At 62.2% G+C, this 57,671-nt stretch carries 46 protein-coding genes, 1 tRNA gene and 10 pseudogenes; 41 read left to right on the top strand and 16 right to left on the bottom strand.

The genetic code is table 11. The annotated features are described in order from the left end of the window. Positions 1–2,559: 2,559 nt before the first annotated feature. The 14 genes and pseudogenes from cobO to QZ648_RS13840 all read left to right on the top strand — a co-directional run bounded on the left by cobO (position 2,560) and on the right by QZ648_RS13840 (position 12,964). A pseudogene (cobO, locus tag QZ648_RS13775) lies at positions 2,560–3,130 on the top strand (cob(I)yrinic acid a,c-diamide adenosyltransferase). 5 nt (positions 3,131–3,135) lie between these two features. After that, positions 3,136–4,455, top strand: coding sequence for a cobyrinate a,c-diamide synthase (locus QZ648_RS13780; RefSeq protein WP_291997433.1), 1,320 nt, complete (start codon positions 3,136–3,138; stop codon positions 4,453–4,455). A gap of 16 nt (positions 4,456–4,471) precedes the next feature. Further along, positions 4,472–5,128: an energy-coupling factor ABC transporter permease gene (locus tag QZ648_RS13785; RefSeq protein WP_291997422.1), complete on the top strand. Its 657-nt coding sequence runs from the start codon at positions 4,472–4,474 to the stop codon at positions 5,126–5,128. Positions 5,129–5,131: 3 nt separating this feature from the next. Beyond that, positions 5,132–5,552 (top strand): annotated as a pseudogene (locus tag QZ648_RS13790) (SAM-dependent methyltransferase). Positions 5,553–6,212: 660 nt separating this feature from the next. Further along, positions 6,213–6,895, top strand: a pseudogene (locus tag QZ648_RS13795) (CbiX/SirB N-terminal domain-containing protein); the annotation flags it as partial. Between the two features lie 6 nt (positions 6,896–6,901). After that, positions 6,902–7,576 carry a precorrin-8X methylmutase gene (locus QZ648_RS13800; RefSeq protein WP_169068603.1) on the top strand — a complete coding sequence of 225 codons (675 nt, stop codon included), beginning with the start codon at positions 6,902–6,904 and terminating at the stop codon, positions 7,574–7,576. Next, a pseudogene (locus QZ648_RS13805) lies at positions 7,573–8,740 on the top strand (cobalt-precorrin-5B (C(1))-methyltransferase). Before QZ648_RS13800 ends, QZ648_RS13805 begins: the two are co-directional and overlap by 4 nt. After that, the gene (gene cbiE, locus QZ648_RS13810) at positions 8,727–9,488 is read left to right on the top strand and encodes a precorrin-6y C5,15-methyltransferase (decarboxylating) subunit CbiE (protein ID WP_291997423.1); all 762 of its coding nucleotides are present in this window, start codon (positions 8,727–8,729) and stop codon (positions 9,486–9,488) included. The pseudogene QZ648_RS13805 and the gene cbiE overlap by 14 nt, the downstream one beginning before the upstream one ends. Positions 9,489–9,771: 283 nt before the next feature. Further along, positions 9,772–10,032: pseudogene (locus QZ648_RS13815) on the top strand (cobalamin biosynthesis bifunctional protein CbiET); the annotation flags it as partial. Then, complete coding sequence (locus tag QZ648_RS13820) at positions 10,011–10,580, top strand: SAM-dependent methyltransferase (RefSeq protein ID WP_291997424.1); 570 nt, start codon at positions 10,011–10,013, stop codon at positions 10,578–10,580. The pseudogene QZ648_RS13815 and the gene QZ648_RS13820, both read left to right, overlap by 22 nt. Beyond that, positions 10,519–10,692 (top strand): hypothetical protein, encoded by a 174-nt coding sequence (locus QZ648_RS13825; protein WP_291997425.1) that lies wholly within the window; start codon positions 10,519–10,521, stop codon positions 10,690–10,692. Before QZ648_RS13820 ends, QZ648_RS13825 begins: the two co-directional genes overlap by 62 nt. Positions 10,693–10,804: 112 nt before the next feature. Continuing rightward, positions 10,805–11,553: pseudogene (locus QZ648_RS13830) on the top strand (cobalamin biosynthesis central domain-containing protein). Next, on the top strand, positions 11,550–11,906 hold the full coding sequence (locus QZ648_RS13835; protein ID WP_366144141.1) for a cobalamin biosynthesis protein: 357 nt from the start codon (positions 11,550–11,552) through the stop codon (positions 11,904–11,906). Before QZ648_RS13830 ends, QZ648_RS13835 begins: the two are co-directional and overlap by 4 nt. A 156-nt stretch (positions 11,907–12,062) precedes the next feature. Next, positions 12,063–12,964: pseudogene (locus tag QZ648_RS13840) on the top strand (precorrin-3B C(17)-methyltransferase). 501 nt (positions 12,965–13,465) lie between these two features. Here the strand turns inward: QZ648_RS13840 and QZ648_RS24995 are convergent. The 6 genes and pseudogenes from QZ648_RS24995 to QZ648_RS13850 form a co-directional block, all read right to left on the bottom strand. Then, on the bottom strand, positions 13,466–13,720 hold the full coding sequence (locus QZ648_RS24995) for a hypothetical protein (RefSeq protein ID WP_366144145.1): 255 nt from the start codon (positions 13,718–13,720) through the stop codon (positions 13,466–13,468). Positions 13,721–13,862: 142 nt separating this feature from the next. Continuing rightward, positions 13,863–14,339: pseudogene (locus tag QZ648_RS25000) on the bottom strand (cbb3-type cytochrome c oxidase subunit I); the annotation flags it as partial. A gap of 153 nt (positions 14,340–14,492) precedes the next feature. Continuing rightward, complete coding sequence (locus QZ648_RS25005; protein ID WP_366144142.1) at positions 14,493–14,648, bottom strand: hypothetical protein; 156 nt, start codon at positions 14,646–14,648, stop codon at positions 14,493–14,495. Further along, a complete protein-coding gene (locus QZ648_RS25010) occupies positions 14,642–15,115 on the bottom strand; it encodes a hypothetical protein (protein WP_366144143.1) in 474 nt (157 codons plus the stop codon). The genes QZ648_RS25005 and QZ648_RS25010 overlap by 7 nt, the downstream gene beginning before the upstream one ends. 133 nt (positions 15,116–15,248) lie before the next feature. Continuing rightward, positions 15,249–15,740 carry a hypothetical protein gene (locus QZ648_RS25015; protein ID WP_366144144.1) on the bottom strand — a complete coding sequence of 164 codons (492 nt, stop codon included), beginning with the start codon at positions 15,738–15,740 and terminating at the stop codon, positions 15,249–15,251. A gap of 189 nt (positions 15,741–15,929) precedes the next feature. Beyond that, positions 15,930–16,379 (bottom strand): Rrf2 family transcriptional regulator, encoded by a 450-nt coding sequence (locus QZ648_RS13850; protein WP_169068610.1) that lies wholly within the window; start codon positions 16,377–16,379, stop codon positions 15,930–15,932. An 839-nt stretch (positions 16,380–17,218) separates the two neighbouring features. Here QZ648_RS13850 and QZ648_RS13855 point away from each other — a divergent pair. Genes QZ648_RS13855 through QZ648_RS13875 form a run of 5 tightly spaced genes read left to right on the top strand, consistent with a single transcriptional unit; the run spans position 17,219 to position 20,907 of the window. Further along, the gene (locus tag QZ648_RS13855) at positions 17,219–17,920 is read left to right on the top strand and encodes a ZIP family metal transporter (protein WP_291997426.1); all 702 of its coding nucleotides are present in this window, start codon (positions 17,219–17,221) and stop codon (positions 17,918–17,920) included. Positions 17,921–17,936: 16 nt separating this feature from the next. Continuing rightward, on the top strand, positions 17,937–18,419 hold the full coding sequence (locus tag QZ648_RS13860; protein WP_169068612.1) for a DUF2796 domain-containing protein: 483 nt from the start codon (positions 17,937–17,939) through the stop codon (positions 18,417–18,419). Between the two features lie 21 nt (positions 18,420–18,440). Next, positions 18,441–19,127, top strand: coding sequence for an ABC transporter ATP-binding protein (locus QZ648_RS13865; protein WP_169068613.1), 687 nt, complete (start codon positions 18,441–18,443; stop codon positions 19,125–19,127). Further along, positions 19,124–20,380 carry an ABC transporter permease gene (locus QZ648_RS13870; RefSeq protein ID WP_169068614.1) on the top strand — a complete coding sequence of 419 codons (1,257 nt, stop codon included), beginning with the start codon at positions 19,124–19,126 and terminating at the stop codon, positions 20,378–20,380. Before QZ648_RS13865 ends, QZ648_RS13870 begins: the two co-directional genes overlap by 4 nt. Before the next feature lie 2 nt (positions 20,381–20,382). Further along, on the top strand, positions 20,383–20,907 hold the full coding sequence (locus QZ648_RS13875; RefSeq protein WP_169068615.1) for a DUF3299 domain-containing protein: 525 nt from the start codon (positions 20,383–20,385) through the stop codon (positions 20,905–20,907). Between the two features lie 103 nt (positions 20,908–21,010). On the opposite strand, the gene QZ648_RS13880 is transcribed toward QZ648_RS13875, so the two are convergent. The 3 genes from QZ648_RS13880 to QZ648_RS13890 all read right to left on the bottom strand — a co-directional run bounded on the left by QZ648_RS13880 (position 21,011) and on the right by QZ648_RS13890 (position 22,404). Next, a complete protein-coding gene (locus QZ648_RS13880) occupies positions 21,011–21,400 on the bottom strand; it encodes a nuclear transport factor 2 family protein (protein ID WP_169068616.1) in 390 nt (129 codons plus the stop codon). 472 nt (positions 21,401–21,872) lie between these two features. After that, complete coding sequence (locus QZ648_RS13885) at positions 21,873–22,154, bottom strand: type II toxin-antitoxin system YafQ family toxin (protein WP_169068617.1); 282 nt, start codon at positions 22,152–22,154, stop codon at positions 21,873–21,875. Further along, positions 22,141–22,404: a type II toxin-antitoxin system RelB/DinJ family antitoxin gene (locus QZ648_RS13890; protein ID WP_169068618.1), complete on the bottom strand. Its 264-nt coding sequence runs from the start codon at positions 22,402–22,404 to the stop codon at positions 22,141–22,143. Before QZ648_RS13890 ends, QZ648_RS13885 begins: the two co-directional genes overlap by 14 nt. Positions 22,405–22,626: 222 nt before the next feature. Here QZ648_RS13890 and QZ648_RS13895 point away from each other — a divergent pair, with 222 nt between their 5' ends. The 17 genes and pseudogenes from QZ648_RS13895 (at position 22,627) to QZ648_RS13975 (ending at position 44,811) form a co-directional block, all read left to right on the top strand. Continuing rightward, complete coding sequence (locus QZ648_RS13895; RefSeq protein ID WP_169068619.1) at positions 22,627–22,887, top strand: type II toxin-antitoxin system ParD family antitoxin; 261 nt, start codon at positions 22,627–22,629, stop codon at positions 22,885–22,887. Continuing rightward, complete coding sequence (locus tag QZ648_RS13900) at positions 22,880–23,170, top strand: type II toxin-antitoxin system RelE/ParE family toxin (RefSeq protein WP_169068620.1); 291 nt, start codon at positions 22,880–22,882, stop codon at positions 23,168–23,170. The genes QZ648_RS13895 and QZ648_RS13900 overlap by 8 nt, the downstream gene beginning before the upstream one ends. 38 nt (positions 23,171–23,208) lie before the next feature. Beyond that, positions 23,209–24,180, top strand: a complete 972-nt coding sequence (locus QZ648_RS13905; protein ID WP_169068621.1) for a tyrosine-type recombinase/integrase — start codon at positions 23,209–23,211, stop codon at positions 24,178–24,180. A 137-nt stretch (positions 24,181–24,317) separates the two neighbouring features. Further along, positions 24,318–24,602 (top strand): integration host factor subunit beta, encoded by a 285-nt coding sequence (locus QZ648_RS13910; protein ID WP_169068622.1) that lies wholly within the window; start codon positions 24,318–24,320, stop codon positions 24,600–24,602. Between the two features lie 325 nt (positions 24,603–24,927). Further along, the gene (locus tag QZ648_RS13915) at positions 24,928–26,550 is read left to right on the top strand and encodes a hypothetical protein (RefSeq protein WP_169068623.1); all 1,623 of its coding nucleotides are present in this window, start codon (positions 24,928–24,930) and stop codon (positions 26,548–26,550) included. 229 nt (positions 26,551–26,779) lie between these two features. Continuing rightward, complete coding sequence (locus tag QZ648_RS25020) at positions 26,780–26,995, top strand: hypothetical protein (protein ID WP_336511763.1); 216 nt, start codon at positions 26,780–26,782, stop codon at positions 26,993–26,995. Next, positions 26,940–27,272: pseudogene (locus QZ648_RS13925) on the top strand (Tn3 family transposase); the annotation flags it as partial. The gene QZ648_RS25020 and the pseudogene QZ648_RS13925, both read left to right, overlap by 56 nt. A gap of 328 nt (positions 27,273–27,600) precedes the next feature. Beyond that, positions 27,601–31,182 carry a helicase-related protein gene (locus QZ648_RS13930; protein ID WP_169068626.1) on the top strand — a complete coding sequence of 1,194 codons (3,582 nt, stop codon included), beginning with the start codon at positions 27,601–27,603 and terminating at the stop codon, positions 31,180–31,182. Further along, positions 31,179–35,522 carry an ATPase gene (locus tag QZ648_RS13935; RefSeq protein ID WP_291997427.1) on the top strand — a complete coding sequence of 1,448 codons (4,344 nt, stop codon included), beginning with the start codon at positions 31,179–31,181 and terminating at the stop codon, positions 35,520–35,522. Before QZ648_RS13930 ends, QZ648_RS13935 begins: the two co-directional genes overlap by 4 nt. 72 nt (positions 35,523–35,594) lie before the next feature. Further along, on the top strand, positions 35,595–36,677 hold the full coding sequence (locus QZ648_RS13940; protein WP_169068628.1) for a PDDEXK nuclease domain-containing protein: 1,083 nt from the start codon (positions 35,595–35,597) through the stop codon (positions 36,675–36,677). A gap of 9 nt (positions 36,678–36,686) precedes the next feature. Then, positions 36,687–39,581 (top strand): DUF1156 domain-containing protein, encoded by a 2,895-nt coding sequence (locus QZ648_RS13945; RefSeq protein ID WP_169068629.1) that lies wholly within the window; start codon positions 36,687–36,689, stop codon positions 39,579–39,581. 19 nt (positions 39,582–39,600) lie between these two features. After that, positions 39,601–39,900, top strand: coding sequence for a nucleotidyltransferase domain-containing protein (locus tag QZ648_RS13950; RefSeq protein WP_169068630.1), 300 nt, complete (start codon positions 39,601–39,603; stop codon positions 39,898–39,900). Positions 39,901–39,922: 22 nt separating this feature from the next. Further along, a complete protein-coding gene (locus QZ648_RS13955; RefSeq protein ID WP_248595653.1) occupies positions 39,923–40,231 on the top strand; it encodes a HepT-like ribonuclease domain-containing protein in 309 nt (102 codons plus the stop codon). A gap of 3 nt (positions 40,232–40,234) precedes the next feature. Beyond that, positions 40,235–43,576, top strand: a complete 3,342-nt coding sequence (locus tag QZ648_RS13960) for a Swt1 family HEPN domain-containing protein (protein ID WP_169068632.1) — start codon at positions 40,235–40,237, stop codon at positions 43,574–43,576. Positions 43,577–43,842: 266 nt separating this feature from the next. After that, positions 43,843–44,343: a helix-turn-helix domain-containing protein gene (locus tag QZ648_RS13965; protein WP_169068633.1), complete on the top strand. Its 501-nt coding sequence runs from the start codon at positions 43,843–43,845 to the stop codon at positions 44,341–44,343. 6 nt (positions 44,344–44,349) lie between these two features. After that, positions 44,350–44,459: transfer RNA gene (locus QZ648_RS13970), tRNA-OTHER, on the top strand. A gap of 91 nt (positions 44,460–44,550) precedes the next feature. Beyond that, positions 44,551–44,811: a hypothetical protein gene (locus QZ648_RS13975; protein WP_169068634.1), complete on the top strand. Its 261-nt coding sequence runs from the start codon at positions 44,551–44,553 to the stop codon at positions 44,809–44,811. Positions 44,812–44,927: 116 nt separating this feature from the next. Here the strand turns inward: QZ648_RS13975 and QZ648_RS13980 are convergent, their stop codons facing one another. Beyond that, entirely contained in the window at positions 44,928–45,497 is a 570-nt protein-coding gene (locus QZ648_RS13980; RefSeq protein ID WP_169068635.1) for a recombinase family protein, read from the bottom strand. Positions 45,498–45,720: 223 nt separating this feature from the next. Between QZ648_RS13980 and QZ648_RS13985 the strand changes: the two genes are divergently transcribed. Then, positions 45,721–45,987, top strand: a complete 267-nt coding sequence (locus tag QZ648_RS13985; protein WP_169068636.1) for a type II toxin-antitoxin system ParD family antitoxin — start codon at positions 45,721–45,723, stop codon at positions 45,985–45,987. Continuing rightward, positions 45,987–46,277, top strand: coding sequence for a type II toxin-antitoxin system RelE/ParE family toxin (locus QZ648_RS13990; protein ID WP_211203902.1), 291 nt, complete (start codon positions 45,987–45,989; stop codon positions 46,275–46,277). The genes QZ648_RS13985 and QZ648_RS13990 overlap by 1 nt, the downstream gene beginning before the upstream one ends. Before the next feature lie 434 nt (positions 46,278–46,711). On the opposite strand, the pseudogene QZ648_RS13995 reads toward QZ648_RS13990, so the two are convergent. Further along, positions 46,712–47,874: pseudogene (locus QZ648_RS13995) on the bottom strand (IS3 family transposase); the annotation flags it as partial. A gap of 463 nt (positions 47,875–48,337) precedes the next feature. Here QZ648_RS13995 and QZ648_RS14000 point away from each other — a divergent pair. From QZ648_RS14000 to QZ648_RS14010, 3 genes are all read left to right on the top strand, one after another. Continuing rightward, on the top strand, positions 48,338–49,330 hold the full coding sequence (locus QZ648_RS14000; RefSeq protein WP_169068638.1) for an endonuclease/exonuclease/phosphatase family protein: 993 nt from the start codon (positions 48,338–48,340) through the stop codon (positions 49,328–49,330). A 281-nt stretch (positions 49,331–49,611) separates the two neighbouring features. Next, a complete protein-coding gene (locus QZ648_RS14005; protein WP_169068639.1) occupies positions 49,612–50,706 on the top strand; it encodes a hypothetical protein in 1,095 nt (364 codons plus the stop codon). Next, entirely contained in the window at positions 50,706–51,602 is an 897-nt protein-coding gene (locus QZ648_RS14010; RefSeq protein ID WP_169068640.1) for an antitoxin, read from the top strand. The genes QZ648_RS14005 and QZ648_RS14010 overlap by 1 nt, the downstream gene beginning before the upstream one ends. Before the next feature lie 28 nt (positions 51,603–51,630). On the opposite strand, the gene QZ648_RS14015 is transcribed toward QZ648_RS14010, so the two are convergent. The 5 genes from QZ648_RS14015 to QZ648_RS14035 all read right to left on the bottom strand — a co-directional run bounded on the left by QZ648_RS14015 (position 51,631) and on the right by QZ648_RS14035 (position 57,562). After that, the gene (locus QZ648_RS14015; protein WP_169068641.1) at positions 51,631–52,224 is read right to left on the bottom strand and encodes a hypothetical protein; all 594 of its coding nucleotides are present in this window, start codon (positions 52,222–52,224) and stop codon (positions 51,631–51,633) included. A gap of 71 nt (positions 52,225–52,295) precedes the next feature. Further along, a complete protein-coding gene (locus tag QZ648_RS14020; RefSeq protein WP_169068642.1) occupies positions 52,296–53,420 on the bottom strand; it encodes an AAA domain-containing protein in 1,125 nt (374 codons plus the stop codon). A gap of 1,015 nt (positions 53,421–54,435) precedes the next feature. Then, positions 54,436–55,425: a tyrosine-type recombinase/integrase gene (locus QZ648_RS14025; protein WP_169068653.1), complete on the bottom strand. Its 990-nt coding sequence runs from the start codon at positions 55,423–55,425 to the stop codon at positions 54,436–54,438. After that, positions 55,422–56,333, bottom strand: coding sequence for a tyrosine-type recombinase/integrase (locus QZ648_RS14030; RefSeq protein ID WP_291985968.1), 912 nt, complete (start codon positions 56,331–56,333; stop codon positions 55,422–55,424). The genes QZ648_RS14025 and QZ648_RS14030 overlap by 4 nt, the downstream gene beginning before the upstream one ends. After that, a complete protein-coding gene (locus tag QZ648_RS14035; protein WP_291995983.1) occupies positions 56,327–57,562 on the bottom strand; it encodes a tyrosine-type recombinase/integrase in 1,236 nt (411 codons plus the stop codon). Before QZ648_RS14035 ends, QZ648_RS14030 begins: the two co-directional genes overlap by 7 nt. Between the last annotated feature and the right edge of the window lie 109 nt (positions 57,563–57,671).

Genomic DNA, 57,671 nt, shown 5'->3' on the forward strand with positions numbered 1-57,671 from the left:
CGCAAGTCGGCTGATCTTGGCCGCCCGTGCTCAACGACGCCGAATCGCAGCGGCGCGTTCGCACAGATCGAGGGCGAGAAGCGTCGGTGCCGGCGGTGAAGACGCCGACCAGGGCGAAAAGACCTATCTCATGTGCCGTACCACCAGAAAGACGAGGCGAAGGCGCTGGTGCGCTGTTGGAACGTCACGGAACAACTCCTGTCTTCCGGCAGGCATCAAGGACGCGCTACCTTAGCCCCAGTGGGCCACGCACACTGACAGCAGGCGGCACCGGAAGGGCAGGCCAAGCCCGAGAAACAACGTACCATGGAAACGCCAGTATCTCGCGCTTCCATCGGCGAACGGGCCTGCCGCCAAGGCCGCCGGCGCCTTATGGGACAGGCCGCAAAATCCTGGTTTGCCAGGCGCGAAGGCCGACAAGAGCCGGCTGCACGCTGGTTGCCGGTAAAACGTCCCTGGCCAGCAAGGGCCGGCCGATGTCGCCGCGAGACGTAGTTCGCCCGAGGCGTGCGCTCGATCGGTGTGTCGTGATGCGCGGAGAGCATCGACGATGGACGAGCAGAAAACATAGCATCAGCGGTTCGAAGGCGAGAGAGCTCAGCCGAGGAAAAAAGCCGGGTCCGGCTTCTATGTTGGCCACCCTGGACGGCCACCCGGCCCGCTAGCTGAAGAAAAACAGACGGCAGTCGACATGAAGTAGTGGAAGTCAGAAGGGCTACGCGCCTCGACCCCGAGCAGAAAGCAAGGCTACAGTGAAGCGGCTGAAAAGCTGCAAGCGCGAATGCCGAGCAGGAGCGGGCTGCAAGAGCAGGCGGCCGCAGGGGGGCCAAGCAGATGGCGCCACCTGTGCCGGTAACAACCACCGACCAGCTACATGCAAACCAAGGGAACCGAGACGCAGGCAGGCGTTTTTCACGGAAAGGAGGCCGGGAACCACATCCACGGCAACGATACCGACGCGCAAGCAATGGACGAGCAGACATCCAGGAGGATGGCACCAAGCGCTTCGCCAAGGACAGCCGCAAGGAAGCTGCTTCCATGCAATCGGCGGCCTGGACGCCCTGGCCAAGCCCTGCCCTGGTCATTGGCGAAGGCTACGCGCGGGACGCCACAGCTTGCAGCAGACGCGGGGTAGTGTCGGCGACAGTCGCAGCCTTGACTCGGGCAAACCTGACTACACGCCGCCAGGCCCTTGCCATGCGAAGTTCCCGGACAAGCCATCCTGATCGCCGGGCGACGACGATCGGCCACCTCGAAGCCACGCAGGGAATAAAACCCACGGCCGCAGCAAGGCCAGAAGCGGCCCAAGGCGGTTTGGTGCAAGGCTCTGCTACACGCATGTCAGTCGCGCCTGGGTCGCGTAGCACGTAGTCGCCAGAGCGAGACTGGCTTTACCAGACTTCAACCGACCTGGGACAAGAGAGTGTTGGGGCGGGAAGGCAGAGCTACGACCGGCAAGGGTCGTCCGCTTCGAGTAGGTTGATGAAGTGATCGAGCGTTGCCAAGCGCCAGGTGTTGAGCTACTGCAGGCAAGCGGAACACAGGATGCAGATGGCTAGTAGGCGGTGAAAGTGGGCCGGGCTGACGACCATGGCGTCATCGCGGCCTGTGCGTGCGATGACGGGTTCTTGGCTTGCTCACGTGTGGGGCGTAGTGACTCACGAAGGCATCAAGGTGTGCACGCGTCTGCTCGATCTTTGGGGACTGCCTGCGGCAGGACCCCCTCGCCACTAGGCCCCCCGCCGGCGGAGACGCTTGCGCGAACTCGCTTACCGCATCACTCAAGCTACGGACACCGTTGACCGCCACCAGGAACCTGAGCGCCGCCGCGTGAATGCACGTGAAGGCCGACCGGCTTGCTGACTTACCGCCCGTCTATCGACCGCTTTCCGTCCAACTGAGCGCGGGTAGCTAGCGCGAAATGCTCTGATCAATGTTTCTACCCGGCGGTAGTAGAAGGATACGTGCTTCAGGTTTCCCGAGGGCTATGCCCGAGGGAATGAAATGGGGAAGACACGGTGTTGCTCGCGAGGCACCGCTTCAACCGGACGAGGAGTATTCCCGGCAGCGGCCCCCGCCAACGGAAACGAGACAAGGAGATCAGGCAACACGACCACTGGTGCAACAGCCAGGGAAGGCGCAGATCCAGGGAGTTTCCCGCTCGTGAGCCCGTGAGACCTGACTGAGCCTGCGAAGATCGGCTTGCTGGAGGGCGATGTTCGGTACTCTGGGCGCTTGCGACCCTGTTTCCGGTTGCACTCCGCCTTGTGACGTGTGACGTTTGTCGTTCTTTGGCTTGCTGCGGGGTAGTGTGCGCAGAGGAGCAGAGGAGAACTCAGGTGCGGCATGATTCCCATCGACCCTGGGCGGGTGCGCTGCTTGCGTACTGTCCAGTGCGGCGACCGCCTTCGTCACCCACCGCCAAAACACCCGACAGCGTTTTTGCGGCGGCCGTTGGTTGCAAGCAACGACTTAGCTGGCAGGCGGCAAGCATGAGCACCCCCCCACGCGACCCGATCGGAGGAAGTCCACCGTGCGCGCAGTGCCAGCCAAAAAGCCGTGAGTTGCATACCGAGGAGCCATCGCACCGTGGACGATCGCGACCAGGGCTTGTGCTGGTGCTTCACCAGGGCTAACGGCAAGGGCAAGTGCCGGAGTTAGTTCCCGGCTTCGGCATGGTCGCCCGTGCCCTCGGACACGGCCTGCGGGTCGGTGTCGCCGCAGTTTATCAAGGGGCGCTCGGGACACCGGCGAGGAGGCCTTCTTCCGTGCTCAGCCAGGGGTCACCTGGCATGTGCTTGGCGAAGGCTTCACCTGGGAGACGCAGAACCTGGCCCGCGATCGGGAAACCGCGCGCCGCGCCTGGGCCGTGGTTGCCGAGATGCTCGGCGATCCGTCGCTGGGGCTGATCGTCCTCGATGAACTGACCTATGCGCTGAAGAACGGCTGGCTGGATTTGCCGCTCGTGCTCGCCGATCTGGCCGCCCGCCCGGCGCTGCAGCACGTGGTGATTACCGGCCGCGGCGCGCCGGACGAACTGTGCGCCGCAGCCGACACGGTCAGCGAGCTGCGCGACGTCAAGCACGCCTTTCGCGCTGGCGTACGGGCGCAGAAAGGGGTCGATCTGTGAGCGCTATGCCGGCGTGCCCGGCGCTGTTCATTGCCGCGCCTGCTTCCGGCCAGGGCAAGACGACGGTGACCGCGGCTCTCGCAGCGCACCATCGTGGGCAAGGGCGGCGCGTGCGCGTTTTCAAGACCGGCCCCGATTTTCTCGATCCGATGATCCTCGAGCGCGCCTCTGCTGCGCCGGTCTATCAGCTCGACCTGTGGATGGGCGGTGAGGAGCACTGTCGGCAACTCCTGCACGCGGCGGCGGCCGAAGCCGACCTGATCCTCATAGAAGGCGTCATGGGACTCTTCGACGGCGACCGCTCGAGTGCCGATCTGGCGGCTCTGTTCGGCATTCCGATCGTGGTGGTGATCGACGGCAGCGCCATGGCCCAGACCTTTGGTGCCCTGGCACATGGCCTGGCTACCTACCGACCGGGCCTGCCTTTCGCCGGCGTATTTGCCAACCGCGTCGCCGGCGAGCGCCACTACGAGATGCTCGCCGAGAGTCTGCCGTCGGGGCTGGCCTGCTTTGGCTGGCTGCCGCGCGACGCCGAAATCGCCCTGCCCGAGCGTCACCTCGGTCTGGTACAGGCGGCCGAAGTCGCCGATCTCGACGCGCGCATAGCCCGCGCGGCGGCCGCGTTGCAGGCGCTGCCCAGGCGCCTGCCAGCGGCCGTCAGCTTCGCTGTCTCAGCCGTGTCGCCGACAGCGCTTGGCGCGCAGCCGCGACCGCTGGCCGGCGTGCGCGTCGCGGTGGCACGGGACGGCGCTTTCGCCTTCCTGTACCGCGCCAATCTCAATCTGCTACGCGAACTCGGTGCCGAGCTGAGCTTCTTTTCGCCGCTGCTCGATGGCTCGCTGCCAGAGGCCGAAGTGCTCTACCTGCCGGGTGGTTATCCCGAACTGCACCTCGCAGCGCTCGCCGCCAACGCGCCAATGCACGCCGCGATTCGCGCTCACCATGCCGCTGGCAAACCGCTAGTCGCCGAGTGCGGCGGAATGCTCTATCTGCTCGAGTCACTGGCCGACAAGGACGGCTGCCGGGCCGAGATGGTCGGGCTCTTGCCAGGCAACGCCAAGATGCTCGGCCGCCTCGCCAACCTCGGCCTGCACCGCGTCACACTGCCCGAAGGCGAGCTGCGCGGACACAGCTTCCACTACTCGCAGATGGAGACGCCGCTGTCGCCGATCGCGATCAGCGAAGGCGCGCGGGCGGGACGGCGCGGCGAAGCGGTCTATCGCGTCGGCCGTGTGCATGCCTCGTATATGCACCTCTACTTCCCCTCAAACCCGGAGGCGGTGGCGCAGCTATTTGCGCCAGCAGCTTCTTCATTGTCCACCTGAAAGAAAGGAAATTACCATGCATATCGAACCCGGCATCATCGCCCAGGCCAAAATCGTTCTGGCCAATGCCTCGGCCGTCGGCCTCGTCGCTTACTACGCCAGGGACCTGCTCAGACAGCCGGCGGACATCGTCCGCACGCTGCTCGCGGCACTGTTCTTCTCGCTGTTCATGCAGAGTTTCCACGTCAATGTTGGCCCCTCGGAATTGCACTTCGTCGGCGCCATGGCCATCTATCTGACACTCGGTTTTCTGCCGACGCTGCTCGGTTTCGCTGCCGGGCTGCTGCTCCAGGGCCTGCTCTTCGAACCCATGGATCTGCCGCATCTGGCGGTCAACTCGCTGTCTCTGATCGTGCCGCTGATCGCCGTTCACTACAGTGCGGGTCGCCAGCTGCGTGCCGCGCTGGCCGGCCGTGTCGTCAGCTGGGGGGCGATCGTCAAGCTCGACGCCATGTACTACACCGGCGTCACGGCCATGGTCGGTTTCTGGCTGCTCGCCGCCGAGGTGGCGACGCCGCTGGCCGCCTGGGCGTCGTTTGCCAGCTCCTACCTGCTGATCGTCATCTGCGAGCCCTTGTTCACCGCTGGCTGTCGTTCGCCTTCTCAAGCGCCACGAAACAAGCGCCTGATTGCCACCTGCTTCGACATCCAGTCGCTCAAGCTGGCGAACTGAAACATGGGACAAGGTGTGGTCGTTGGCGCCGGTCCGGGCGATCCCGACCTGATTACCGTCAAGGGCCGGGATCTGATCGCCGGCGCCGGGGCGATTCTCTTCGCCGGGTCGCTGGTTTCGGAGGCAGCCATGCGCTGGGCGCCGGCGGGCTGCCGTGATCGCCGATTCCAAAGACATGGCGCTGGCGGAAATCACCGCCTGGCTGGTCGAGCAGGCGCAGACGAACGCCATCGTCGTTCGTCTGCAGACCGGTGACCCGGCGCTGTTCGGCGCCTTGATCGAGGTGACGCAGCCACTCGATGCTGCCGGCGTCGACGTTGGCGTGGTGCCGGGCGTGTGTCGGCGAGGGGGGGGGGGGGGGGTGGCCGCAGCTGGACGCTGCCGTCGAGACGTGACCCTGCCCGAGTTCACAAAGGACGTGTGATCCTGACCGCGTTGCAGGCCGCACGCCGAAGCCGGCCGGCGAATCGCTGCAGGAAATGGCGCAGCACCAGGCACGTGTGCGGTTTCTAACGATTCCCAGCCTTGAAGCAAGTGGTCGAGGGACTTGCGCGCGGCCGGCTGGCGCGAAGCGCGCGATCCTGGTGGTTTCATAAGGCGAGCTGGCCGGGCGAGGAGGAAAACACCGCGGCACGAACTGACCCGACACCGCGAACGAAGTGCCGTGCCCCCCCCCCCCCCCCCCCCCCCCCCGGAAAAAATCGACCAGCCAGGCGATGATCATCGCCGTCCGGCGCCGGGCGCGCGTCACTGGCCGCAGTTGAAGAAATCGAAACTTACGACGCACTTTCACGCCCACGCTTTCAGCCGGGCATCGGAGCTTAAACGAATGGATGGTCGAAAACAGTGCTGCTTGCCGCGCATGGCTCCCGCCATCCCGACGCTGAACGACGAATCCGCCGCTTTGCCGGCGAGTGGCAGAGCGCAATCCCGCTGGGCATCGACCCCGCCGTCTGCTATCATGGAGCATGCCGACCGTGCTACTTGCCGACGGCCTGCGCGTGGGCACACCCGGCGCCGGCAGGTGTCCTGGTCGTACCGCTGTTCTCATCGCCGACGGCACGTCACGTGGAGTTGCCGGCGCGCAATGGATGCTGCCCGTGCGGCTTACCCGCAGGTCAGCTTCCACTGTGATCGTCACCTCGGCATGGGCCGCGAGATCTTCGCCGTGTTGCCAGGACAGCTCGCGCGCCTGATGAAGTCGCTGGCCATGCCGGACCCGCAAACCACCGGCGTGGTCCTGCTCGGCCGCGGTTCGTCGGACGCCGGTGCCAACGGCGAACTGGCCAAGCTGGCGCGCTGGCTTTTCGAGGACAACGAGCACGAACTGGTCGACCTGGCCTTCACCGGCGTGACCTGGCCGCGCCTGGAACCGTCGTCCAGCGGCAGGTGCGGCTGGGCATGACGCAAATCGCCATCGTCCCGGTGTACCTGTTCAACGGCGTTCTCATCGAGCGCATCAATGCGCAGGCCGAACGGCTGCGCCAAGCAGTACCCACAGATCGCCTTCGCCGCTGGCAGCTACTTTGGCTTGATCCGGGCATTTTCGACCTGCTCGATGCGCGCGTTTCCGGCCGTGAGCTGCCGAGCGGGGCACTGCTCGAGTGCGACGGCTGCAAGTACCGGCAGGCGGCCGAGGCCGAACACCTGCACGATCACAGCCACACGCAAACCCCAACCCTGCTGGTCGGTGCTCGGCACGCACATGCAGGCGAAGGGCACGTCCAGGCGCATGACCACGACGATCATCAACACGCCCACATCTGAGCTGCCATGACTATCCCCGCCGTTACCGAACAACTGACCGCCAGCGGCCGCGCCATCGAGCACGGTTCCTTCGCCATCATCGACGCCGAAGTCGGGCCGCACGACTACAGCGCCGAGCAGTGGCCCCTGGTGCGGCGCATGATTCACGCCAATGCCGACTTCGAGTTCAACGGCCTGACCGTTTTCCATGCGCAGGCGATGGCTGCCGGTCTGGCTGCGCTGCGCAAGGGCGGTACGCCGATCGTCACCGACGTCGAGATGATCTGCACCGGCTTGTCCAGGCCACGCTTGCAGCACTTCAGGCTGCACACCCGGCATTACATTTCTGATCCGGACGTCATCGAGCGGGCGCATGCCGAGGGCACGACGCGCGCCGTGCAGGCGATGCGCAAGGCGCATCGCGAGGGCGAACTCGACGGTGCCATCGTCGGCATCGGCAATGCGCCGACCGCGCTGATCGAAGTGGTGCGCCTGATTCGTGAAGAGGGCGTCCGGCCGGCTCTGGTGATCGGCATGCCGGTCGGCTTTGTCTCGGCGGCCGAGTCGAAGGACCTGCTGATGGGCATTGACGACGTCCCCTGGGTGGCCATCCGCGGCCGCAAGGGCGGCTCGACGCTGGTCGTTGCCGCCATTCACGCGCTGCTTTCCTTCGCCGAGAACGAGCAGCAACGGGTGGCATGAGCGACACCGCTCAAGCGCTTGCCCCGCCCAAGCTGCGCAAGTCTGCCACGCGTCGCCAGCGTGGCAACCGCACCGGCTTCAGCACCGGCGCCTGCTCGGCAGCGGCGGCGCGTGCGGCGACGATCGGCCTGCTGACCGGGCAGGTGCCGGCGCACGTACTGTGCCGACTGCCCAATGGCCAGGAGGTGTGCTTCGCGGTGATCGATGCCGGCATTGTCGGGGAAGGCCTGCTGCGCCGCGCCTGCGCAGCCATTGTCAAGGATGCCGGTGACGATCCCGATGTCACACACGGCGCGCATCTGACCGCCGCTGTGCAGCGGTTGCCGCAGCGTGCCGGAGAGATCGAACTGTGTGCCGGCCCCGGCGTCGGTACGGTAACCCGGGAGGGACTCGGTCTGACGCTGGGCGGGCCGGCGATCAACCCGGTGCCGCAGCGCAATATCCGCGACAACGTGCGTGCGGCCGCTGATGAACTGCTCGAGCACGACGGGCTGCGGGTGACCATCTCAGTTCCCGGCGGTGAGGCGATGGCCAAGAAGACGCTCAATGCTCGTCTTGGAATTCTCGGTGGTATTTCCATTCTCGGCACCACCGGCATTGTCCGTCCGTACTCGACCGCCGCCTTTCGCGCCAGCGTCGTCCAGGGGGTCGAGGTGGCGGCCAGGCAGGGCCAGCGCAGCGTCGTGTTCATCCACCGGTGGGCGCAGCGAGAAGTTCGCCATGCGCCAGCTAGGCGAACTCGAAGAAAGCTGCTTCGTGCAGATGGGCGACTTCGTCAAGGCCGCATTCCTGGCCGCGATCAAGCAGAACATGCAGCACGTCTTTGTCGGTGCGATGGTCGGCAAGCTGACCAAGATGTGCCAGGGCCTGGCAGTGACGCACGCCTGGAAGGCCGAGATCGACCGTGACGTACTCGCCGAATCGGCGCAGGCGGTCGGTGCGCCGCCAGACCTCGTCGAGGCCATCCGCCACGCCGAAACCGGTCGTTTCGCTGCTGAACGCCTGGCCACGCTGGGAGTCGGCGAAGCCTTTCATCGGGCGCTGGCCATTCGCGCCATGCGCAGTCTCAAGGCCTGCTATGCCGGTAGCTATCGCTTGACCGTGCTGGTCTGCGATTTCGAAGGCCATTTCATTGTTCGTGTGGAGGAAAATGAAATCCTGTGAGCCCTGTGCCGTGATCGGCATTCTCGACGACGGCTGGGGCGGCTTGTCCGACCGCGCCCGCCAGCGGCTGCTTGCCGCAGACCTGGTGATCGGTGCCGGGCGCACGCTCGATCTGGTGCGCACCCAGCTGGCGGCCGGCTGCCGACTGCAGGACATGGACGCCGCCATCGCGCAGGTGCCGGAATGGATCAAGGCGGCACACGCCGGCGGCCGAGCGGTCGCAGTGCTGGCCACCGGTGATCCGCTCTGTCATGGCATCGCACCCTTGCTCATCGCCAGCTTGGGCGCGGCGCAAATCGAGGTCCTACCGGCGCCATCGACCATTCAACTGCTCTGTGCGCGCTTTCGAAAACCCTGGCAGACGCTGCGCATCGCTTCGTGCCACGGTGCGGATGCCGGCGAGTGGCTGCCCGGCGCGTCGCCCGCGCACGGCCTCTATCGCGTGCTACGGGCGATTGCCCTGCAGCCGCTGGTGGCCGTGTTTACCGGCGCGCAGAACACGCCAGCGCGCCTGGCGCGGGCGCTGCTCGCCGTCGGCCACGGCGACGATCTCAAGCTGTCGGTGGCCTGCCGCCTGCAGTTGCCCGACGAGCAGCTCTTTCCGTCGCTGACCCTCGCCGAGGTCGCCGGACGGGAGTTCCCCGAGCCGAACGTCCTGCTGGTTGAACGCACGCGGCCCCATCCGGCCCGTTGTGCTCGGCCCGCGAAGATCACGAGTACCGGCAGCGTGCGCCGGAAAAGGGCTTGATCACCAACAGGAAGGCCTGCGACGGTCTGGACATTGGCGCCCGGTTCCGTCTCGCGTGGCCGGTGGACTGCCGCGGCGCTTGCACCGGCTGGGCGACACGTACCCTGGGGCCATCGAAAATAAACGGCCCTGGTGCGGAATCCGCCAATGCGGCGCGCCAATACTCGCTGCTTTGTTTTCCAGGCAGCAATTCCACGACCCTTGCGACGGCCGTCGATCCAGCACTCTCGGCCGACCTGGCCCTACCCCCCCGACGGCGTCCACTTTCATGTCGGTTTTTCCCGGCGGCGAACTCGCCGAGCTGATAGGAGTGGTTCTCGGCCGCCTGAAGCCGGCTGGCCGACTGGTGATGAATTTCGTGACCCTGGAAAATCTGGCCACCGCCACGCGCACGCTGGCTGCCGCCGGCGCAGTCTGGGACCTCATCCAGCTTCAGGCCAGTCGCAGCCAGCCAATTCTCGACATGCACCGGCTGGCCGCCCAGAACCCGGTGTGGATCCTCACTGCAAGAAAGGAAGAAGAATGCCCCGCTACGGAAAACTGATCGGCGCCTCACTCGGCCCCGGCGACCCCGAATTGATCACTCGCCGCGCCTGGGCGGTTTCTGCAGTCCGGTGCACGCTGGCTGTACCCGGTGAAAAAGGCCGAGGACGACTCGTACGCACTGGCCATCGTCGCGCGTGCGGTATCGCCGTGCCGGACGACGCCGAGCAACTGGTCTTTCCGATGACCCGTGACGCCGAGATTCTCGGCAAGGCGTGGGCCCGCGCTGCGCTGCGCACGGTCGAGCTGCTCGCCGAAGGTCGCGACCTGGTGTTCCTGGTCGAAGGCGACGCGTCGACTTTTTCCACCTTTGGTCACCTTGCCCGCGTCGTCCGCGAACTGGCACCCGAGGTGGTCGTCGAGACGATCGCCGGCGTCAGTTCGTTCGCCGCTGCCGCGGCGAGCACCGGCAGCACGCTGGCCGAGGAAGATGAAACGCTGGCGGTGATTCCGGCGGCCTACGGCGTCGGCGTTATCGATCACCTGCTTGACGAGTTCGATACCGTGGTCCCTGCTCAAGGTCAAGCCTCTGCTCGACGAAGTCATTGACCTGCTGGAGCGGCGCGGCCTGCTGGACAGCACCTGTTTTGTCGAGAAGGTCGGCGCGCCGGACGAGCGCGTGGTTCGCGACGTCGCCAGCCTGAAAGGCGAAAAAGCTTAATTATCTGTCCCTGATGCTGGTCCATAACCCGAAGCGCGTGCGCGGCGAATTACCGTCGCGGTTGCCGCACGCGCAAGGAAGCACTGGCAGTGGCGCCGGCAGCCGAGGCCGCATGAAGGTCGCTGTCGTCGCCATCACCCGGCACGGCATTGCCCTGGCCGGCAAGGTGATTGCCGCACTGCCGGATGCCTCGCTGTTCGCCCCGGAAAAGTTTCGCGCCGAAGCTGAAGCCGCAGTCGCCGGCGGTCGTGCAGTGTTACAACGGCAAGGTCCGGTGACCAGGTTGCCGGCGCTGTTCGCCGCGTTCGACGGCATCGTCGCGATCGTCTCGCTGGGCGCTGTCGTCCGCCTGATCGCGCCGCATCTGGCAACAAGGAAAGCGACCCGGCGGTTGTCGTAGTGGATGAGGCCGGTCGCTTTGCCATCCCGGTGCTCTCGGGGCATGTCGGCGGCGCCAACGCACTGGCTGGCCAGTTGGCCACCGCGCTCGGGGCGACGGCAGTGCTGACCACCGCCTCGGACGCCCGCCAGACGCTGTCCGTCGACCTCCTCGGTCGCGAACTCGGCTGCTGGACGATCGAGGCGACACATGCCGACATCGTTCGCGTCAGCGCCGCGGTGGTCAACGACGAGCCGGTGGCGCTGGTCCAGGAAGATGGCAGCAGCGACTGGTGGACGGGGCACGCGAATGGTCGCCGTGGCCCGCTACCCGTCACGCTGCAACGCTTTGCCCGCCTCGAAGATGTCGATCCCGAGCGCTTCTCTGCGGTGCTCTGGATCAGCCAGCGTGCAATACCGGCCGACTATGCGGTGCAGCTGGCTGGCAAGGCGATCGTCTACCGGCCGGGGGACGCGCATTGAAGCACGCCCCTGGCGCGAAAAACCCGCTGCAGTTTGCGCTTGCACTGGGTCTCGGCTGCGATCGTGGCACGCCGGCAGCGACCATCAACCAGGCCATCAGCGAGGCGCTGGCGGCCTGCGGCGGGCAGCCGTCGGACGTCCGCGCGGTGGCCAGCATCGACCTCAAGGCCGACGAGGCGGGCCTGCTGCAGGTGGCCAGGGAACGGGCCTGGTGCATCCACTTCTACCCTGCTGCCGATCTTGCCGCCGTTGAACGTTCCCAATCCCTCGAAACGGTACGCAGGTATACCGGCTCCCCGTCGGTTCCGAAGCGGCCGCGCTGCTTGCCGCCGGTGCCGACAAGGCCGATCTGATCGTCGAAAAAACACAAGCTACGCGGCCGGATGGCCCGTAACGCACCATCTCCATTGCCATAATTCACCCATGAGCACCAATGAACGCCACTCACCCCGATCCAGGAAAGCAGGAAAATCATCCTCGTCGGCTTCGGCACGGGGGCGCCGGAACACATGAGCTTGCGCGCGCGCGCGGCCATCGCCGAGGCCGACGGTGGTCATCGGCTACGCCACCTACATCAGGCTGGGTTGCAAAGACCTGCTCGACGGCAAGCTGGTCATCCGCAAGGGCATGACCGAAGAGCTCGATCGCTGCAACGCGGCCTGGGAACATGCCTGCCAGGGCAAGATCGCGGCGGTCATTTCGTCGGGCGACATCGGTGTCTACGGATGGCCCGGTCCGACCTACGAAGTCCTGCTGCAAGCGGGCTGGCGTCCCCGGATCGGGAATCGAGGTCGAGGTCGTTCCCGGCGCCATCGGCGCTGGTCGGCGTGCGCGGCGTGGTACGGCCGCGCCGCTGACGCACGACTTCTGCTCGATCTCGCTCTCCGACCTGCTGACACCGTGGCCGGTCATCGCCCGCCGGTTGAACGCCGCGGCCCATGCCGATTTCGTTGTCGCCCTGTATAACCCGAAGAGCGGCCGGCGCACCGGCCAGATCGTCGAAGCGCAGCGCATCCTGCTGCGCCATCGCGCCGCCGGAGACGGCGGTGGCGGTGGTCAAGTCCGCGTACCGCAAGAAGCAGGCGATCCAGCTGACCACTTGGCGCAAATGGCCGAAAACGAGACTCGGCATGTTGAACCACCCGTAATGAATCGGTAACAGCAGCACCTTCGTTCAAGACGGCCTGATGATTACCCCGCGTGGCTACGCCAACAAATACGCCGGCTTTGGCGGTAGCGCTGGCCGGCGAGCAGGCCGGTCGCTCGCTTAGCCTGGGCTCGAAGGCTGGCAAGCGGACGGTGGCGTGAGCGTCTGGCACAGGGGCAACACGCGGAGGAGATTGCTTGCTTCTTCGACCTGCCGCCAGAAGAAATTGACGCGGTGATCGGTGACCCGCGCCTGCCTGCCTGAGCGCGCCGCGTATTGGTGCGCTTAACGCGTGGTTACCGACTCATGCTTGTCGAAGCTGGTGGACATCCACTCCGCCGTCCATAGTTACGATGTCGCGGCCGGAGAGCTCTGGTCGCTCCAAGTCCCAACTCGAGGTCGACGCGGGAGCGTGCGTTGTCAATCGGTAGATACTCGGTAAGCCCAGTGGCTTTCACAATGGGCGTCCTCGTTGTTCAGGGGACGTCTTCGATGTACTTGGCGTAATCCGTGTAGCCACGAGCATCGCCGCCGAACAGGATGTCCATGTCGGTGATCTCACTCAGCTTAACCGCCCCGGGGCCATCGAAAATAGGGGTATAGACCCCACACTCGTGTCACCCGCCGCTATTCACCTCTCGTTCCGCTACCGACTCGCAGCCGCTTGGCAGGCTCTCGTCAGATGCGCAAAAAACAGTTATACGGCAGAACGAGGCGCTGCGAAGGTCACAGACCCTCGCAGCGGACCCCTCCTCTGACCTCGAACTACATTGTCTTGCCGGCCAGCGCGTCGGCGCAGCCGATCGCCACCGGATCTGGATCACGCCGAATGATCAACAAACGGACGGCAAAAAGCGCCAGGAACAGCGTGCCGACGGCGAAGACTATGTCTCCGGGGACGCGCAGCCAGACAAAAGTCTCCATCCACGCGGAGTGAACGAATTCCGGCGAGCGAGCAAACCACACCCCCTCGCTGAGGCTCGCCCAAGCCTGGTAGATGCCGGCCGGCACGAGCGACATGAAGACCATCATCGCCAGCCCGACATTCAGCGACCAGAAGGTCAGGCCGACCAATTTGTCCGACCACGCCCGCCCGGTTCGAGAGACCGCGCATGCAGAACAACAACAGGCCGATACCGAGCATGCCATAGACACCGAACAGCGCGGCATGACCGTGCGCCGCGGTCATGTTCATTCCCTGCATATAGTAGAGAGCGATCGGCGTGTTGAGCGTGAAGCCCAGGAGGCCAGCGCCGACGACGTTCCAGAAACCGACGGCGATAAAGCACAGGATCGGCCATTTGTACGCCTGCACCCAGGGGGCAGCCTTGGAACGCTGAAAATTGCGCCAGGCCTCGACACACCGATCATCGCCAGCGGCACTACTTCCAGTGCCGAGAACATCGCCCCTATGGCGATAACAGAAGTCGGCGTGCCGGGTGAAGTAGAGGTGGTGCAGTGTGCCGAGAATGCCACCGAACAGGAAGACAATGGTTTCCAGAATGATCGCGCTGTTGGCGGTCGCCGCGCGGATCAGGCCGAGACGGGTGAACAGCAGGGCGATGACGGCGGTGGCGAAGACCTCGAAGAAACCCTCTACCCACAGGTGCACCAGCCACCAGCGCCAATATTCGACCATCGCATAGTGCGTTTTCTGACCCCAGGCCAGCGAAGTGGCGTAAAAAGCCGCCGATGCACAGCGCAGCAAGGAAGACCATGGCGATCAGCCCGCGGCTTTCGGACGGTTTGCGCAGCGCGGGCATCAGCGCGCGGCCGAGCAGCGTCACCCAGATCAGCAGACCAGCCGAACAACAGGGATCTGCCAGACACGGCCCATGCTGGTGTACTCGAGCCCCTGGTTACCGATCCAGAAACTGTAGTCATTGCCGATATTCTGCAAGGTGCCCAGCCAACCGGTGAGCGTCGAACCGGCGACGATGATCAGCAAGGCATAAAACAGTACATTGACACCCAGGCGTTGGTATTTTGGTTCGCTGCCGAAATCGCCGGAGCGATGTAGAGGCCGGTGGCCAGCCAGGCGGTGGCGATCCACAGCACAGCGAACTGCGTATGGATGGTTCGACTGACGGTAAAGGGCAAGATCTCGCCGAGCGGGATACCGAAGAAGCTCGTTCCCTCGACGGCATAGTGTGCGGTGACAACGCCCATGCCGACTTGCGCCAGAATCAGCGCGATGACCACATAGAAATACTTGCGGGTGGCGAGCATCGATGGCGTTGCCTTGAAGTTGAAGAGCGGGTCAGCCTTTGGCGGGCGTGGGTCACCCGCTTCATGACTGGTCGAGTGGAAGAAGATCATCGCGGCGATCGCGCCGAGCATGAGAATGACGCTGGCGATCGACCAATGCCGGTACCGGTAGTCGGCGTATTGCCGACCAGCGGCTCGTGCGGCCAATTGCTGGTGTAGCTCAAGTTATTTTCGCCCGGGCGGTCGCTCACTGCCGACCAAGCGCTCCAGAAGAAGAAGGCCGTCAGGTCCTGCCGATCGGCCGCGTCGCGCAGAATATTGGCTGGCAATCGCGTACTGCTCACGCAATGCATCGAGCGTAGACTCGCCACCAAAGAGGTCGGCGTAGTGCTTCGCCACCTGCGCGACTGCGGTAGCCCGATCGGCACTCAGGCTGATCGAGCCGCTGGCAGCGTCGTAGGTATTGCGGGCGGAGCTCGGTCTTCAGCTGCGCATCGAGTTGCGCTTTCTGGCCGGGCTGAAGGTGCTCGTAGGCGGCGCCGAAATCACGCTTTGCCCAGATCGCCTGCAGCGCAAGCGCTTCGCGGTGCAGCCAGTCGGCCGCCCAGTCTGGCGCGAGATAGCTGCCGTGCCCCCAGACCGAGCCCAGTTGCTGGCCGCCGGCCGAGAGCCAGGATTGCTGGCCTTGCTGCACTTGCCCTTCGGAGAAGAGAACCTGGCCGTCGCTGCTGACCACCTGCGTCGGAATGGGCGGCGCGTGCACGAAAATCTCGCGGCCAACCCAGCCCAGGCGGCGAAGGAAAGCACGCAGATCAGCGCTAGCCAGATCCACAGCTTGCGTGTGTTATGCCTGATGAAGCTCCTTTACGGTATCGGTAGAACCAATGTAAGAGAACGAAACGGCGACAACTTTCTGTAAGCGGCATTTTAAATACCTCTTACAAAGATGCAAACGCAATGCTTCTTATGTGGCAACAGAACCGAAGGGAATTGGCGACGATCGTCGCCAGGTGCGCAGAAGCTACTTGGGAATGGCTAGCACAGGCCGCAGGACGTGAAGGATCGCACGTTCGCTCTTGCCGAGCAGATCCGCAAGCGTAACGCCATCCAGCACCTTGAGGAAGGCAGCGAGGGCCTCTGAAAGCGCAAGCTTCAGCTGGCAATCGGGATCCAGAATGCAGGTAGAGTTCTTGCCGAAGCACTCGACCAGGTCCATGCCCGACTCCATGTGGCGCATAACATCACCGACAACGATGGTCGTGGCTGGACAGGCAAGCCGCAAGCCACCGCCCTTGCCGCGCAAGCCATCGACATAGCCGCCACGGATCAAACGACTGACGACTTTCATCAAGTGGTTGCGCGACACGGCGAAGCGGTTAGCAATCTCCTGGATAGTCACCAAGCGCTCCTCGTTGGTCCCGAGGTAGACCAGTACGCGCAGTGCATAGTCAGTGTGCTGGGTGATGTGCATGGCAGGTTCTCGGTTCGCCCATTGTCATCGCCATCACTGGCGGCCCTGCCTTCGGTGACAGCAACGGAGAAATTGCGAACTCTACCGGAGGGCGCCTTCTGGGGTAAGCCTATCTTCATCTGCTTGCTGCACTACGGAGTCGGCACGCTGGCTCCGACAATGACCAGCAAGTCGCAGAGAAGCAAGCGATCCCTGTGTCCTGAACTTGCGTGACCACTACACGTGCCTTTCCTGCCTTTCAGGGGGACGAGACATGAGGCGCGCTGTTGCAAGCTAGGCAGGTGCCGCTGATATCCAATTCCCACCGCACCGAGGCGGAAGCCGTGCGGCAGTCTTGGCGGCGGGGGCGGGGCAGCCTTGAGGCAGAACACACCGCCACAGCCGGTACAGCGGAAATGGTTGTGCCCGCCATGCTCCTGCCCAACCTTGCTGGCGGTAAACCGGAACCACGCCGCGCGAATCAATCGCCTTTAGCGCCAGACCGCAATGCACAAGGGAATCGAGCACGCGATAGAGCGTCACCCGGTCCGCATCCGGCAGCAAGGCTTCGATGTCAGCGTGGCTCATCGCCTGGGTCGCTACCAGTAGAGCTTCGAGGACGTGCACACGGCCCGGCGTGACCTTGACGCCTGCAGCGCGCAGAAGATCATTGGTGGTGGACATGGACGAATGAGAACATAGCCGGGCGACATTTGCAACATAGTTGCCGTTGCCACTGCGTTGCATTTGCAACCCGGTTGTGTTTCACCTCCGCCCCCATGAATTCCCTGCCACTGCTCCCGCAAATTGTCGTCGCCTGCCTGATGGGCGGCTTACTCAGCCTGCTTGCTGCCGCGCTGGTGCTGTTCGGCCTGCCGAAGAAGTGGCTCAACTACGCCGTCAGCTTTTCCATCGGCGCGCTGCTGGCCACCTCGATGTTGCACTTGCTACCGGAAGCGCTCGAATCGGGCCTGACACCGCATGAGGCATTCCCCCGTCCTGCTGGCCGGCATCCTCGGCTTCTTCGCGCTGGAAAGTTTGCCATCTGGCGCCACGCCCACGGCAACGATGACCAGGCCGACGGCGAAACCTGCGGCGAACACACGCACGACCACCTGCACGGAGGAGAGGCGGTCGGCATTCTCGTCGGCGACGGTTTCCACAACCTCACCGACGGACTCCTGATCGCCGCCGCCTTCCTTGCCGATCCCGCGCTGGGCTGGGCCGCGACGCTGGCCGTGGTTGCGCACGAGGTGCCGCAGGAGGCGGGCGACTTCGCCATCCTGCTTGCGGCGGGTTGGCACCGCGGCCGCGCACTGTTCTGGAACGGCGTATCGAGCCTCGCTTCGGTGCTGGGCGGCGTCATCGGCTACCTGGCGCTGGAGCGCGCCCAGGACTGGGTGCCGTACATCATCACGCTGGCGGCGGCCAGCTTCATCTACATCGCCATCGCCGACCTGATGCCGCGCTTGAAGCGCGAGCAGCGCGGCATTGGCTGGCACGGACTGCTGCTCGCCGCGGGTATCGCCATCGTGGTGTTCGGCAGCGGACATTCCCACTGAACTTCGGAGAACGTTAATGAAACGATTCGCACTGCTCGTCGCCCTGCTCGGCTCTCTGCCGGCCCTCGCCCAGCACACGCACGGCGAAGGCCGGCTCGACGTCGCCATCGACATGGACGTCGTCACGCTGAACCTTGAACTGCCCCTTGATGCCGCCGTCGGCTTCGAGCGCGCACCCAGGAACGACAAGGAAAAAGCCGCGCTGGCGGCGACAGAAAGAGCATTGAACGACGCTGCCGCGTTGTGGCAACCGACTTCGGCGGCGAATTGCACCCTGCAATCCGTCGAGGTCGACATGCCACAGTTCGAAGGTGGCGAGCACGCCGACGTGGATGCGCGCTATGTTTTCCGTTGCGTCGATCCGGCCGCGCTCAAAGGCATCGGAACGACGATCTTCAAGCAGTTCAAGCGTCTCTACCGCCTGGAAACCCAGCGCGTCGGCCCTACCGGCCAGGGTGCTCAGCGGCTCACGCCGAAGACTCCCGCGCTGACCTGGTGATCGGCTGATAGGCGCGGGCGCATGATCGCTCTTACCGATCTCGTCTTTCGCTGGCCGGGCCAGGCCACGCCCTGTCTCGACATTCCGGACTTCGCGCTCGCCGACGGTGAGCTCGTCTTCCTGCATGGCCCCTCGGGCGGCGGCAAGAGCACGCTGCTGGGCTTGCTCGGCGGCGTCGCCGTGCCCGAGCAGGGCGCCATCGTATTGCTCGGGCAGGACATCACGCGTCTCTCGGCGCGTGCGCGCGATCGTTTCCGCGCCAATCACATCGGCTTTGTCTTCCAGCAGTTCAACCTGCTGCCATGGCTGTCCGCCCTCGACAACGTGCTGCTGCCCTGCACCTTCTCCGCCCGGCGCAAGCAGCGCGCCGGCGATGCGCATGCAGCCGCCGCACGCCTGCTGACCCATCTCGACCTCGCGCCTTCCCTTTGGCAGAAGCCCGCTGCCGAACTTTCGGTCGGCCAGCAGCAGCGCGTCGCCGCTGCACGCGCTCTGATCGGCAAGCCTGAAATCCTCATTGCCGATGAACCCACCTCGGCGCTCGATGCTCCACGCCAGCAAATTTTCGTCGACCTGTTGCTGCGTGAGACCGTCGAAAGCGGTGCCGCGCTGTTGTTCGTTAGCCACGATGCACGGCTCGCCGTACATTTCGACCGCAGTATCGCGCTCACCGACATCAACCGTGCAATGCAGGAAAGCGTCGTATGAAAGCAATTCTGGTGCTCGCGTTACAAAGCGCCTGGGCACGGCGGCTGACGCTCGGCATCGCGCTTGTCTCCATCGCGCTGTCCACCGCGCTGCTGCTTGCCGTCGAGCGCGTACGCAGCGACGCGCGCACAAGCTTCACGCAATCGGTGTCGGGCGTGGACCTCGTCGTCGGCGCGCGCAGCGGGGCCGTACAGCTGATCCTCTATGCCGTCTTCCATTCCGGTAGCGCCACTCAGAATATGCGTTGGGAGAGTTTCGAGGCGCTGGCGACACATCCGGCGGTGGACTGGGCGGTACCGCTCTCGCTCGGCGACGGTCATCACGGCTTCCCGGTGCTCGGCACGACGCCCGCCTACTTCGAGCGTCTGCGCTATGGCGACCGGCAGGCGCTTGCCTTCGCCGCCGGCCATCCGTTCGCCGATGTGTTCGAGGCGGTGCTCGGCAGCGAGGCAGCGGCGCAGCTCGGCTACCGCCCCGGCGATCGCATCACACTCTCACACGGCATAACAGAGTTCGCGCCCGAGCATGCCGACAAACCATTCGCCGTCGTCGGTATCCTCGCGCCCACCGGCACGCCGGTCGACCGCACGGTTCATGTCGGTCTCGAAGCGATCACCGCGATTCATCTCGACTGGGCCGGCGGCGCGCCGCTGCCGGGCCTGGTCATCCCCGCGGAGCAAGTGCGGAAGTTCGATCTGCAACCGAAGGAAGTCACTGCGATGCTGATCGGCCTGAAGCGCCGTGGCGATGTCTTTCGTTTGCAGCGGCAGGTCAACAACCAAAAGGGCGAGCCGCTGATGGCGGTGATGCCGGGGGTCGCGCTCGACGAGCTGTGGCAAACGCTCGGCATGGTGGAGCGCTTGCTACTGGCGCTCTCGGCACTGGTCGTCATGGTCGGCCTCACGGGGCTGATGGCGACCATGCTCGCCAGCCTTAACGAACGCCGACGAGAACTCGCCATCCTGCGCGCGCTCGGCGCCGGCCCCGGCGGAATATTCCTGATGCTGACCTGTGAGGGCCTGCTCGTCACCACCGCCGGTGCTCTGCTCGGCAGTGCGCTGCTTACCATTGCCATCGCCGTGTTGGCACCGCTCGCACAACCCTATGGCGTGCACCTTTCCCTGCGCCCTCCGGCAGCGAACGAATGGCTCTTGCTCGCGTCCATACTCGCGACAGGGCTCATAGCGAGCCTCGTCCCAGGCTGGCGTGCCTGGCGCATGGCGCTGGCCGACGGCCTTACACCAAGGAACTGATGATGCGCATTCTGCTCTTGCTGGCGATCCTGCTCGCAGCCCCCCTCCCATACGCGGCGGAAACCTGGCCCGAGATCGGCTGGGACGCGCTGCTGCCCAAGGACTGGGATCCGGCCGCCGATTTCAAGAATCTGGACCTGTCCAATCTGCAAGACTCTGACCCGAAGGCAATGGAGGCCCTCGACAAACTCAAAGTCGCATGGGATACGGCGCCAGCGGAACCAGCCATGAACGGCAAGAGGGGACGCATCGCCGGATTCGTTCTGCCGCTCGAACGACAGGGTGAGAAGGTGACGGCATTTCTGATCGTGCCCTACTTCGGCGCCTGTCTGCACACCCCGCCGCCGCCCGCCAACCAGATCATCCACGCCAAATCTGCCAGGCCGCTCGCCGGCGTGCGCATGATGCAGCCCTTATGGACCTACGGCACGTTCAGCGTGCAGCGCGGCGAAACGGAGTGGGGCGTCGCCGGCTATCGTCTCGTGGTGGACAAGGTCGTTCCTTATGAGGAGCCCAGGCGGAAGTAGTGCACACGCACGGAAGCCCGTCGCTCGTACCTGCCGTGTGAGGCCGCGAGTTGTCGTCCGGCTTTCTGTGTAGATCAGGACCAGGCCTGAGTTGGTGTTGAAATCAGGGTTCGTACTTGTTCCCGGCCGAGGCCCGGATGGGGTGTGTGTCGTAGATCAGATCAAGGTACGTCACCTTTTCGCTATCGGGATCAAAGGTGAACAGATCCATTACCTTGAAGGTAATAAGTGTTCCGTCCCGGACCGTCCAGTCGTACTGAAAGTATGCGGTTGCGTGGTTCTTCTCGGCCTCGCTGAGGAATATGTCGATTGGCGTGATGACGTTCATCGATGACGCACTAGCAAGGCGATCGAAGAATGGACCTGCAAGCATTTCTCCGAGGAATGGCGACCTCACTTTTCCTTCCGGCGAGAAGAGACTCTTGATCATCGGGTAGTCACTCTTACCCAGAGCGGTCATGTAGGTTTTGAGAACATGGGCATAAGGATGCATCGAACGTGCTCCAACAGTGTTGTGCGCAATGTGCTCTCCAGAAATCGCCCGGCTCAACCGTTGGCGGTTCGCAGCAGATTCATAGGGATCGTCTGTTCACCGCTCCGTATTCGAGCGGCGAAGGTTAATTATCCTGGGTAATATTCTGCACCAATAAGCGTAAAACCGACCCGTCCGAAACCGCTAAAACAGCCACTTCTGCTGGTTGCATTAGGCCGCGATTCGCTGGCCTTGATGTGCCGCAACTCGCGCAGGAAATCGGCAGCCGCTTTGCCACCCGCATCAAAGGCAGCTGTGTGGGGTTGCAAGCCGGACCCGCCGAAAATTCCGTCATCCCCACGCCGGCCCTGCCACGAGCACATCCAGGTCCAGGTCGGTCACCTTGGCGTCGCTTTGGAACGTGTAGCGCCCGTTCCACATCGGTGATTCCGCTCGCCGTATCCTTCATTTCCTTGTCACGGAGCCCAGCTGCTCACAGGCCAAGTTCGCTGTGCGAACCGAGACGGACGAGCTGGAGTACGTCGTCGTCCGGTTTTCTGTAAATCAAGACCAAGTCAGGCTTGACGTGACAATCCCGGTGGTCCTTCCAATCCCCACTGAGCGAATGATCGTGGTGCTTTTCGGCCAGTGGCTGATCATGGGCCAAGGCCGTGACGACGGTGCTGAAATCGTTTTGCAGCGTGTGCCAGTGCGGTCCCTTGGTTTCGCGCTTGTAGTCACGCTTGAACTGGCCCGTGTGTTCAATCGTCCGCATTCAGGTCCGCCATCAGGTCCTCGACGGTAGCGAATGACTTCAGGCCACCCCGGCGCGCTTCCTTCATCGCCTCGATGGTGTCGACGTTCGGAACCAGTGGTTCGAACGGCAGGGCCTTCTCGTGAGCGACGCGGGTCAGTAGGATGCGGAACGCGTCCGACACGGTCAGCCCCATCGCCGCCAGTACAGCGGTTGCCTCTTCCTTAATGTGCTCGTCGATCCGGGCACGAACCACAGCATTCGCGGGCATGGTTTGATCCTCCAAGTATATGAGCCACATTGTAGCCCACGCGACACCAAAACGCATACCTTGCTCTTTGGCCCGGTGTCGGAAGATAGTCGCGTAGCCACCGACTGCTTTACTATTGCTAACATATTTTATCAATAGTAAAATGTCCACAAGCTGTCGCGCACGCTCGATCGCTGCTGTATTAGTATCTAATACACAAGATCCGCCAAGAAAGGACCCGTCATGCCAAGAAACACCAGCGTCACCCTGGGTGAACACTTCGAGGGCTTCATCGCCCAACAGATCGATGCCGGACGCTTCGAGTCCAAGAGCGAAGTGGTGCGCGCCGCGATGCGGCTGCTCGAAGAGCACGAACAGAAAGTGAGCGCCTTGCGTCAGGCCCTGATCGAGGGCGAGACGAGCGGCGAACCGGTGCCCTTCGCGATGGCGTCGATCATTGAGGAGGCACGCCAGGAGGCCAAGAGCGGTTCCGCGGATGCTTGATCTGCTTGTTCGCCCGCGCGCCCGCCGCGACCTCAAGGACATCTGGCGCTACACCGTTCAGCAATGGGGCGCCGCGCAAGCGGATCAATATCTGTACGACCTCGATCGGGAGATTCAGGGGCTTCTGAAGTTTCCGGATCTGGGAACGCCTTTCGATCATGTCCGAGCGGGCTACCGGCGGTTGCAAGTGAAACGTCACCTGGTGTTCTATCGCCGCGATGGTCAGCGCCTTGAGATTGTTCGCGTGCTTCACGACGCCATGGATGTCAAAAGCCATCTATGACCAGCCGTGATCTTGTCGAAAAATTGGACGACCTCCCCGTGAGCGACACAAACCCCCTCCCCGTCCTCCCGGCCGTTGCTTCCCGGCTCCTGACCGCCGAACAGTTCCAGCGCCTGGCCGATGTTCCCCCCGAAATCGAATGGTTCGCCAATCTCGGCAACAAGGCCACCCGCCGCGCCTACGAAAACGCCCTCGGGGATTTCATGAAGTTCACCGGCATCGTGAAGCCCGAGGAATTTCGCACCGTTACCCGCGCCCACGTCATCGCCTGGCGCGACGACCTGGTGCAGCGCGCCTTGAGCGGCATGACGGTACGGCATCGCCTGGCGGCGCTGTCGTCGCTGTTCGAGTCCCTGTGCGAGAAAAACGCCGTGACCCATAACCCGGTCAAGGGCGTCAAGCGTCCGCCGGTGGAAAGCTACGAAGGCAAGACCCCGGCTCTCGGCGACCACCAGGCGCGCAAGCTGCTGGACGCGCCCGACGGCGCGTCGCTCAAGGGCAAGCGCGACCGCGCCATCCTGGCCACCCTGCTCTATCACGCGCTACGCCGCGAGGAGCTGTGTCGGCTGAAGGTCAAGGACTTCAAGCACGAGCGGCGCGGGGTGCCGCACCTCAAGGTGTTCGGCAAGGGCGGCAAGATCCGCTATATCCCACTGCACCCCGCTGCCAGCGGTTTGATTGGTGACTATCTTGAAATTGCAGGGCATGGCGCGGACGATGCCGGCGCCCTGTTCCGGCCGCTGCGCAACAACTGCACTACTGGCGGACTGGAAAGAGCGATCACGCCCGACGCGGTCTACAAACTGGTGCGGCAATACTCAACGGCGCTGGGTTTCGCGATCGGGGCGCACGCGTTGCGGGCGACCGCAGCGACCAACGCGCTTGATCACCAAGCCGACATCGCCAAGGTGCAGGAGTGGCTGGGTCACGCCAACATCGCCACCACGCGTATTTATGACCACCGCAAGACCCGTCCGGAGGATAGTCCGACCTTCAAAGTCGCCTACTAAGAATGCTAGCGTCGTTTATCAGTCTGCCGACATGGCTCATCGCGTCGGCGAGCTGCAAGGCGTCATCGATGATGTTGGGCCTGGCGTTGTGTGGTTTGCCACCGCTCCCGAGCGGAAGTGCCGCGTAAAATTTGCCTATGATCCGCTCCGAACTCATCAACCGACTTGTTGCCCTCTTCCCGCAGTTCACCCCCAAAGATACTGAACTTGCGGTCAAGGCCATTCTTGAAGCGCTGAGCAACACGCTGGCGAAGGGAGAGCGCATTGAAATACGCGGTTTCGGAAGCTTCGGGCTCAACTACCGGCCGCCCCGTAATGGGCGCAACCCAAAAACCGGTGAGGCCGTGCAGGTTCCAGCGAAAGCTGTGCCCCACTTTCAGGCGGGGAAAGAACTGCGTACCAAAGTCGACTCAGGCAGATAAGAGCTTCTTGATTGAGTTCTGCTCGTGCGGCTGTCTGCCGTCAGCATGTTTTGGGGGGCGAAACTGATGGTCTCAGATCGGCCAGGAGCGGTCTGTCGTCGGTATCTGCTTCCGGGTGGAGCTTTAAACTTACGGCTGCATCAAAGCCCCAGTCGTGCGAGACTTTCGGGAGTAACACCGCCCCCAGACGAACCACAATATGGGCTGTGAGGGATGAGTGCATGGCAATGGCATGGCCGTGACGGTGGTGCTGCTCCGTACGTGCTACAACTGCTTCAGCAAAGCCCTTGAACCCCTTCAGCCATTCCCAAAGTTGGATCACCCCATGATCCCTGCAGGCATCGACACTAGCGCACTACTCACCATGCTGGGCTTGATTGCTGCGGTGTGGGCGGTCGTGCCAAGCACTGCCAGACTCAGCTTTCGCTTGAGCCTGAACTGGTTCGACTGGCTAGTCATCTGGGCCGCGTTGCTCATCATCCATGGGTTCTTCTTCGAGCCCGTACTCACCACACTTGGGTTCCCTACCTTTGGACCCTGGTTATGGGGCTTCGACAAGAGCACCACCCAGTACCTGTTGTTCTTACTACTCGCCGCATTCGTCTACTGGCGGTCGCGCAGGACGCGGCTGACGCGGTGGAACCTTGGACTCTTCGACAACCTGACCACGTCGCTCTTGCACGCCGGGAAGCACGAGGAGCTCGCCGACTTGCTTCAGCGTCATCTCGCATCGGCGCTGGACCTGGCAGCGTCCAAGAGCGTGCGCAGCCACTTGGCCAACGCCATCCGCCCGCCGCGTCCCGGCTTCCAAGTCGTATTCCAAGACGACGGGTCCATCACGTTGGGAGCCGGCGCGCCGACGAGCTGGTTATTCCGCAAATGGTTCAGTTTCCGCGAATGGCTTGCCGACTTGGTTGGCCCTTCCCAGCGGGTGCAGCGTCGCGCAGCCAGCGTCGTGAAACGGTTGCTGTCATCCCGCCGCCTAGTCGGACACCTCGCCATCGCTCGACCTTACCTGTGCATGGAGGTCATGGAGCGCGCAACGCGCGTTGAGGAAGGCTTCCAAGACGAGTTCTTCGACGCACTGTTGGCCAATGAGGCCAGTGTCTTCTACAGCGAGCTCAAGAACAACGACAACTTCGGCAAGAGCGGGCACCGCCTAGCGCTGCCTGATGAGAACCGCCTCGTGCGGTTCTACTGTGTCGACGTTGATGTGGCCGCCCGTCTCGGGGTTTTCCGATCTGTTGGCGAGGCCGTACTCGCGCGGATTGATGCGGATGAAGTTCTCGAGAAGAAGCTTAATGGGCCGCTGCTGACCTTCCAGTATGTTGGAAAGTACCACGACCCGGTACATGCCGGTATCTGGTTCTTCAGGATCATGGTGCTGGAGGGATTGCATCAACGTGTGGCCGACCACTTGTGGCTCCACTACATGCCTCATTTCGCCAGGCGCCTAGTTGACCGCGCTCGCGAGGTTCGGCCGGAAGACGAAAACCATGAGTTCCCAACGCCGCTGGCGTACCTACTGTACGAAGTCGTCGATGCTACTGCTGTGTGGGTTAGGGATGCCGAGGTTCTGACGAAGCCTGGTGACGTGCTGCTTCCCGACCAGCGCAAAGGCAATCACATTCACATTTCCTTCGAAGCCGCAGAAGCCATCGGCCGTGTCATCCAGGACATCCTGATGTCGCCGCGCGTGCCCCGCCGACTCAAGGGCGAGTTGCTGGGTGTGGCGCTCACCACCCTGCGAAACTTGGAGCAGCGTGAACACTTGGCGGCGTTGGCCAGGGTGATGCGGGCGCACCTCATCGAACCCTACGGTTTTCAGAAGCAGGACAACTATCTGGATATCTTGAAGCAGTGCTTCGATGAACAGGACCATGTGCGTCGGGCTTGCCTGGAGCGCTTCAGCGAGGAACTCGACGCTGCTCGGGGAGCTGCGCTCTGAGAACTACGTTGCGTTCAGAACGAGAGCAAAATCGACGCATTCCCTACGACTGCTTTGCGGCTCCAGATCCGAGGCTCCGGATGTCAAAAATGGGTCGTCAAGAGACCGTCACGAAAAATGACAGAAGTCTAGCGTACGAATATTTCCGAATTCTGTGGCCGCCCTCCTAAGAACCGCGAAGGATCGGTTGGCCAGTCTCCTGTCGTCTGCTCACTACAAGAAGCGCGCCGTGATCGCCCTCGACGCAGACGCCGAGCAGGTTTCCATCATCGCCATGTTCTACGTCGGCCAGGACTACGAAACAAGCCTGCAGGGCGACTCTGAGGGATGGCCAAGAGCACTGATGAGACTCCTTAGCGTGCTTTATTTTCCGTTTTCTGAGACGACCGCTACGTTCGACCATTGCACAGGTCGGCGGAAAGAAGGAATTGACGGGGCGCACTGACATCGAAATCGAGATCAGCAACCAGTGCGCACGCCTGATCGCCAACGCAATCACCTACTACAACTCGGCCATCCTGTCGCGGCGGCTGACGAAGTTCGAAACAACCGACAACGCCAAGACACTGGCCTTAATGTGCCGCAAATTGACAACTGGCGCTGATCACGCAGATTTCTCCAGCAGCCTGGCGGCACATCCTGCTGAGCGGGCATACACCTTTCTCAGTAACGGCAAGGTGATCGACCTGGACGCGCTTGTCGTCGGGTTGGGGTTGGGATGACGGAATTTTCTGGGGTTCCGGCTTACACCGCCGTCAACATGCTCGGACGCTACTCGTTCTCGGTGCCAGAGGCTATTGCGCGAGGCGCAGCGAGCTACAGCCATTGGGCAGGGCGAATGGTGGTTGATGGCCCTTAAGTCGGTTCGCTGTTCCATTGTGCCCAGAACCCCGAAAATTGCTCTGGCCTTAAAAACCCGCACGGGCTATAAGGAACAAAACAAAGAACGAGGCAGGGAGCAATGTTCGAGAGGACTTTCCATAGCGTTACCGACATCGTGCATGAGTATGCAGGATGCGCAAACTGGGACCACTACGCGCAGCTTCCGTCATGATGAAGCTAGAGCAACTCCAGACCGACGCCGCCATCCGCGGCATCGTTCCAGACGCACTGGTGACCGTGGTCAGCGTTCAGTGGTATGGCGATGCAGCGCTGGAACTGACCTACAAGACCGCCGCCGGCCGGGTCGCCAACGAACTGCTGTACCGCCACGACGAGCCCCGCTTGGAACTGGTCGAGCAGGGCCGACCCTGGAGCTTCGATGGCGACGGCGCTCTTTTCCGTCTGGTCTCCGAGGCACAGCGCATCCGCCTGGCACATCTGTTCGACCCTGTGCTGGCCGTTCATACCTCTGTCGTCGATCCTCTGCCGCACCAGATCACCGCCGTCTACGAAACCATGCTTCCCCGCCAGCCGCTGCGTTTCCTTCTGGCGGACGACCCCGGCGCCGGCAAGACGATCATGGCCGGCTTGCTGATCAAGGAGCTGATCGTCCGTGGCGACCTGCAGCGCTGCCTGATCGTCTGCCCTGGCAGCCTGGCCGAGCAATGGCAGGATGAACTCTACCGCCGCTTCCATTTGCCCTTCGACATCCTTACCAACGACAAGCTTGAAGCGGCGCGTACCGGCAACTGGTTCCTCGAGACCAACCTGGTCATCGCCCGCCTCGACAAGCTCTCGCGCAACGAAGACGTGCAACAGAAGCTGCAGGCCCCCGATTGCCGCTGGGACCTGGTGGTTTGCGACGAAGCGCACAAGATGTCCGCCACGGTGTTCGGCGGCGAGACCAAATACACCAAGCGCTATCGCCTTGGCCAGCTGCTGTCGACACTCACTCGGCACTTCCTGCTGATGTCGGCGACCCCGCACAACGGCAAGGAAGCCGACTTCCAGTTGTTCATGGCGCTGCTCGACGGCGACCGCTTCGAGGGCCGCTATCGCGATGGCGTGCACAGCGCCGACGTTTCCGACCTGATGCGCCGGATGGTCAAGGAAAACCTGCTCAAGTTCGACGGCACGCCGCTGTTCCCCGAACGAATCGCGCACACCGTTCCTTACAAGCTGTCGGATGCCGAAACCCACCTCTACAAGACCGTTACCGACTACGTGCGCGAGGAATTCAATCGCGCCGAGGCCCTGGAAAACGACAAGCGCGCCGGCACCGTCGGCTTTGCGCTGACCATCCTGCAAAGGCGCCTGGCTTCCTCACCCGAAGCCATCTATCAATCTCTTCGCCGCCGACGCGAGAAACTGGAAAGTCGGCTACGAGAGCTGGAACTCCTCCACCGCGGTGGCCAGGCCGCGCCGATCATTGCGACATCGCTGCCGTCTCTCGACAGCGAAGACCTTGACGATCTGGACGAGGCGCCCGACAACGAAGTCGCTGCCGCCGAGGAAGAAATTCTCGACCAGGCCACCGCCGCCCGTTCCATCGCCGAGCTGCGCATCGAGATCGAAACCCTGAAAGGCCTGGAAGGCCAGGCGCTGGCCGTCCGCCGTAGCGGCACCGATACCAAGTGGTGCGAACTGGCCAGCCTGCTTTCCGAAATTTTCACGCCGGCCGCCATCAGCCATCGCGTCGCCGAACCCCCTGCGCCCTATGGCTCAGGAACGATCGCGCCGCCCATCCCTTCACCGCACCAGAAGCTGGTGATCTTCACCGAGCACCGCGACACGCTCAACTATCTCGAAAAGCGCGCCACCACGCTGCTCGGCCGCAAGGAAGCCGTGGTCATCATTCACGGTGGCATCGGCCGCGAAGAGCGCTTGAAGGTGCAGGAGTCGTTCAAGCACGACCCGGAAGTGCAGGTACTGCTGGCCACCGACGCCGCCGGCGAGGGTATCAACCTGCAGCGCGCGCACCTGATGGTCAACTACGACCTGCCGTGGAACCCGAACCGGCTCGAACAACGATTCGGCCGTATCCACCGCATCGGCCAGACCGAGGTCTGTCACCTGTGGAACCTGGTGGCCGAAGAAACCCGCGAAGGTGACGTCTACCGCAAGCTGCTGGAAAAGATCGAACTGGCGCGTCAGGCGCTCGGCGGTCAGGTCTTCGATGTGCTTGGCAAGCTCCAGTTCGAGGGCAAGTCGCTGCGCGAGCTGCTCATCGAAGCCATTCGCCACGGCGAGAGGCCCGAGGTCAAGGCCTACCTGAGCACGGTGCTCGATACTGCGCTCGACCATGGCCACGTGCAGGACTTGCTCGAAGAACGCGCGCTCGCCCAGGACGCCATGGACACCAGCCGCGTGCAGCGCATCCGCGAAGACATGGAGCGTGCCGATGCCAGACGTCTGCAGCCGCACTACATCGAATCCTTCTTTCACGAAGCCTTCAAGCAGCTCGGCGGCACCGCCAAACAACGCGAGCCGCGTCGTTTCGAGATCAGTCACGTTCCCGCCCCGGTGCGCAACCGCGACCGCCTGATCGGTATCGGCGAACCCGTGCTGCCGCGCTATGAGCGCATTGCCTTCGACAAGTCCCTGGTCGCGCCCCAGGGCCAGCCGCTGGCCGCTTTCGTCTGCCCCGGTCATCCGCTGCTCGACGCGGTCATCGACCTTACGCTGGAGCGTAACCGCGACCTCCTGAAGCGCGGCACCGTGCTGGTCGATGAACGCGATTCCGGTCTGGAACCGCGCGTGCTGTTCTACCTGGAACACGCTATCCAGGACGCGGGCCTTACCCGTGCTGGCGAACGCCGGGTCGTCTCGAAGCGCATGCTCTATGTCGAGATGGACGCCAGCGGGACGACTCGCCATGTCCATTACGCCCCCTATCTTGACTACCGGCCACTGAAGACTGGCGAGCCCGGCATCGATGCAATCCTCGATCGGCACGAAGGCCAGTGGATCAACCGCGAACTTGAGCGAAAGGTACAGGGCTATGCCGTCGCCCATGTGGTGCCGGAACACCTGGCTGAAGTGCGCGGACGCAAGCTCAAGCTCATCGCCAAGACCGAGGCCGCGGTGAAGGAACGGCTGACCAAGGAAATCACCTACTGGGACCACCGCGCCGAGGAGCTCAAGCTGCAGGAACAGGCTGGCAGACCCAACGCCAAGCTCAATTCCGGCGAAGCCCGCAAGCGTGCCGACCTCCTGCAGGGTCGGCTGCAAAAGCGGCTTGACGACCTCAAGCTCGAAGCGCAGATTTCACCCTTGCCGCCCGTCGTGCTGGGTGGCCTGCTGATCGTTCCGATTGGCCTGATCAAAGCGATGACCGGTCAGGCAACAGCCTCACCCACCCCTCCAGCCGACACGCAGATCAGCGCCGCTCGCGCTCGCGCCGTCGTCATGGATGTCGAGCGAAGCCTAGACTTCGACCCGACCGACCGCGAATTCGAGAAGCTTGGCTACGACATCGAGAGCCGTATCCCGGGCACCGGCAAGCTGCGCTTCATCGAAGTCAAGGGCCGTGTCTCCGGCGCGCCGACGATCACCGTCACGCGCAACGAAATCCTGTACTCACTGAACAAGCCCGACGACTTCATCCTCGCCATTGTCGAATTCACCGGCGAAGACACGCACCGCTGCCACTATCTGCGTCAGCCTTTTCAGCGCGAGCCGGATTTCGGAGTGACCAGCGTGAACTATGACTTTGCCGAATTGCTCGTGCGTGCCGAGGCGCCTGGATGAACGGCAGGCCTGCGTTTTTCGAGACACTTCGGGACAAGGCGGTCCAGCGCTGGGATCAACTGGAGCGCGACCCCGAACTTGCCGGGCCCTGGCACCAACTTTTCAAGCAGGTGCAAAGCCCGCGACACGTCTTGTCCGAATTGCTCCAAAACGCCGACGATGCGGGCGCTACCGAGGCATCAGTCGATATCACGGACGGCTGCTTCGTCTTTGCGCACAACGGCGAAGACTTTACCGAGGAGCACTTTGCATCGCTATGTCGCTTCGGCTACTCGAACAAGCGGGCTCTGCACACGATCGGCTTTCGCGGCATCGGGTTCAAGAGCACATTCAGCCTTGGTGATACCGTCGAACTCGACACGCCGAGTCTGTCGATTGCCTTTGATCGGAGGCGCTTCACCGAACCCAGGTGGATCGAGCGTAGACAGAACGCGAGTGAACGCACGCTAATCAGGGTGCCGATTCGCGATGAGCTCCGACAGCGAGAGATCGAGAAGAACCTCCAGGAATGGCTGGCGAGCCCCGTCTCGCTTCTGTTCTTCAAACATATCCGCCGGATGCGGATTGGCTCGCAGGATGTGCACTGGAGAAGCCGCGGTTCGGGCCCGGTACCCGCGACCGAATGGATGGCGCTTCATGACAGCCCTGACGCGGCCTTTCTTGTCGCACGTTCCGAAGCCGAGGCTTTCCCTGAGGAAGCACTGGTCGAGATTCGGCAGGAGCGCCTGCTCAGCGACAACCAGGAAGCCGGTTTTCCGCCCTGCAAGGTCGAGATTGTTCTCGGCGCAAAGGGGCGCCTCTACGTCGTTCTGCCAACGGGCGTGGAGACCTCCTTACCCTTTGCCTGCAACGCCCCCTTCATCCAGGACCCCGCCCGACTGAAGATCAAGGATCCAGAAACTTCACCGACCAATCGTTGGCTACTTCAACGTGTGGGCGAGCTTGCTGCGTCGGTCATGCTCCGGTGGCTTGGCGATCCGGGCACAAGCGTGCCGGAGCGCGCCAACGCCTATGGGCTTTTTCCGGATGTCGATCGCAGCGACAACACTCTGGAAGGCGTCTGCGCCGCCACTATCGAGGGATGCTTTGAAGAGGTGTTAGGCGAGGCGCCATTTCTGCTCACGAATTCTGGCGAATTGAAACCGAGCGCCGGCTGCATCATCCTTCCCCCGCCACTGTTGGATATCTGGCCGGCCGATCAAGCCGCGCGGCTGTTTGATGATGCTGGTCGCCCACCGCTATCGAATCACGTTACCGAAGCCCATCAGAAAAAGCTCATCCACTGGGGAGTGGTCGAGAAGATCGACAAGCCCCATGTACTGCAGGTGCTGCAGTCGACGCACCCTCCCAAGCCGGAAACCTGGGGCCATTTGTTGAGGCTCTGGGTCTATGTCGCCCCAGAGCTCACGGGATATCGCGCCGACGCGGATCGCCAGCGGGTTCGCATAGTCCCGGCACAAGGAAAGGATGTGCTTTACGCCGCGCGCGAAGTGATTCGCCTTGGCGAAAAGCGATTGCTCCAGTCCGAGGAAGACTGGGAGTTTCTTGCGGGCCACTTGTTGGTGCTCAACCCGAACTGGCCACGCTTTCTTGCCGAGCAGCGTCGCCATGCCGAAGAGCCTAATGACAGAAGCCTCAAGGACAAGGTGGCAGCAGCACTTGCGGTTCTACGGGCCATCGATCCACGCTTTCTTGCCGAGCAGCGTCGCCATGCCGAAGAGCTTAATGACAGAAGCCTCAAGGGCAAGGTGGCAGCAGCGCTTGCGGTTCTACGGGCCATCGAGATGGAGGGGGCTAGCGATGTAAGTGAGGTGATCGAGCAAGTCGCTGGTGAATTTTTCTCACAGCAAGACATCTCGATAGCGAAGTGTGTGCAGCTGACGCAAATCGCCGCCAAGCTCGGCGCTACCGTTGGCGATTCGTTTCGTTTTGCCACCCGCGACCGCCACCTGCACAAAGTTTCGAGCGTTGTCCTCTTTGACCGAGACGGCACCCTCGAAGCTTTCTTCGAGCAAGCGTGGTGCAACGCGCATTTCCTGTACACCGATTACAAGAAGAACTACGCGTCTTGTACCCACGAAGAATGGCTTGCCTGGGTCACCTCTGGGCGCGCCGGCTTGCTTCTCTTCGCGCCGCTTGTTGGCATAAAGAGTGACATCTACGGTCGCAATGGCGTAGAGGCTGAGCTTCTCCGACGGGGCGTATCCAGAGCACCTTTCTACTCCTACGTCACGAACCATTTCCGGGTTGAGGATTGGGACTTCGAAGAAATCCATTGGCGTCGGTGGTCCGTGCTTGCCAACGACGATCCCGGCATCTGGGGCCGCATTGTCGACCGCCTGCTTGGCCAACCTGGGGCCAGCTGGGCGAAAGCGAAGGATGCTCGCGTGAGCCAGGTAGCCACAACCGGCAACACGCGAGCAATTTCCAACGAACCGCCCTTGGCCACATGGATTCTGAGGTTGCGGGAACTGCCTTGCCTGCGTGATACCCGCGGGTTCTACCGCAAGCCAGCCGAACTCCTGCGGCGGACTCCCGAGACGGAGTCCCTCATGGACGTGGAACCCTTCATTCACGGCCTGCTCGACAACGAGGCCACGCGACCGCTGCTCAAGTTGCTCGGCGTTCGCGAGGTACCGACCGGCCCGGACCGTCTTCTGGACTGCCTTCGGGCGCTGGCCATGTCTGATCATCCGCCGGTGCATGAAGTCGAGAAATGGTACCGGCGACTCGATCAGTTGTCTGAAGCCTGCTCAACGACGGACCTGGCCAACGTCAAGGCGGCTTTCCGGGACGAAAAGATCATATTGAGCGAGGGCGCAGGCTGGACGAAGGCTGCCGGCGTGTTTTTGTCGTCAGACGAGGAAGCCATGCCGGACACGGCCGTCGTGCGCGCGGGCGTCCGCGACCTGATGTTATGGCGGAAAATCGGTATCGCCGACCGCCCGACGGCCGATCTGGCGATTCAATGGCTACTCGGCCAGCCTTCCGGAGAAGTCCTGTCTCAAGACGATGCGCGCCGGGTCCGCGCACTTCTGCCGCGTCATCCGCGGCGGATCTGGAGCGAGTGCCAGCATTGGCTCAACCTATCCGGTGCATGGGTGTCGGTGGATACGCTTTCCTACTCCTTGTCCATGCAGTCGTTGGTGAGCTGGAAGCACCTCCATGAAGGTATCAAGCAAAAGACCGCCGATCTGCAACCCTTGCCGGCAGAGGTTTCGGCTGCCCTCCCCTTCTCCGGGCTTCCCCATCTTGCCGGGCGAATCGAGGAGCGATTGCACAGCACACTGCGTATTCCTGCCGGGGCGGAACGTTGGCCATGGCTGAACCAGTTGGGGGTTGAGCTACGGCGTATAGAACTGGACGACACACCCGAACAGGATCGCGTCCGGAAACTTGCCGCCGACCTTGCAGACACGATTTGGCAGACAGCTCCGGGGCTCGAAATCATTCCGTATATCGACGGAACCCCGGCAGGCACGCCGAGGCGCGCAGAGGCCGTTTGGTTGGGCGGCGTTCTCTATGTTGAGGACCGCCCTCTCTCAAAACTTGCCCGTGCGGTAGCGCAGGAACTCGGACGGGCTTTTCGGCGGCAGGATCTCGCCGACGCCATCAAGCTGTGTTTCGATCGCCCGCCGGCGTTCGTGACGGAGTACCTGGAGGAGAACTTCAAGCTAGGTCCGCAAGAAATAGGCACGGTACCGATCGCCCCAGGCCAGAGCGCAACAGGCGAGCCAGGCACCTCGATCAGCGACAACGGCTCGGAGTTTGCCGCGACGAATCCCCCAGCGGACAATGCGGCAGACCAGGACGATGGCGAAGGCACTACCATCCATCTTGAGGAACCCGATAACGGGGCCGAAAGCGATACCCAGAGTGACGATGCCGATATCCCTCAGGATCCGGAGAGTCATCACGATCCTTTGCCCAGGCCACCGCTGATCCACAAACCGCCGAAGTTGAGCATCATCGAGCGCTTTGCTCGTGCGAAAGGCTATCAGAGGGATGGAGCCGAGCGCTTTTTTCATTCGGACGGCAGCTGGATCGCCAAGGCGCATGATGTGCGCTTCCCGTGGGAACGGCGGACGGCAGAAGGTGATCTGGTCTGTTACTACTGGCCGAAGGAGCATTGCCTCGAACTGCACGCGCTCCAGATCGAAGCGGACATCTGGGGTCTGCTCGACCACTCCCCTGACAGCTATTCGCTCGTGCTTTCGGATGCGCAGGGGGAACCCGTCGAAGTATCAGGAACGCGTCTACGCGCGATGCTCGATGGTCGCGAGATAAAGCTCTATCCGGCAAGCTATCGATTGGTAATTGATCATGACCACAAGCAATAGCCTCAGGCACAACAGCCGCAGGGTAGTCGACCGCAGGCTGCCAAAGACGGTCAAGCACCTGGGCGTACTGCAATGAAACCAGTCAAGCGGAACGCCCAGACATCCCCGCCGACGTCTACCGACGCCACAGGTCAACAAGACGGGTTCGCTGAAGTCGCCGAACTGATTCAGGCGGCCCGGGAGCGCGCCCTGGTTGCCGTCAATACGGCCCTCATCGATCTCTACTGGCAAGTCGGCAAGGCAATCAGCGCACGCATCGCCAGCGATGGCTGGGGCAAGAGTACGGTCACCGCGCTGGCGTCGTACATTCAATCGCGCCAACCCGGACAGCGTGGTTTCTCACCGCAGAACCTGTGGCGAATGCGCCAGTTCTACGAAACCTGGGGTCAGCAGCTGGCAGATCGCCCGGAACTCTCGACGCTGTTGAGAGAACTGCCCTGGTCGGCGCACCTGCACCTCCTCGCCAAGACCAAGCGTCCCGAGGAGCGCGAGTTCTACCTGCGCATGAGCTGCCAGCAACGCTGGCCGGTACGGGAAGTCGCCCGCCAGATCGACAGCGCCCTGTTCGAACGTGCGGTGTTGCACCCGCCAAAACTCTCAACAGCGTTGAGAGAACTTCATCCTGGTGCCGCAACTGTCTTTCGCGATGCCTACGTCGTCGAGTTCCTCGAATTGCCAGACGGCCATCTCGAGGCCGATCTGCACCAGAGCCTGCTGCACAATCTCAGGCGATTTCTCAGCGAAATGGGCCGCGACTTCTGTTTCATCGGCAGCGAAGTGCCGCTGCAGGTAGGGGGTCGCGACTTTGCCCTCGATCTGCTGTTTTTTCATCGCGAACTGAATTGCCTGGTCGCCATCGAGCTGAAGATTGGCGAATTCCAGCCCGAACACCTCGGCAAGCTGGAGTTTTATCTCGAAGCCCTCGACCGTGACTTGCGCAAACCGCATGAAGGCCCGTCTATCGGCGTACTGCTTTGTGCCAGCAAGGACAGCGAAGTCGTCGAGTACGCCCTGAGTCGCTCGCTTTCGCCGGCATTGGTAGCCGAGTACTGGACCCGGCTACCCGACAGAAAACTGCTCCAGGCCAAGCTGCATGAGTTCTACACGCTGACCCGGACAGGCACACCAGATGAACCGAGCAAGCAAGACGACTAGAAGAGCACCATGACCCCAAAGAAAAAACTCATCGAAGTAGCCCTGCCGTTGGAGGCGATCAACGTCGCCAGTGCGCGCGAGAAGTCCATCCGCCACGGTCACCCTTCGACGCTGCATCTATGGTGGGCACGGCGGCCGCTGGCGGCGGCGCGGGCGGTGATCTTTGCCCAGATGGTCGATGACCCGTCGGCGCACCCGGACCTGTTTCCGACCGAGGAAAAACAGGAAGAAGAGCGGGAGCGCTTGTCCAAGATCATCGAGGAACTGGTGAAGTGGGAGAACACCACCAACGAAACGGTGCTGCAGCAGGCGCGCGATGAGATCTGGAAGAGTTGGCGCTATACCTGCGCCGAGAACGCCGACCACCCGCGCGCGAAAGAGCTGTTCGACCGCTACAAGCTGCCCGCTTTCCATGACCCCTTCGCCGGCGGCGGTGCACTGCCGCTGGAAGCACAGCGGCTGGGGCTGGAGAGCTACGCCAGCGATCTGAATCCGGTGGCGGTGCTGATCAACAAGGCGATGATCGAGATTCCGCCGAAGTTCGCCGGCAAGCCGCCGGTGAACCCGGACGGCCAGCGGCAGAAAGCGCAGATGAACAAGAGCTGGCGAGGCGCGCAAGGGCTCGCCGAAGACGTGCGCTATTACGGGCAGTGGATGCGCGACGAGGCCGAGAAGCGGATCGGCCACCTCTACCCCAAGGTCGAGGTTACAGCGGAGATGGCGAAGGAACGGCTAGACCTTAAGAATTACGTTGGCCGGAAGCTTACCGTCGTCGCATGGTTGTGGGCGCGCACGGTGAAAAGCCCAAACCCGGCTTTTGCCGGCGTCGACGTGCCTCTCGCCTCGACTTTCATGCTTTCCACCAAAGCGGGCAAGGAGGTCTATGTCGAGCCGGTGATCGAAGGGAGCGGCTATCGCTTCACGGTGAAGGTGGGCAAGCCGATGGACGCGAAAGGGGCAAAAACCGGCACTAAGCTGTCGCGCGGGGCGAACTTCAAGTGCCTGATGTCGGGCACGCCCATGACAGGCGACCATGTCAAGGGTGAGGGAAAGGCAGGTCGCATGGGTGCGCGGTTGATGGCCCTCGTCGCAGAAGGTGATCGCGGACGAATATACCTGCCACCGACTGAGGACATGGAGTCCGCTGCGCTACATGCAAAGCCTGAGTGGAAGCCTGATATTCTGATTTCTGGTAGCACTCAGTATCTTGGTGTAAAGCCCTATGGGTTGGAGAAGTTCTCCCAGCTATTCACAGACCGACAGCTCGAGGCATTGGGAACTTTCTCTGACCTTGTACAGGAAGTACGGGAACGAGCTGGTCGCGACGCCGCCATTGCGGACCAGAGTGGTAACGACAAACCTTTGGCTATTGGAGGCGACGGAGCCATTGCCTATGGAGATGCGGTTGGGGTCTATCTAGCGTTCGCCATATCAAAACTCGCAGATCGGGGCTCGACGATCTGTACATGGTTCACAGAACGAGACTCGACGCGGAATACCTTTGCTCGACAAGTCATCCCAATGACTTGGGACTACGCAGAATTGAATACTTTGCTGAACGGGACGGGCAGTTTTCTTGGAGCAGTTGGGTGGACAGCCGAAAGCATTGAAGGTGTCGCATCTTGTTATGGATCGACCTTTGGTGAGAGTAATCAAGTTGATGCGATGAGCCAGCGCGTATCAGAAGGCAAGGTCATTTCAACTGATCCTCCCTATTACGACAATGTTCCCTATGCCGACCTTTCAGACTTCTTCTACGTTTGGTTGCGCCGGTCTTTGAAACCTGTTTTTACCGATCTCTTCGCCACGCTCGCTGTGCCAAAAGCCGGAGAACTGGTTGCCTTCGCGTATCGCCACCGCGACAAAGAAACGGCTAGGGCGTTCTTTCTCGACGGTATGACGCAAGCCATGCACCGGCTAGCCGAGCAGGCGCATCCGGCCTTTCCGGTTACCATTTACTACGCTTTCAAGCAGGCGGAGAGCGACGGTGCAGACGGCACGACAAATACCGGCTGGGACACATTCCTTGCCGCCGTCATCGAGTCCGGCTTCGCCATTAGCGGTACCTGGCCGATGCGCACCGAACTGAGCAATCGCATGCTCGGCTCCGGAAACAACGCCCTCGCTTCCAGCATCGTCCTCGTCTGCCGCCAACGGTCCGGCAATGCACACACAGCCACCCGCCGGGATTTTGTTACTGCGCTCAAGGCCGAACTGCCCGCTGCGCTTGCTCACCTTCAGCGTGGCAACATCGCTCCTGTGGACTTGGCGCAGGCAGCGATCGGTCCCGGCATGGCTGTCTATACCCGTTACGACAAGGTGCTCGACGCTGACGGCAAGCCGCTCCCGGTACGCGCCGCGTTGACTCTCATCAACCAGGTACTCGACGAAGCTCTGGCCGAACAGGAAGGCGACTTCGATGCCGATACCCGCTGGGCGCTCACTTGGTTTGATCAGACCGGCTTCGCCGAGGGCGATTATGGCGTTGCCGAGCAGCTCTCCAAGTCCAAGAACACCGCCGTCGCCGGTCTGGTCGAGGCCGGCATTCTGGTTTCCAAGGCCGGCAAGGTGCGCCTGCTGAAACCCGTCGAACTGCCTGCCGACTGGGATCCCAGGACCGACAGCCGTCTCACCGTCTGGGAAATGGTGCACCAACTGATCCGCGTCCTCGAAGCCGGTGGCGAAGGTGCTGCCGCAGCACTGGTCGCCAGGCTCGGCAGCCAGGCGGAAACGGCCCGCGAACTCTGCTACCGCCTCTACACCCTGTGCGAACGCAAGAAGCGCGCCACCGAGGCCATGGCCTACAACGGCCTGGTGCAGAGCTGGCCGGAAATCACCCGCCTCGCCGCGGACAAGCCCCGCGCCGTAACGCCTGATACGCTTGACATGTTTGGGCACGAATGAAGCCGCGAAGGAGCATTTCATGAACCGATTGTTGAACCTCGACGAAGACATGCTGGCGCGCTTCTGCGAAGCCCATCACATTCGCCGGCTATCGTTGTTTGGCTCGCAACTGAAGGGAACGGCACGCCCGGACAGCGACGTCGACCTGCTGGTGGAATTCGATCCCGAGCACATTCCGACGCTGTTCGGGATCGCCGGGATGGAAATCGAGCTGTCCGCGATGTTGGGCAAGAAAGTCGATCTGCGTACCGCGGGTGACTTGTCGCGCTATTTTCGGGACGAGGTGGTGCGTACGGCCGAGGTGCAATATGCAGCCTGAGGATCGGGTGCGAATCCAGCACATGATAGGAGCCGCCGAATCGACGGCTCGCTTTCTCGCGGGACGGCAAAGGCAGGATCTCGATCAGGACGAAATGCTCTGTTTTGCACTGACGCGCGCCATCGAAATCATCGGCGAGGCGGCCAGTCGTGTGTCGCACGAGGCCCAGGACGCCCTGCCGAACGTGCCCTGGAAGGAAGTCACGGGGATGCGCAATCGTCTGGCGCATGCCTATTTTGATATCGACCTGGACATTCTTTGGCGGACGGCACGAGAAGCGGTGCCGGACTTGCTGGAAAAACTGGCAATGTTCCAGCAAACCGGGAACTGACGAATGGCTACCACCAATTTCGAACGCGTCGGCAAGGCGCTGGAGCTTCTCAAGACCGGCGTGGTGCCGTTCATCGAGCGCGAATTCAAGGCGAAATACGGTACTGGCTGGGCTTTCGAGGTGAAGGACATCCTGTCCGATACCCGCCTCGGCGCCGGCAAAACCGAATCGCTCAACGACATCGCCGCCTCACTGGTGGTCATGGATCGCAAATGGAGCGAGGTGTTTCGCCAGGTCCTCGGCAAGACGGAGCGCAGCCTCGTGAACGAGCTGCTGGCCGTCCGCAATAGCTGGGCGCATCAGGAAACCTTCTCCAGCGACGACGCCTACCGCGCACTCGATTCTGCCGCACGCCTGCTGACGGCCATTTCCGCACCGCAGGCCGGCGAAGTCGAGAAGATGAAGACCGAGCTGCTGCGCGTGCGCTTCGACGAGCAGGCGCGCGGCGAGAAGCGCAAGTCGGCCGGTACCGCCATCGAGAGCGGCGTGACGGGCAGCCTCAAGCCATGGCGGGAAGTGGTGATGCCGCACGAAGACGTGGCCAGCGGGCGCTATCAGCAGGCCGAGTTTGCTGCCGACCTGTGGCAGGTGCATCTGGGCGAAGGCACGCCGGAATACAGGGATCCGGTCGAGTTCTTCCGGCGCACCTATCTCACCGCGAGCCTGACCGAGATGCTGGTCGGCGCGGTGCGCCGTCTGACCGTCGGTGGTGGTGACCCGGTGGTGCAATTGCAGACCAACTTCGGCGGCGGCAAGACACACTCGATGCTGGCCTTGTATCACCTCTTCTCGGGCATTGCGCCGACCGAGCTGCCGGGCATCGACGCGATCATGCAGGCGGCCGGCGCCAAGGGCGCGCTCAAGGCGCAGCGAGTGGTGCTGGTCGGCAACAAGATTTCTCCGGGCAACCCGTCGACCAAACCCGATGGCACGGTGGTGCGCACACTGTGGGGAGAACTCGCCTGGCAACTGGGCGGCAAGAAAGCCTTCGCCCGAGTGCAGGCCGACGACGAGAATGCGACCAGCCCCGGCGACGTGCTGCGCGAACTGTTCAACGACTACGGCCCCTGCCTGATCCTGGTCGACGAATGGGTGGCCTATGCACGCCAGCTCCACGACCAGAGCGACCTGCCTGCCGGCGGCTTCGAGACGCAATTCACCTTCGCGCAGCTGCTCACCGAATCGGCCAAGCTGGCGAAGAACTGCCTGCTGGTGATCAGCCTGCCGGCTTCGGATACTTCCGGCGCGTCGCCACACACTCAGGCCGACGACGTGGAAGTCGGTGGCACGCGCGGCCGCGAGGCGCTGGATCGCTTGCGCAACGTCGTCGGGCGTGTCGAATCGTCGTGGCGGCCAGCGAGTGCCGAAGAGGGTTTCGAGATCGTGCGTCGGCGCCTGTTCCAGCCGCTGGCCGACCAGGCATTCAAGGACCGCGACGTGGTGGCGCGCGCTTTCGCCGACTTCTACCGTACGCAGCAGGCGGAGTTTCCGCCGGAGTGCCGGGAATCCGAGTACGAGCAGCGCATCAAGGCGGCGTACCCGATTCACCCGGAAATCTTCGACCGGCTGTACACCGATTGGTCGACGCTGGTGAAGTTTCAACGTACGCGCGGCGTGCTGCGGCTGATGGCGGCGGTGATTCACAGCCTCTGGGAAAAGGGCGACCGCAACCCGCTGATCCTGCCGGCCAACGTGTCGATCGACGACGCGCGCGTACAGTCCGAACTGACGCGCTACCTATCGGACAACTGGGTGCCGGTGATCGAGAAGGACGTCGACGGGCCGAACTCGCTGCCGCTGAAACTGGACAGCGAGCTGCCCAACCTGGGCAAATTCTCGGCCTGCCGGCGGGTGGCGCGCGCGATCTACCTGGGCTCGGCGCCGACCACGGCCGCCGCGCACCAGGGTATCGAGGACCGCCGTGTGAAACTCGGTTGCGTGATGCCCGGCGAATCGCCAGCGGTCTTTGGCGATGCCCTGCGACGGATGGCCGGCGCGGCCACCTACCTCTATCAGGATGGCCCGCATTACTGGTATTCGACCCAGCCGACGGTAACCAAGCTGGCTGAAGACCGCGCCGAACAGATGAAACGCGAGCCGGACAAGGTCGCGCATGAGCTGGAGCAGCGCCTGCGCAAGGACCTCGCCCGTACCGGCGACTTCCCGCGCATCCACCCGATGCCGGCGAGCGGCGCGGACGTGCCCGACGATCTCGACGCGCGTCTGGTGGTGCTCGGCGTCAATCATCCGTACAGCCGGGAAGGCGGCAGCGCCGCCGAGCTGGTTGCCAAGGCGATCCTGGAAAACCGCGGCAACACGCCACGCCTGTACCGCAATACGCTTGTTTTCCTGGCCGCCGACAAGACGCGCCTGCAGGACCTCGACGAAGCGGCGCGCAAGTTCCTGGCGTGGAAATCGATTCTCGATGAGCAGAAGAACCTCAACCTGACGCCCTACCAGGTCACCCAGGCCGAGACGCAGAAGACTTCTGCCGACGGCGCCGTGACGGCACGACTACCCGAGACCTATCAATGGCTGCTGGTACCGGTGCAAGGGACACCGCAGGCGGCAACCACCTGGGAGGCACTGCGCCTGCAGGGGCAGGACGCGCTGGCCGTGCGCGCGAGCAAGAAACTGCGTACCGACGAGCACTACCTGACCAGCTTCGCCCCGACACGCCTGCGCATGGAACTCGACCGCGTGCCGCTCTGGCGCGGCAACCACGTGGCCGTGAAACAACTGGTCGACGATTTCGCGCGCTATCTCTACCTGCCCCGGCTCAGAAACTCCAGTGTGCTGCTCGACGCGATCCGCGATGGCGTGAACCTGCTCACCTGGATGCAGGACAGCTTTGCGCTTGCCGACAGTTTCGACGAGGGTGAAGGCCGCTACAAGGGGCTGCGCGGCGGCACGATGGTAACGATGGTCGACGCGCATGCGCCGGATCTGGTGGTGAAGCCCGATGTGGCCAGCAAGCAGCTGGAGTCCGAGCGTAGTGCGCGCCCGGCAGATGGGGTGACAGGGCAGTCGCCTGCGGGAGGCAACGCCGGGACAGCGTCTCCCCTGCCGGGCACGACGCAGACCAGTTCAGTCCCGCCAGGGGCGGTGAAGCCAAAGCGCTTCCACGGCACGGCGATCCTCGAGACCGCACGTGTTGGTCGGGACGCCAGCCGGATCGCCGATGAAGTCATTGCGCACCTCGCTGGACTCGTCGGCGCGTCGGTGACGGTCACCATCGAGGTGGAAGCCGAGATCCCGGATGGGGCGCCGGATCATGTCGTGCGGACGGTGACCGAGAACAGCCGGACGCTGAAGTTTACGAGTCAGGGGTTCGAGAAGGAGTAGGTGCGAGCGGTCGCGCGACACTTTTGGGACCTGGAGGCTAAACCCCTCTAGTCATCGGTGACCCGTCGCTGGGGTTCCTTACCTTGGTATCGCTGTTAGCAGTTATGCTAGTTGAGCAGAGTCCTTCTTTGTAGGTCATCTGCGACCATAGCTCATGTGACGGGGCTGTCTGCTACCCCTGGTCTGGGGTGACCGCAGGGAGGTTCTTCATTTCCGTGACCACATGCCGTACAGTCATGCCATCGAAACGCCACAGGAGAAAAAGGATGGTTGACAGTGTAGCGGGAGGAAAGGCCGCAAAAGTGGTGCCGTTGCGCGCCTCTAATCCGGTGCAATCGTCCGACAAAAAATGGGGAAGAGTGGTGATGAAGCAAGGCTTCTGCATCATTCCATCTATCCTTCTACGTGCGCAGCGGAGGCTTGGCTTGAACCCGACGCAGTTGGCGGTACTGATGCAGCTTTGCGACTACTGGTGGGATCATATGCGCAAGCCATATCCGAGCAAGGAAACGATCGGCGAGCGGCTAGGACTGGGCCCGAGGCAGGTGCAACGCTACATGGCAGACTTGGAAGCAGCTGGACTGCTGACACGCAATGAACGCTACGCCAAAAACGGCGGCAGGCTGAGCAACGAATACGATTTGTCTGGCCTGGTGGAAAGGCTCAAGAAGATCGCGCCGGACTTCGAGGAAGCGAAAGAGGTCAAACGCCAAGCGAGCCGACGCGGTGGGCTGCAAGCAGCCCCCGCACAACAAAACAAGATGTGAAAGTTTAGCGACGTAGCTCAGCCGGATAGAGCATCCTGCTTGCGACGGAACTCAAGGCCGACACCTTGATAATACGGGCAGGAAGGGCGCGGGTTCAAGTCCCGCCGCCGCTCCCATTTGCAGAACCCCTGATCGCCTCGTAACCGAAGCGATCAGGGTTGGTTGTTGTGGTGTACGTGGTGCGCGGCTCCTCGCTAGAATGGCGAGATGTCGAAACAGATTTCTCCCGCAACCCCGGAACTCAATCGTCTCCGCGCGGCGGCGGGTCTTATCCCGATCATCGAAGCCGGCTTGACCGACTCAAAACTCACCGCCGAAAGAGCAGCACTGATGGCCTCCTTCTGCGAATGGGCAACGGAGAAACGCTTCACAGATCCCGAAGCGATCAAGCTGGCGGAAAGCGTTGATGCAGGCCTGAAACGCATCAAGATGTGCTTGCTTTTGCCGTGTGAAACGCCACGGGTGTAGGTGATCGGGGAGCCGTCTTGTTCGACCTTGAGTGTTTTCAGGCGGTCGATACTGGCGACTGAGCTATTCGCCCGCGCGTCGATGTGAAATACACAACCGCGCAGAACTCAACGACCTTATTTCGCGCTGACTTGCCTGTCCTTGGCCAGCAAACGGACCACGGTGGAAGGATGTACCCGAAACAACCTGGCGGCGTCGGCGCCAGTCTTCCGTCCTGATGTGACCAGGTCGATCACTTCCTTCTGTTGCTGGGGGGTGAGCTTGGCGCGGCGCCCCCCAATTCGGCCTTGCTGCCGGGCGGCGTCGAGGCCCGTGCGGGTGCGTTCGCGCAACATGGCGCGCTCGAACTCGGCGAATGAACCGACGATCTGCATCATCATTCGGCCAGCGGGTGTAGAGGTATCAATCGCCTCGGTCAGGCTCTGGAAATCGGCCCCTGCCCCGTCAATTTTTTCGAGGGTCAGGAGCAGATCTTTGAGGGAACGGGAAAGCCGGTCGAGCTTCCACACGACGACGACGTCACCCTTGCGTAAATGCCCGAGCAGATGATGCAGCTCCGGGCGGTCCCAGCGGCCCCCAGACGCCTTCTCCTGAAAGACTCTTTCGCAGCCGGCGGCCTCAAGTGCGCCGATCTGAAGTGCGGTGTCTTGATCCTGGGTAGAAACGCGGGCGTAGCCGATGCGCATGATTGCAAATTCCTGTTGCCATTTGTTTCTATTTTGCAATACGTTTTTGCAACCTGCAAGGCCTGGCGCTGGGGTCGTTGGCTTCGCGTTGCGCAAAGGAACGTTTGTGCAACGCCCCCTGCCCTGCCTGACCCCTTCGTGACGGCGGACGCGGATGGCGATTGACACTCGTTCGGCGAACGTATAGAAATAGTAGTTACTAACTATTAGTTGGAGGTCTGCTATGCCAACCAGTGTCGCGCTCGGTTCCCACTTTGAGGAGTTCGTGAAGTCGCAACTCTCGTCGGGACGGTACAACAACGCCAGCGAGGTTGTCCGCGAAGGGCTGCGGATGCTCGAAGACCAAGAAAAGCTGCGAGCCCTCAAGTTTGAGGCGCTACGAGCAGAAGTGCAGAGAGGCATGGAAGGCGGGCCGGGAATTCCTGCCGGGCAGGTCTTCGAGAACTTGCGGCGGCGGATCGACGAGATTGCCGCCGGCGAGGCGGAGTGATGCGTCTGGAGTTCTCGCCAGAAAGCCAGCTCGACCTGATCGAAATCGCCGCCTTCATTGCGCATGACAATCCGGCTCGTGCGAAATCGTTCGTGGATGAGCTTGAAGCGGACTGCGGCAGGCTCACCATTCAGCCGGGTATCGGTGCGCCGCGTCCTGAGCTAGGCGACGGTGTGCGAGTGCTGCCGCACGGGCGTTACCTCATTTTCTACCGGCCAAATGAGGACGTAGTTTGGATTGCGCGTGTCCTGCACAGTGCTCGTGACGTGGGGACAGCGTTTCACCATTGACGTTGCGGTGCCGGACGGCGGTAGTCGTTCGATGGAGGGCCGTTTCACCGTCTTCTGCTTTTCAATGATGGCCTGCAATGCAGCGTGGAGGAGAGGCAACGATGCGCGTTCGCTGGGAGACAAGTACCAGGTACTACGAGGTCCGTCTGATGCGTGACCTGCTTCAGCATTGGGTGCTCGTCGTTTCCAGGGGCGGAAAGACCAATCGTCTTGGTGCGCTCCGGACTCTTTTCGTATCAAGCGAAGAGGAATAAAGTGGTCCCCTGAGTCAAGACAAATATCAACCGAGTTTAAGGTGTGCACTTAACTTCACTAGCAGCTGAACGGCGCTGCCCCGGTGTTGCCTTTGACTCTGCTTTTGATGCTGTCGTTGACTTTGCCTTTGCGGGTGGGGCATCGCCTGTTCCGCTACGCTCCACAGGCGATGCCCCACCCGCGCCGCCAAACTTGTCGAGGATCAACGCCCCTCCACCTGTGCCGTTCCGATAGACGACGGCGGGTGCCGTGTCGCCCAGCGACTGGTGCGGACGCTCAGCGTTGTAGAAGGCGAAGTACTCGGTCAGGCCAAGCATCAATTCGCCCATCGTGGCATAGCCCTTCAGATACACGTCCTCGTACTTGACGCTGCGCCAGAGGCGCTCGACGAAGATGTTGTCGAACACGCGTCCCCGCCCATCCATGCTGATGACCACGCCTTCCCGTTTCAGCACCCCGGTGAAGGCTTCACTGGTGAACTGCGCGCCTTGATCGCTGTTGAAGATTTCTGGCTTGCCGTGGCTACGCAGGGCCTCCTCCAGGCAATCAACACAGAACACCGATTCCATGCTGTTGCTGATCCGCCAGCTAAGCACCTTGCGGCTATACCAGTCGATCACCGCGACCAGGTAGGCGAAGCCGTGCGCCAGCCGGATGTAGGTGATGTCCGTGCTCCACACCTGGTTGGGTCTGACCACAGGAACGCCCCGCAGCAGATACGGATAGACCGGGTGCTCCGGGCGCGGACGGCTGGTGTTCGGCCCCGGCGCCATGCCCGACAGCCCCATCAGTCGCATCAGGCGTTGCACGCGCTTGCGATTGACCGTATGTTTCGCCTTCGCCAGAAAGATCACCATCCGACGGGTGCCGTAAAACGGGTGCCGCGTGTACTCCTCGTCAATTAGCCGACTGTGAAGGAGATCGTTGGCATCGACCACCGGTGGCCGACGCTGCGCGTAGACCGTGGCTCGGCATACTCCTGCCAGAGCGCATTGCTGCACCACCGCGACGGCCTCCCCCGGGTCGATCCACGCATGCCGTATCACGGCAGGCTGATCCCAGACTTTTTTTTCAGCCAGTCAAGTTCCATCTTCAACTTGCCGATCTCGCTGTACAACAGTTCCGGCTCACGGTGCGCCGCCGCCGGCTTGGGGCCGCGCTTGCCTTCAAACAGCGTCTTGGCATTCTCCTGAATGGCCTTCTTCCATTGCCCAACCTGCACAGGATGCACGCCGTATTCCCGCCCAATCTCGTTGATCGTCTTTACCCCGCGTACAGCCTCCAGACCAACCTTGGCCTTGAACTCTGGCGTATGTACCTTCCGCGTCGTTGCTTCACTCATCGCTTCTCGCTCCCTATGACGGAGCACAGCTTAAACCTCTGTCTGATTTCCAGGGACCACTATAGAAGGCATGAAGATGATCGAGACCGTGGAGAAGGTTCGAACTCGCCGCGGATACGTTCGGGTGCCTGTTTAGCTGTTGCACCTACGCGTGAGCGCAAGCCTTGCCACCTCGTCTTCCACCTCGGCGGCCGTGCGATCCCAGTTGTCCACACAAATCGGGGATAACCCTGTGCGTCCTGCCCGGCAAGCCAACGCCAGAGTGTCTCGAAGCAATCTGCCCGGAACTTGAGCAATCCATTGCTTGCTGAGGGGACGAGACCTGCCCGGGCGTGGGCCGGTATTTTTTTGGCCGTGCTCGACACGGTGGATGGCTTATCATTTTTGGTGACGCTTGCGCTTGGGCTCGTCGGCCTGCATGCTAATTTGACCAAGAGTTGCGGGTCTCCCGCGGAGAGTGTTCATGTCTTCTGCCCTACCCTCGTTTAGTGATCTGTCGGCTCCGATCGCCGTGCGCGAAGAGATGGCTGCGCTTCGCGCAGCACTGGATGCAGCGGTGCCACGGAAACGCTCGCTCGATCGCAACTTGCTGGTGGCGACGTGGAATCTCAAAGATTTCGGGTCACTGACGCGCAAATGGGAGGCCGGCGCGGCGGACAGCCCAAAGCGCGACTACCGCGCCCTATGGGCGATCGCAGAGATCGTTTCGCGCTTCGATGTGGTGGCTTTGCAAGAGGTGGGGGGCGATTTGGCGGCGTTGCGCACTCTGATGAAGACGCTGGGGCCAAGCTGGCGTTTCCTGATGACGGACGTGACTCGGGGTGCTGCAGGCGGAGGCGAGCGTATGGTCTTCGTGTTCGATGGCGCGCGCACAGAGTTGTCGGGACTGGCCGGGGAACTCGTCGTTCCGCCGGAGTGGTTGGCCGAAATCGCGCCAGACGCTCTGAAGCGACAGTTCGCGCGCACGCCGTATGCAGTGAGCTTCCAGGCCGGAGAAACCACGGTAATTCTGGTGACGTTGCATGTTCTCTACGGTAAGGCCGCTGTCGATCGGGAACCGGAGCTTGCGGCCATCGCACGTTGGCTGGCCGAGTGGGCACGCCAAGAGAACCGCTGGCATCACAATTTGGTGGTGCTGGGTGACTTCAACATCGACCGACAAGGCGATGTACTCTGGCGGGCCTTCACGTCAACGGGGTTGGTGGTTCCGCCGGCGTTGCATGAGGTGCGCCGCTCGATCTTCGCGGACCCGGGCGAACCCACGCTGGGCAAGTTCTACGACCAGATTGCCTGGTTCGGCAGCGGCAGAAGTCAGTTGTTGGGCCTGGACCTGCTGAACGCGGGTGGGTTCGACTTCGTGCCACTGTTGTACCGCGATGTAGGTATGAGCCGAGCGCAGATGCAATATCGCTTATCGGATCACTATCCACTATGGGTTGAGTTCGGCTGCAATTGAGCACGTTTGTGCAGCACGGTGACACGCTCCGTCCGACGGGGGTTTTTTGACGGTAAATGGATGCGCTTGGCGCGTGCGGCAGGAAAACCTCGGAGCTGGGTCAAGGGCAGGCCGCGGTTTTTTGCAGCCTGGCGAAGCCTCTCTTGACGCAGCGAAGGGGCGCGAGACTGAGGTGCGGCAGTATGCTTTATAATTCGCTGTACAGTGAATATACCTAAACCGCCGAATATACGCTAGTATGTTTATATTCACTGTCCAGTAAAGAATTCCCTAGAGCCACGATGCTTGCGTCGCCTACGACTGAACACCAATTGATCGATCAGCTCCTCAACGCCCTTCGGGAGCTGCCGGAAGTGCACGCCGAGCTCGATCGTTGGGAGCCTGCCGGCCCGGCCGGCGAGTGCGCCCATGACGCTCGAATTGATCTGCGTGTCGCAGGCAAGTCATTCACCCTGCTGATCGAGGCCAAGAAGGCCGCGTACCCGCGAGACGTACGTGAGGCGCTGTGGCAGCTTAGGGCACTCAATCGTCGCACACCCAATCCATCCGGGCACGATCCCGTGTGGCTGCTAGTCGCCGAGTCCATCTCTCCCGGAGCCAAGGAGCTTCTCAGGCACGAGCGGGTCGGCTATTACGACAGCGGCGGTAGCCTCTATCTGCCCGCACCTGGTGCCTACCTTTACATCGACAAGCCACCATCCAAGAGCCAGGTGAAGTCCGTGCGGTCACTGTTTTCCGGTCGGCGCGCGCAAGTTCTGCACGCCATGTTAGTTCATCATGGCGACTGGTTCGGGGTTAAAGGCCTCGCTGAACGGGCGCTGGTGTCACCGGCTACGGTCTCCCAGGTGTTGACGGAGCTGGAACGTTACGACTGGCTGGTCTCTCGCGGACAGGGGCCGAGCAAGGAGCGCCACCTCTCCGAACCTTCAGCCTTGCTGGATGCCTGGGTGAAGCAGCTCGCATCGATTCGGCTGTCCGATCTGCGTCGCTACTACGTGCCTGCCATGAAGGCGGATCAGCTGCTGGAACATGTCGGCCAGGTCTTCGCCAGTCACGAGGTTAAGTACGCGATCAGCCACGAAGCAGCAGCGCAACGCTATGCTCCGTTTCTCTCCAGTGTCTCCCAGGTACGCGTCCGGTTGCTGGTCGGCGCCAATGCCGACAACGCTATCGGCGACCTCGGCGCACGTCCCGTCAACGAAGGCGCCAACCTGGCGATCATCGAAGCGAAGTCGCTTGGTGAGCTGCTGTTCCGCGAGGAAGTGGGCAGTATCTGGCTGGCCAGCCCGATCCAGGTTTACCTTGATCTGCTGGGTGGCGAAGGTCGCGCCAAGGAAATGGCCGAGCACCTGCGTAAGGAAAGGATCGGCTTCTGATGGCCAAACCTGCGACACTCGACGGCTACAGCGATCAGTACACGCTCGACTGCGAACGCGTCCTCGTGACGCTGCTGCGCGGCCTCGGTCCGTGGAAGGAATCCGTCTACCTCATCGGCGGTCTCACGCCGAGGTATCTGGTCGCCGCCCGGCCACCCGTTGTCCCTGCGCATGCCGGTACCCTGGATGTCGACATCGTAATTGACCTGCAAATCCTGACCGACACCGATGCGTATCACACACTGGAGAACAACCTCACAAGGATGGGTTTCGAGCGCGCCGAGAACGAGAAGCAGCAGAAGCTCTCCTGGCGCTGGCAGGCCCGCACAGAACATGGGGCTTTGATGGTGCTCGAATTGCTCGCCGATGCGCCAGACATCGCCGGTGGAAAGGTGCAGCCACTACCAACCGATGGCACGATCTCGGCGCTCAACATCCCGCACTCGTCCATCGTTTTCGACCTCCACCAAGTTACCGAGATCCGGGCTGAACTGCTGGGGGGCAACGGGGTTGCGACCGAGAAGGTCAAGCACGCCAATCTGGTCAGTTTCACGTGCTTGAAGTCGTTCGCGTTCGATCAGCGCTTCGAACGTAAGGACGCTCACGACCTGATCTATTGCATCGAACACGCCCCCGAGGGCATGGACGTGGTCGCAGAAGCCTTCCGCAAGGCGCGCGACGGCAAGCACGGCGCGGTGATTCGGGCCTCGCTGGAAATCCTGCGCAATCGCTTCACGCAAGACGACGTGATCGAGGGCTATCGCAAAGACGGCCCGGTGTCAGTGGCGAAGTTCGAACTCGGTGAAGGCGACGAAGCTGAGCAGCGCGAGGCAAGGGCGTTACGGCAGCGCCAAGCGAGCGATATCATCGACCAATTGCTTGGTCACATTGGCTGATGAGAGAGCGCCAATGACTTTTCCTGCATCAGCCGCCGATCCTCTGCCGCGACAGCACGGCATAAGCTGTGTTTACCCGCTTGGCTTCCGCCTGAAGCTGGGCGCGCTTCTCCGCGTTCATGGCGCTCGCTCGCGCCGGCGATGCTTGTTGCACCAGTTCGCGCCTAGTCTGCTCTATCGACTCCCACGTGGAGCCCGGTGTGGCTTTGAGCAACTTGTATGCGTCGTCGACGGGCATGGTGGGAGGCTCTGGAGGCGTGGGCTTTGGCACCGCCGCGCGCGGCACCAGTGGCTTGGCTTCTGGTGCCGGAGGCCGCGGCTGCGTGACAACTGGTGGCGAAACAACCGGGGGCAGCGGCGCCCGCTCCCATAGCTCTGGCTGCCGAACTGGAGGCGCCGGTGACTTCACCGGTGGTGGCGGCACGGGAACCACCTCCGCCGGGGCCAGCAGCGCGGCACTGGACATCGCCGCCTGCACTTCGGCAAGAAGCGTTACTGCTCGGGGCACATGCCGGTTTTGCAGTTCATGCTCCAACTGCCTGAGCGTCCCAGGGTCTCCCCTCAATGTCTCGAAGAGGGCCTCTAGCTGCGCGATGTTCTGGCGCATCAAGGGGCGTTTCATACCTCTAAGGCCTCCTGTTCCTGCTCCGGCTCCTCTTCAACTCCGTACGGGTCGACTTCTTTGTAGTGGACTCAGACGGTGTTGTCGACAGACTCCGCCCCCAGGGGCTCGATGCCCAGCCGCTGGAGCGTCTGCAGCAGGTCGCCGAGCACCGCCTCGCGCCGCCGGACGAAGCTGGACGCGAAGCACCGCCAGAACGTCCAGCCCGCCCGCTCAAGCACGCGTTGGCGAGCCATATCGTCCTGCCATTGGCCTGGGCCGTGGAAGCGGTCGCCGTCGCACTCAACGGCCAGACGTCGTCCCTCGTTGCCCTCGATGACAAAGTCGATGCGGTAGCCGCCACAGGCCACCTGCGGCTCAACACGGAATCCACGCTTTACCAATTCGTCGAACATGTCCCGCTCGAAGCCTGACTCGCACCTCTCGCGCAATGCCTGCACCTTCTTGGCGTTCTGCCGGAACGGCTGTTTGAAATGGCTGATGACCTTGCCGTTGAGCGAGTCCTCCCTGAAATCTGTCTCGGTGACCGAGCGGAACAGGTACATGCGGTCCCGAGCACGCGACAGAGCGACGTTGAATCGCTGGTGTATGTCTGCCCGGTTGGCTGCGGACCGGTCACCAGGTCCCAGAACCATCGAGACCATCATGATGTCTCGCTCCCGACCCTGAAACACCGGTGGCGGACCGATGGCAATCTTCCGCGCTACAACGTCGACCGGCGAGATCCGCTCGCTGACCAGTTCATGGATGTGGGCGGCTTGGGCGGTGCCCAGTAGCGTGACAACCCCAATGCTGCGGCCGTCGAACTGCGGGTCAGTGAGGATAGTCTCGATTTCGTCAACGATTGCCTTTGCCTCACCGGCATTCACGTCGCCATTGCGATGGCCACCTTTGACGAACACATCGACAAGCGGTGGATCGAGACGCTCGTTCGCTTTCGGGACGCGCAACGGCCGAATGTCGTTCTGATAGAACTCACGGTTCGAGAATTCAATGATGGCGGGCACACAGCGGAAGTGTTCTTTCAGCATCACCGAGTTGCCGGCGAATACGACGCGAGCCAGGTCGTAGATAGACTTGTCCGGCGTCATTTCCGAGCCATGCGGCTGGTTGGTGAGGAACCGGCTGATGAGTTCCTTGATCCTCTCTTCGGCCATGCCGACTGCCGATGGTGAGACTTGCTTGTGGTCACCCACGATGAGCACCTTCCGGCCGCGAAGTAGCGCCGGGAGCGCCCAGATGTCTGATTGGGAGTATCCCTTCGGCAACGCTGCATGAAATCGCGACGGCGGTCTGATAGCGTGACAGACCCGTGTTCACTGATCGATGGGCCTCCCGATGCCGCCGTGTCCCTAACCGTGTCCGATCTCCAACTGGCCGATACCGCCGCCGCCATTGCCGAATGGTGGAGCACCCGCCCGCGCAGCTCTCGTATCTCGGAAGACCTCTGGTCGCGAGCAATCGAACTCGCCGAGCGGCACGGCATCGCCAAAGTCACCGTTGCCCTGAAACTCGACTACACCAGCCTGAAACGCCGACTGGCCACCACAACAGCTGCGCCCACCGCCACGACCACTTTAGTCCTCTCTGACCGGGACGGCCGGGCCGCTACGTATCGAACTGCCGCGTGCGGCCAGCAGCGACATCGCCGAGGTCGCGCGCAGTCTGTGGCAAACAAGGCCGTGATTGCACACCAGAGAATCCTCCAGGAGCGAGATCTCTCCCGCGGTTGCGGCGGCTTGCGTAGGGTTGCGTGGGTTTTGCAGCGTTGCCGAAAAGCACACGGGCGAACCGACCTCCTCGCCACGCCTGATGAAAGCCCGTACGCCCTCGCTCTGGGAGATGCAGGGCCAGGGCGCCACCCTGGACGAGGACGAACCGCAGTCCCAACCGGTGCCGAAATACGAATTCGACCAGCGCATTGCCTGGTAGGTGCCAATGCGCAAGGGTCCAGACTGAAGCAAGACGAGCGCTTATCGCCAACCACAAGGGACGTAATCCGCAGGAACGCGCCTCCCTGAAAAAGCGCCTGCTGCCCACGTGGATGAGCAAATGAAGCTCCGGCTTACTCCAAGGTGGGGTTGTAAGCCGGAACCGCCGAATATGCGGTGCACTACATATTCGGCGATATGCAGAGTCCAGGAATATGCAGAATTGCAGGCGTGGGAGCCTTGTGCTGACGGCCATGTCGGCTCCCATCGCTCAGCATATTCAAGCGCCCCGCAGCGAGGCGATCAGTTTGTCTGGCGCCCGGAACCGTCCTTTTTTTAGTGAGAGCGGCACAACGGCGCTCATTGCATCCAGCTTTTCTGTTGGGTCCGCCCGCAAGTAAATTTCGGTCGTCTGGATGTCTGCATGGCCGAGCCAGAGCGAGACTTTGCGGATATCCCCCGTTGCCTGCAACACCATCATCGCGGCGCTGTGCCTCAGGCTGTGCGGCGAGATGTGCCGTTGCTTAAGCACGGGATATCGTTCGGCGGCCGTCTGAACGTATTTGTTGAGAATGTACTCGAAGCCGGATCGAGTTAGCGGCTGGCCGCGCGCATTAACGAACAACTCCGTCGCCGGCGCCGGACCGCGCACCGCCAACCACGCGCGCAAATCCACGCAAGTCTGCTTCCAGAGTGGGAGCAAACGTTCCCGACGGCCCTTGCCCATGATCCGCACATTGGGCGATGGTTGCCACTCGATCGCATTTATCGGCAGGTTGACCAGTTCCGAAACGCGCAACCCGGCGGAGAAGCATAGGTGGAGCATAGCGCGGTCGCGGATGCCGTCGTGGCGCTGGAGATCCGGCGCATTGAGAACGGTCTGCATCTCATCCATCGACAAATAACTGATCAAGTGGGAATCGGTGCGCTTCGCCGGGATCGCCAAAATGCGCCGGCTTTGTTCCAGCAGCGCCGGCACGCGATGCTCGATAAAGCGCATGAAGGACTTGATCGCCACCAAGCGGGCGTTACGCGTGCGCGGGCCATTGTGGCGCTCGGTTTCAAGGTGTTGCAGGAAGTCCATCACCAATTTGGCGTCGATCTGCTCAAGACTTAGCGCCGATGGCGTAAGCCGCAGTCGCTTGCCGGCAAACTCGAACAGCAACTGGAAGGCGTAGGCATAGCTGTCGCAAGTGTGCTCGCTCGCGCCACGTTGCAGGGGAAGGCGTTCGCGCAAAAAGGCGGTGATATGGGGGGCGATCGGTGTCATGGCGTTTGCTCCTCGAACAAGCGCTCGCATACGTCGACGATATCCTCCATCAATCGTGGCGAGCTTTCCAAATACCAGTACGTGCTGCTTGGGACTGCGTGACCAAGGTAGGTCATCAGTGCCAGCATGTGGCTCCCAATGTGGTCGCGAGCATGCGGGCAAGCTATCAGCGCATTCGACGCAAAGGTGTGACGAAAATCGATCAGCCGGGGCCTCGGCTGCCCTGCTTGGCGGGGAAGACCGCAGGCTGACAGGAGTTTGTGGAATGTCGGATACACTGCGTCGAGACTCAATGGACCGAGCTGTGTCGAGAGGAACATATGGTCATCATTGGTGGCAACTCGGCGGCGTTCGACCAGATATCGCTCCAGTGCCGCCTGGGTCGTCGAGTGCAACGGCACCAGCCGACTTTTTTTAAACTTCGTGTTGCGGATCACCAAGCCGTCAGCGGAAATGTCCTGGAAATGGAGGCTGATGGCTTCGGAAATACGCAGCCCGGTCGCGGCCAGCAGGCCAATCAAGGTGCTGTAGGTCTGCGCCCGTAGCGTCCCTGGCGGACCAAGGTGCAGCGCTTGCGCCATCAGCGCCTGGATTTCGTTCTCGGTATACAGATAGGGGGTTGGCCGCTGCCGCCGCGCACAATACACGCCCTGCGGCGGGATCTCGTGGCGACCATCGGTAGCATGAGCAAACCGCGCAAAGCGGATGACCATCTTCAAACGGTTGCTGCGTTGCGATTCCGACCGCCCTTGCCCTGCCCAGGCGATGGCCGTCGCGGCGACTATGACGGTGTCTCCTTGCGCACTGGCGAAGCGGACAAAGCCTCGGAGGCGGTGTTCGTCATCGACGAGAGCGAAACCGGCCGCGTGGCGAACAGCCAAATAGGTATCAAGCGCGTCCTTTAGCATGATGTCGCTCCCGGCCACGGCCTGATGACTTGCTGCAATAGTCCGATGTCGACTTTGGCGTACAAGGCGGTGGTGTCGATGCTGCGGTGGCGCAATACTTCGCCAATGACCTGGAGCGAAGCGCCTTGGCGGAGCAACCCGGTTGCCGCCGAATGGCGGAAAATATGGGAACCGAACGACAGCGCCTCGACACCGGCACGCCGGATGGCACGCGTAGCGACATGCTTGACCACGTTTCGGGTGATCGGCTCCCATGGAGCGACAGCGGTGATAAAAACGTAGACGTCGTTTACCGAGGGACGCGCTTGCCGCAAATAGTTCAAGATGGCGTCACCGACGTCCTGAGGCAAAGGCAGTTTGGCCTCATGCCGACTCTTGCCGATGACGGTAAACGTGCCGTGCAACCAATCGATATCGTCGAACTTCAACGAGGCGACGTCGCTGGCGCGCAGGCCGAGTCGTGCCAACAGCAGAAGGATGGCTTTGTCGCGGATATCGATAGGCCTTGCGCCATTGCATGCCTCCAGAACACGCTCTACGTCGGCCGGCGGCAAATAGCGGGGCAAGCTCGCCAAGCGCCATTCGGCAATGGTCGGAATGGCGGCGTCGAGGCCCGGCTGACAACGTTCAGTGGCGATCAAAAACCGAAGAAACATGCGAGCGGCTTTTACACGGGTTTGTGCAACAGCGCGGCCGTTGCGCTTGGCGTAAGTCAGAATGAAGCCGTGGAGCTTGGTGGCATTGAACTGCTCTGGTTGCGGGTCCAGCGAAGAGAGCAGGTCCATGACGTGCTGGCGATAGGTGATCAGCGTCGAGGGTTTGACGCCACGGTGAATTTGCATCCAGTGCTCGAATGCGGCCACCAGTTCCGGCGGAGCTAGCGCCGCCTTGGTAGCGACGATGCCTTGCTGGGCGCGAAGAAACTCCGTGAACTGTTTCGCGCCGCGCCAGTAGATCGAATGCTGTCCCTTCGTGCCATGCAGCCGACCCTGCTTGGCCAAATGATCGCAGAAGGTATTCCAAACACCTTCGTGCAAGGAAGTCAGGTCACCACCGGCCACCTGCATCCAGTTGGCGAAGCCGACCGCCCCAAGGAGAAGATGCCGGATGGCGTCTTTGCAATAACCCCGTTTCACCAACCAGTCAGTGAAAGGGTCTAGATAGGGACCGACAGGTCCCGCATAATACCCCGCGCGCGTTGCCGGGCGCGTGAAATAGGTCGTAAGCATACTGTCCTCCTTTGGCTAACCAACCGTTCAAGGACGACAGTAATATGCCGAGAAAGCCGGCAAAAGAAACCGCTGCAACCACCTGATTTCAAGGCAAATGCTGCCGCCC

This window comes from Candidatus Accumulibacter sp. ACC012 (genome assembly GCF_907163155.1).
Taxonomy (GTDB): Bacteria; Pseudomonadota; Gammaproteobacteria; order Burkholderiales; family Rhodocyclaceae; genus Accumulibacter; species Accumulibacter delftensis.

What these genes read in the sequence shown, in the direction of transcription:
- cbiE (WP_291997423.1), top strand. Translation starts at nt 8,727, where the DNA reads ATGAAATCCTGTGAGCCCTGTGCCGTGATCGGCATTCTCGACGACGGC.
- QZ648_RS13940 (WP_169068628.1), top strand. Translation starts at nt 35,595, where the DNA reads ATGAAACCAGTCAAGCGGAACGCCCAGACATCCCCGCCGACGTCTACC.
- QZ648_RS13955 (WP_248595653.1), top strand. Translation starts at nt 39,923, where the DNA reads ATGATAGGAGCCGCCGAATCGACGGCTCGCTTTCTCGCGGGACGGCAA.
- QZ648_RS13965 (WP_169068633.1), top strand. Translation starts at nt 43,843, where the DNA reads ATGGTTGACAGTGTAGCGGGAGGAAAGGCCGCAAAAGTGGTGCCGTTG.
- QZ648_RS13975 (WP_169068634.1), top strand. Translation starts at nt 44,551, where the DNA reads ATGTCGAAACAGATTTCTCCCGCAACCCCGGAACTCAATCGTCTCCGC.
- QZ648_RS24995 (WP_366144145.1), bottom strand. Translation starts at nt 13,720, where the DNA reads ATGTCGCTCGTGCCGGCCGGCATCTACCAGGCTTGGGCGAGCCTCAGC.
- QZ648_RS13860 (WP_169068612.1), top strand. Translation starts at nt 17,937, where the DNA reads ATGAAACGATTCGCACTGCTCGTCGCCCTGCTCGGCTCTCTGCCGGCC.
- QZ648_RS14000 (WP_169068638.1), top strand. Translation starts at nt 48,338, where the DNA reads ATGTCTTCTGCCCTACCCTCGTTTAGTGATCTGTCGGCTCCGATCGCC.
- QZ648_RS13890 (WP_169068618.1), bottom strand. Translation starts at nt 22,404, where the DNA reads ATGCCCGCGAATGCTGTGGTTCGTGCCCGGATCGACGAGCACATTAAG.
- QZ648_RS13875 (WP_169068615.1), top strand. Translation starts at nt 20,383, where the DNA reads ATGCGCATTCTGCTCTTGCTGGCGATCCTGCTCGCAGCCCCCCTCCCA.
- QZ648_RS13950 (WP_169068630.1), top strand. Translation starts at nt 39,601, where the DNA reads ATGAACCGATTGTTGAACCTCGACGAAGACATGCTGGCGCGCTTCTGC.
- QZ648_RS13960 (WP_169068632.1), top strand. Translation starts at nt 40,235, where the DNA reads ATGGCTACCACCAATTTCGAACGCGTCGGCAAGGCGCTGGAGCTTCTC.
- QZ648_RS13865 (WP_169068613.1), top strand. Translation starts at nt 18,441, where the DNA reads ATGATCGCTCTTACCGATCTCGTCTTTCGCTGGCCGGGCCAGGCCACG.
- QZ648_RS13910 (WP_169068622.1), top strand. Translation starts at nt 24,318, where the DNA reads ATGATCCGCTCCGAACTCATCAACCGACTTGTTGCCCTCTTCCCGCAG.
- QZ648_RS14010 (WP_169068640.1), top strand. Translation starts at nt 50,706, where the DNA reads ATGGCCAAACCTGCGACACTCGACGGCTACAGCGATCAGTACACGCTC.
- QZ648_RS14030 (WP_291985968.1), bottom strand. Translation starts at nt 56,333, where the DNA reads ATGCTAAAGGACGCGCTTGATACCTATTTGGCTGTTCGCCACGCGGCC.
- QZ648_RS13885 (WP_169068617.1), bottom strand. Translation starts at nt 22,154, where the DNA reads ATGCGGACGATTGAACACACGGGCCAGTTCAAGCGTGACTACAAGCGC.
- QZ648_RS13895 (WP_169068619.1), top strand. Translation starts at nt 22,627, where the DNA reads ATGCCAAGAAACACCAGCGTCACCCTGGGTGAACACTTCGAGGGCTTC.
- QZ648_RS13915 (WP_169068623.1), top strand. Translation starts at nt 24,928, where the DNA reads ATGATCCCTGCAGGCATCGACACTAGCGCACTACTCACCATGCTGGGC.
- QZ648_RS13800 (WP_169068603.1), top strand. Translation starts at nt 6,902, where the DNA reads ATGACTATCCCCGCCGTTACCGAACAACTGACCGCCAGCGGCCGCGCC.
- QZ648_RS13985 (WP_169068636.1), top strand. Translation starts at nt 45,721, where the DNA reads ATGCCAACCAGTGTCGCGCTCGGTTCCCACTTTGAGGAGTTCGTGAAG.
- QZ648_RS13945 (WP_169068629.1), top strand. Translation starts at nt 36,687, where the DNA reads ATGACCCCAAAGAAAAAACTCATCGAAGTAGCCCTGCCGTTGGAGGCG.
- QZ648_RS13930 (WP_169068626.1), top strand. Translation starts at nt 27,601, where the DNA reads ATGATGAAGCTAGAGCAACTCCAGACCGACGCCGCCATCCGCGGCATC.
- QZ648_RS13870 (WP_169068614.1), top strand. Translation starts at nt 19,124, where the DNA reads ATGAAAGCAATTCTGGTGCTCGCGTTACAAAGCGCCTGGGCACGGCGG.
- QZ648_RS13900 (WP_169068620.1), top strand. Translation starts at nt 22,880, where the DNA reads ATGCTTGATCTGCTTGTTCGCCCGCGCGCCCGCCGCGACCTCAAGGAC.
- QZ648_RS13780 (WP_291997433.1), top strand. Translation starts at nt 3,136, where the DNA reads ATGCCGGCGTGCCCGGCGCTGTTCATTGCCGCGCCTGCTTCCGGCCAG.
- QZ648_RS13980 (WP_169068635.1), bottom strand. Translation starts at nt 45,497, where the DNA reads ATGCGCATCGGCTACGCCCGCGTTTCTACCCAGGATCAAGACACCGCA.
- QZ648_RS14015 (WP_169068641.1), bottom strand. Translation starts at nt 52,224, where the DNA reads ATGAAACGCCCCTTGATGCGCCAGAACATCGCGCAGCTAGAGGCCCTC.
- QZ648_RS14025 (WP_169068653.1), bottom strand. Translation starts at nt 55,425, where the DNA reads ATGACACCGATCGCCCCCCATATCACCGCCTTTTTGCGCGAACGCCTT.
- QZ648_RS13935 (WP_291997427.1), top strand. Translation starts at nt 31,179, where the DNA reads ATGAACGGCAGGCCTGCGTTTTTCGAGACACTTCGGGACAAGGCGGTC.
- QZ648_RS14005 (WP_169068639.1), top strand. Translation starts at nt 49,612, where the DNA reads ATGCTTGCGTCGCCTACGACTGAACACCAATTGATCGATCAGCTCCTC.
- QZ648_RS14035 (WP_291995983.1), bottom strand. Translation starts at nt 57,562, where the DNA reads ATGCTTACGACCTATTTCACGCGCCCGGCAACGCGCGCGGGGTATTAT.
- QZ648_RS13990 (WP_211203902.1), top strand. Translation starts at nt 45,987, where the DNA reads ATGCGTCTGGAGTTCTCGCCAGAAAGCCAGCTCGACCTGATCGAAATC.
- QZ648_RS13850 (WP_169068610.1), bottom strand. Translation starts at nt 16,379, where the DNA reads ATGCACATCACCCAGCACACTGACTATGCACTGCGCGTACTGGTCTAC.
- QZ648_RS13820 (WP_291997424.1), top strand. Translation starts at nt 10,011, where the DNA reads ATGCCCCGCTACGGAAAACTGATCGGCGCCTCACTCGGCCCCGGCGAC.
- QZ648_RS13785 (WP_291997422.1), top strand. Translation starts at nt 4,472, where the DNA reads ATGCATATCGAACCCGGCATCATCGCCCAGGCCAAAATCGTTCTGGCC.
- QZ648_RS13880 (WP_169068616.1), bottom strand. Translation starts at nt 21,400, where the DNA reads ATGCATCCTTATGCCCATGTTCTCAAAACCTACATGACCGCTCTGGGT.